Genomic DNA, 56,725 nt, shown 5'->3' on the forward strand with positions numbered 1-56,725 from the left:
GGCGGAATTGGTAGACGCACTAGGTTCAGGTCCTAGCGGTGGCAACACCGTGGAAGTTCGAGTCTTCTCCTGGGCACCACTCATTATAGTCGATCGATTTGCAGATCGGTCGACGAAAAGCCGGCACTAGCCGGTTTTTTAATCCTGAAACCCGCAAGGGTGACGGGAAGCGACCAGAAGTCGCACTGCAGGCCCAGGTGGCGGAATTGGTAGACGCACTAGGTTCAGGTCCTAGCGGTGGCAACACCGTGGAAGTTCGAGTCTTCTCCTGGGCACCAATACCAAGCGGACGATCCCGGATCGGACGCAACAGAAAAAACCGGCTTCGGCCGGTTTTTTCTTGCCTGCGAAAAGGCGTGGGGCCCTCCCCTACGCCTTGAACTGCCCCAGACTGCCGCGCAACTGGGCGGCCAGCTCCGCCAGAGTCCGACTGCTGTGCGCAGTGGCCGCCACCGATTCGGCTGCGCGCAGCGTCTCGCCATGGATGACCTCGACCCGCTGGCGTACCGCCGCGGCGCCCTCTGCCTGACGCTGGGCCGCCTGGGCAGCCGTGGTCATGCTGGCATGCACCTGATCCACGGCGCGGTGGACATCCTGCTGGATGCGCTTGCTGTCGCGCAGCACCGCCAGCCCGCTGCCGGCCTGCTGGCGCGCCGCGCCTATGGCGGCGACAGCTTCGCGCGCGCCTTCCTGCAGACCGGCGATGTGGGTCCGGATGCTGCCGGTGGATTCCTGGGTCTTGCTGGCCAGCGCCCGCACCTCGTCGGCGACCACCGCAAAGCCACGTCCGCTCTCGCCGGCCCGGGCCGCTTCGATGGCTGCATTGAGCGCCAGCAGGTTGGTCTGCTCGGCGATGCCGCGGATCACGTCCAGCACCACCTCGATCTGCTCACTTTGCGCGGCCAGCCGCTCGATCACCTGGGCGCCGGACTCGACCTGGGTCACCAGCCCCTCGATACCTTCGGCCACCTCGGTGGCGATGCGGGCGTTGCTCTGGGTGGAACTGCGAATGGCCTCCACCTGCTGCAGGGCGCCCTGCATGGCCTGACTTTCGCCCTGGGCTTCCGCGGCGATACCGGACAAGGCCTCCAGACTGCGCGCCACCTCTTCGCGTTGGCGCAACGCCGCCGCTTCGGCGGTGGCACTGCTGCCGGCCAAACCGCGGATTTCCTCGCCGGTACGCGCCGCGACGCCATGGGCCTCGCCCACCAGCGGCTGCAGCTTGGCCAGGAAGCGATCGACCGCGCCACCCAGCGCCTGGATCTCATCGCCCTGCCCCAGCTGCAGGCGACGCGTGAGATCCCCCTCCCCGGCTGCCAGATCGTCCAGCGCCCGCTGCAGCACGCCGATCCGCCGCAGCACCCGGCGCCCCAGCACCAGCGCCACGGCCACGACCATCACCACGCCGACCCCGATCAGCCCCAGGGCGATCTGCCAGCGCAGCGCGCCCGCCAGGGTGGCGACCGTTTCACCGGCATTGCGACTCATGGCCAGGGCAGCCTGGCGCGTGCCTTCCAGGCGCGTCGCCAGGGTCGCCGCACTGCCCTTGGCCGCGGCCGTCACGCTGCTGGAGACCAGACCGCCGGCATCGTCGATCAGGGTCTTGAAGCTCTTGTCCAGGGCCGCGCCGGTGCGCTCGATGGTCTGGGTGGAAAAGCCCACCACCACCTTGCCGATCTCGACGCCATTGGGACTGATGGAAGCCTCCACGCGATAGACCGAAGGATCCCGCGTCGCGGCATCCAGCACCTTGGCCAGGGCGCCCTCGCCCTGGCCCACGGCGAGCAGGCGGGCCACGCGCTCGTCCTGGCGATTGAGATAGCGGGTCAGATTCTGGCCCTGGGCGTCCTGGAAGACCACGAAGAGCACCTCGGGATTGCCTTGCGCCCGCCGCGCCAGGTCGGAAAGGGCCGGCACATCGGCGTCCCACATCGCCTTGGGCGCGACGCCCGCAAGCAGCTCGGCCAGATTCTGCGCATTGCTCTTGAGGGTAGCGGCCAGGGTCTCACCCACCTGCTGCCGCTCGCGCGCCAGGCGCTGCGCAAGCCCCTCGGCCAGCCGCGCACGGGTCTGCCCCGCCAGTTCGGCAAGACTGCCATCCACCTCGCCCCCGGCCTGGCGCAGGGTGTCGGCGAGCTGCTCGGACTCGCCGGACAGGCGGGTGGCCAGGCCTGACTGCAGCCCCTTCACCGCATCCTGGGTCAGCCACAGCGCCAGGGCTACCTGGAGCATGACCGCGAGCAAAAGACTGATGAATACCGGCAGCAACAGGCGACTGCGCAGCAGCGACAAGAGAAACGACATGGAGGTCTCCAGCGACAAGGGACATTTACAGGCTGTCGGCCAGCTCGAGGGGAGCTGGAGGCTCAGCGGTAAATAGTCATAGCAATATGCTGGCCATTTCGGACCAGCGGCCGTCCCCGGCCTACCAGCGTCTCTCGCCCGCCAGAAATGGAAAAGCCCCGCGGGGCGGGGCTTTTCCGGCTGCATCCTTTTAGCGCATCAGGCGAAAGGATGGCGCAGCACGATGGTTTCCTTGCGATCCGGACCGGTCGAGACGATGTCGATCGGCGCCTCGACCAGCTCGGCGATGCGGCGGATGTAAGCCTGGGCGTTGGCCGGGAGCGCCTCGAGACTCTGGGCACCCACGGTGGATTCGCTCCAGCCCGGCATCTCTTCGTAGACCGGCTGCAGACCGATGTAGCTGTCGGCGTCGGTGGGCGCCTCGGTCAGCAGGTTGCCGGCGGCATCCTTGTAACCGGTGCAGATGCGCACGGTTTCCAGACCGTCGAGCACGTCCAGCTTGGTCAGGCACAGACCGGAGATGCTGTTGATCTCGATGGAGCGACGCAGGATGACGGCATCGAACCAGCCGCAACGGCGCGGACGGCCGGTCACGGAGCCGAATTCGTGGCCCTGCTTGGCCAGGTAGGCACCGGTTTCGTCGAACAGCTCGGTCGGGAAGGGACCGGAGCCGACGCGGGTGGTGTAGGCCTTGGTGATGCCGAGGATGTAGTCCAGGTACAGCGGACCCACGCCGGAACCGGTCGCCACGCCACCGGCGGTGGTGTTGGAGCTGGTGACGAAGGGATAGGTGCCGTGGTCGATGTCCAGCAGGGTGCCCTGGGCGCCTTCGAACATCAGGTTCTCACCGGCCTTGCGCAGCTCGTGCAGACGGCTGACGACGTCCATGACCAGCGGCTGCATGACCTTGGCATGTTCCATGGCCTCGTCGTAGGTCTTCTGGAAGTCCACCGGCGGCTCGTTGAAGTAGTTCTGCAGGACGAAGTTGTGGTAGTCCAGCACTTCCTTGAGCTTGACGGCGAAACGCTCGGGGTGGAACAGATCGCCGACGCGCAGACCGCGACGGGCGATCTTGTCTTCATAGGCCGGGCCGATGCCGCGACCGGTGGTGCCGATCTTGGCTTCGCCGCGCGCCTTCTCGCGCGCCTGATCCAGGGCCACGTGATAGGGCAGGATCAGCGAGCAGGCCGAGCTGATGCGCAGGCGCTCGCGCACCGGCACGCCGCGGGCTTCCAGCTCGCCGACTTCCTTGAACAGGGCTTCCGGCGAGAGCACCACGCCATTGCCGATCAGGCACTGGGTGTCGGCGCGCAGGATGCCCGAGGGAATCAGCCGCAGGATGGTCTTCTGACCATCGATGACCAGCGTGTGGCCGGCGTTGTGACCGCCTTGATAACGCACCACGGCAGCGGCCTGGTCGGTCAGCAGGTCCACGATCTTGCCCTTGCCCTCATCACCCCACTGGGTGCCCAGGACGACGACGTTCTTACCCATAACCTTATCCCCTGTCAGGAAGATTTCTGTCGGCCAGGCCGACGATGCTCACGTTCACCCGGATGCCAGATCCGGTGTTTAGGAATTCAAGGGCACCACGACCCAGGCGCCCTGCTGCTCGATCAGCCGGCGATCGCAGCCCGAGCTGTGCAGCTGGTCCGCGTCGTCATGAGCGGTGGCCTGGACCACCCGCTCGCCCGCGGCACGCAATTCGCGCACGGCCTGCCAGAGCACCGGCGCATCGCCCGCCGGCGCCCAGATGCCGCGGCGCGGTTCGTCGAGCACGGCGGTGCCCAGCTCGACGAGGGTCTTGAGATCGGTGGAAAAGCCGGTGGCCGGACGCGAACGGCCGAAGTCGGCGCCGATGTTGTCATAGCGACCACCCTGGGCGATGGATTGCCCGGTGCCCGGTACGAAGGCGGCGAAGACCACCCCGGTGTGGTAGTGATAACCGCGCAACTCGCCCAGATCGAAATACAGCGGCACGCCCGGGAAACGCCCCTTGAGCGAATCGGCCAGGGCGATCAGCTCGTCCAGTGCCTGCAGGACGCCCGCGGGCGCACCCGCCAGGCGCTGCCGCGCCTGCTCGAGCACCGTGGCATCGCCACTGAGTTCGACCAGCGCCCGCAGCCAGCCGCGCTCGGCGGCGGGCAGGTCGGCGGTCAATTCGGCGATCTCGTCGACCGCCTTGCGCTGCAAGGCATCGAACAGCTGCTGCTCGCTGGCGCCGGAGACGCCGGCCGCCTGGCACAGCCCGCGATAGATGCCCACATGCCCCAGATCCATGTGGACGTCGGGCACCTGGGCCTGCTCGAGCACGTCGAGCATCAGGCTGATGACTTCCAGATCCCCTTCGCTGCCGGGCACGCCATAGAGCTCGGCGCCGACCTGGATCGGGCTGCGCGAGGTGGACAGGGCACGGGGACGGGTATGCAGCACGCTGCCGGCATAGCACAGTCGGCTCGGACCGCTCTGCTTGAGGCTATGGGCCTCCATGCGCGCCACCTGGGGCGTGATGTCGGAGCGGAAGCCCATGAGGCGGCCGGAATTGGGATCGGTCACCTTGAAGGTGCGCAGTTCCAGTTCCTTGGCCGCGCCGGTGAGCAGCGATTCCAGGAATTCCAGGTGCGGGGTGATGACGAACTCGTAGCCCCAGCAATGGAACAGTTCCAGCACCCGACGCCGAGCGCCTTCGATGCGCGCCGCGTCGGGCGGCAGGATTTCCTCGATACCGTCAGGCAGCAGCCAGCGGTCTACCGTAGCCATTAGGCCTCTTCTCCATGTCATGGATCGGCACGCGGCTGCCGAGGTCGGCGCAGTGGATTCCTGGAGAATCCTGCCGCCGGATCGAGCCGCTCTGCCGTGGATTGCTACCCGGATCAGCCAGGGCGTCGCCCTTCCACGGGTTTCGTACGGACGCAAAAAAGCCGGGGATGGCCCCGGCTGATTCATGATAACACGAAAAAATCGGCGATCGGGGATGAACGACGAGCGAAGCCTAGGCGCCGTTCATCCCTGACCTCACTGCCCCGGACTCTGGAAATACTTGAAGAAATCGCTCTTCGGATCCAGCACCAGGACGTCGCTCTTGCTGGAGAAGCTGGAGCGATAGGCCTGCAGGCTGCGATAGAAGGAGAAGAACGCCGGATTCTTCGAGTAGGCCTGGGAATACACCTGGGCCGCCTGGGCATCACCTTCACCGCGGGCCTGTTCGGCCTGACGATAGGCTTCGGCCAGCAGCACGCGGCGCTGACGATCGGCGTCGGCACGGATGCCTTCAGCCAGTTCGCGACCCTTGGCGCGATGCTCGCGGGCTTCCCGCTCGCGCTCGGTGCTCATCCGCTCATAGACGCTGCGACTGACTTCCTTGGGCAGGTCGATGGCCTTGACGCGCACGTCCAGCACCTCGATACCCAGCTCTTGGTTGGCCATCTTGTTCAGCGCCGCGGTCAGCGAACCGACCATGGCATCCCGCTCACCGGACACCACCTCGTGCAGGGTGCGACGACCGAACTGGTCACGCAGCCCAGCCTCCAGGCGGCGCAGCAGTCGCTCGTCGGCGATCTGCTTGAGACCCGAGGTCGCGGTGTAGTAGCGATCGGCATTGAAGATGCGCCACTTGGCGTAGGCATCCACCATCACCGCCTTCTTTTCCAGGGTCAGGAAACGCTGCGTCGGGGTATCCAGGGTCTGCAGGCGGGCATCGAACTTGCGCACCCGGTTGACGTAGGGAATCTTGAAGTGCAGGCCGGGCTCCAGATTGGGCTCGACCACACGACCGAAGCGCAGCATCACCGCCCGCTCGGTCTCCTTCACCACGAACAGACTGCTCCAGGCGGCAAGACCCAGAACGACCACGACGATCAGCGCGGCCAGCGATTTATTGCTCATCAGCGGCTCTCCCTCGTACGCGCTTCGGTGGACTGCGGCAGATTGCGAATGACCGAGGCCGCCGTATCGCTCGACGCCGCCGGGGCAGCGCCACTGCTGATCGCCGAGGTCGGTGCCGGGGCACGGTTCTGCATCAGCTTGTCGAGCGGCAGATAGAGCAGGTTCTGGCCGGCCTGACCGGTGACCATGACCTTGCTCGCCTGACCGAGCACTTCCTGCATCGTCTCGATGTACAGACGCTCGCGGGTCAGCTGCGGATTGGCCGCGTACTGGACCGCCAGCTGGCTGAAGCGCGAGGCATCACCCTGGGCCCGGGCGACGACTTCGTCGCGATAGCCGTTGGCTTCCTCGATGATGCGCTGGGCAGCACCGCGGGCCTCGGGGATCACGCCGTTGGCATAGGCTTCGGCCTGGTTCTTCTCGCGCTGCTCGTCTTCACGGGCACGGATCACGTCGTCGAAGGCTTCCTGAACTTCACGCGGCGCCGAGGCGCTCTGGATGTTCACCTGGGTCACGGTGATGCCGGTCCCGTAGGTATCGAGGAAGCGCTGCAGACGTTCGCGGACGTTGGTGGCGACCTGCTCGCGGCCGTCGGTCAGCAACTGGTCCATGGTCGAGGAGCCGGCCACGTGGCGCACGGCGCTGTCGGTCGCCTGCTGCAGGCTGACCTCGGGCTGGTCGACGTTGAGGACGAAGTCCTTGAGATTGGTGATGCGGTACTGGACGGTCAGCGGCACCTCGACGATGTTCTCGTCCTGGGTCAGCATGGCGCCCTGCTTGCTGTAGGCCCGCTCACGGGTGACATTTTCCTGGTACTTGGTCTCGAAGGGCGGGAAGTAGATGTTCAGGCCGGGCCCTACCGTCTCATGGTATTTGCCCAGGCGCAGCACCACCGCCTGCTCCTGCTCGTCCACGACGTAGACGGCGTTGTACAGCCAGAGAGCGCCGACCAGCAGCACGCCCAGCAGCAGCAAACCCTTGCCACCACCCGAGCCGAAGCTGTCGCCGCCGCTGCCGCCGGAGCGCTTCTTGCCGCCGACCAGGCGGTTGATGCGGTCCTGAAACTTACGCAAGGCTTCGTCGAGATCCGGCGGCCCCTTGCGTCCACCATTGCCGCCACCGTTGTTGTTGCGGCCGCCCCAGGGGTCTTGATTGTTCGAGTTGCCACCGGGCTCGTTCCAAGCCATAGCGCTCTCCCTACTGATAACGCGAAAACGCGCCGAAATGGCGCGCCGACCAATGCTACCGGATGGTCCCTGCCCGAACAAAAGCGCCGAGCGGGGGTTTATTGCAAAACATGTTGCTGGATAAAGACTTCCGGTTCTTCACCGGCCCGGCTGAGCAGTCGATTGAGTTCGGCGCGGGGTACTCGTACAGACAACAGGATGTTGCCTTCGTCATCATGATCGTCCTGGCGAACCACGCCCAGCTCGAACAGCTGGGCCCGCAGCCGGGCATGCCGCTGGGGCAGGCGCAGCACCCCGACGAAAAGATCTTCGCCGAGCAGTTCGGCCACGGCCTGACCGACCAGCTCCAGACCACGGCCTTCGCGCGCCGAGACCCAGACCCGGATCGGCCGTCCGGTTTCATCGTCGCGCTGGATATGCGGCTCGACCCCGTCGAGCAGATCGAGCTTGTTGTAGACCTCCAACATCGGCAGCTCGTCGGCACCGATTTCGTGCAGCACCGCCTCGACCTGCTCGATCTGCAGCTGGCGATCGTCCTCGTGGGCATCGATCACGTGCAGCAGCAGGTCGGAGTTGCTGGATTCCTCCAGGGTCGCCCGGAAGGCCTCCACTAGCTTGTGCGGCAGATGGCGGATGAAGCCCACGGTATCGGCCAGCACGATCGGCCCCAGGTCCGGCAATTCCAGACGGCGCAGGGTGGGATCGAGGGTGGCGAACAGCAGGTTGGCCGCGTAGACGCCGGATTCAGTGAGGCTGTTGAACAGGGTGGACTTGCCGGCGTTGGTGTAGCCGACCAGGGACACCGAGGGAATCTCGGCACGCCGGCGACCGCGCCGGGCCTGCTCGCGCTGGCTGCGCACCTTGTCCAGGCGCTGGCGGATCTGGCGGATGCGGATCCGCAGGAGACGACGGTCGGTTTCGAGCTGGGTTTCACCCGGACCACGCAGACCGATGCCGCCCTTCTGGCGCTCGAGGTGGGTCCAGCCGCGCACCAGCCGGGTGCTCATGTGCTCGAGCTGGGCGAGTTCCACCTGCAGCTTGCCCTCGTGGGTCCGGGCGCGCTGGGCGAAGATGTCGAGAATGAGGCCCGTGCGATCGAGGACGCGGCACTCGAAGGCTTTTTCGAGGTTGCGTTCCTGACTGGGCGTGAGGTCATGGTTGAAGATGACCAGATCGGCGGCATGGGCGTGCACCTGATCGTGCAACTCTTCGACCTTGCCGGTACCGATGAGATAACGCGCCGTCGGCTGGCTGCGGGTCACCGTGACGAACGCCACGGTCTCCGCACCCGCCGATCGCGCGAGTTCGAGGAACTCCTGAGGATCTTCGCGCGCCTCGGGATGCAGGCCTTCCAAATGGACCAGAATGGCCCGCTCACCACCTTCGTGACGCTCGAAGAACAACAGGGCGCTCCTCTCGTTATTTATTCGCTATCCGACTCGCTCGTCTCGGAGCTGGGCAGACGGACCGGGCGGCTCGGCACCACGGTGGAGATTGCATGCTTGTAGACCATCTGGCTGACGGTGTTCTTGAGCAGAATCACGAACTGGTCGAAGGACTCGATCTGACCCTGCAGCTTGATACCGTTGACGAGATAGATGGAAACCGGAACGCGCTCTTTACGCAGGGTGTTCAGGTAAGGGTCTTGTAGCGAATGCCCTTTTGACATCGTGTCGCTCTCCTAAGGAAATGAAAATACCGATCTGGCGACATGCCAGTTTCCGCTGCCCACCATGGACACGCGGACAAAAACGATTCAGCTGCGGGGCGATATGGTGTCACCGGCCAGGCATTTCAAGATCCGCGGCAGATTGTCACAAGCCAGGCTGTCGAAGGTGTGTGCGGCGGGCCAGCCACGCAACCAGGTCAACTGCCGCTTCGCCAACTGCCGCGTCGCCGCAACGCCACGCGCCACCATCTCTTCCCGCGTGCAACCCCCTTCCAGGAACTCCCACACCTGACGATAGCCTACGGATCGCATGGACGGCAGACCAGGATGCAAATCGGGACGTTCCCGCAAGGCTGAGACTTCGTCGATGAAGCCCTGTTCCAGCATCAGGCTGAAGCGCTCGGCGATACGCGCATGGAGCACCTCACGCCGGCCGGGCGCCAGGATCAATTGGGCCACAGTATAGGGTAATTGCGTCTGGGGCGCCCCGTTCGAATCGGCATTGGCGCGCAATTGCAGCGCGCGGTGCTCGGTCATCGACTGGCCGCTGACGCGATACACCTCGAGCGCACGCAGGAGGCGCTGGGGATCGTTGGGATGGATGCGCGCGGCCGATACCGGATCGACCTCGGCCAATTGCCGGTGGATCTCGCCCCAGCCGGCCGTGGCCGCCAGCGCCTCGATCTCGGCCCGCACCTCGGCGTCGGCACCGGGCATGTCAGCCAGGCCTTCGAGCAGGGCCCTGAAGTAGAGCATGGTGCCACCCACCAGCAGCGGGATTCGTCCGGCCGCGGTGATCTCGGCCATGGCCGCCAGGGCATCGGTGCGAAATTCGGCGGCGGAATAGCTCTCCGCAGGGTCGCGGATGTCCACCAGCCGGTGCGGATGGGCGGCCAGCAGCTCGGCGCTGGGCTTGGCGGTGCCTATGTCCATGCCGCGATAGATGAGCGCCGAATCCACGCTGATCAGCTCGATGGGCAGCAGCCGCGCCAGCTCGATGGCGAGATCGGTCTTGCCGGAGGCGGTCGGCCCCATGAGAAAGATGGCGGGCGGCAGAGGGGCGGTCATTGCGGATTCTCGAAGGGGCGCCGCACGCGGCGCGGCGGGCGGTCAGCGGCCGCGCAGGAAGAGTTTATCCAGGTCGTCCAGGCTGAGCTGGGCCCAGGTGGGACGACCGTGGTTGCACTGGCCGCTGCGCTCGGTGGTTTCCATGTCGCGCAGCAGGGCATTCATTTCCGGCAGGGTCAGCCGCCGGTTGGCCCGTACCGAGCCGTGGCAGGCCATGGTGCCGAGCAATTCGTTGAGGTGCGCCTGGATGCGATCGCTGGTGCCATAGTCCAGCAGGTCGGCGAGCACGTCCTGCACCAGCCGCGCCGCCTGGGCCTGCTTGAGCAGGGCGGGGATCTGGCGGATGGCGAGGGTCTCGGGACCCAGGCGCTGCAGTTCGAAGCCGAGGCGCTCGAACCACTGGCCATGCTCTTCGGCGCAGTCGGCCTCGCGCTCGCTGACGGCCAGGGACTCCGGCACCAAGAGCGGCTGGCCGCGCAGGCCTTCGCTGGCCATGGCCACCTTGAGTCGTTCGTAGGTGATGCGCTCGTGGGCGGCGTGCATGTCCACCAGGATCAGGCCCTGGGCGTTCTCGGCCAGGATGTAGATGCCCTTGAGCTGCGCCAGGGCATAGCCCAGCGGCGGCACGTCGCCCTGCTCCGCGGGCAGGGCCGCGGCCTCGGCACCCTCCGGCAGCGGCGCGAAGAAGGCCTTGTAGGCGCTCTGCACCTCGGCCACCGGCGCGCCGGCATAGGGCTGCGGGGCAGGACTGTAGTGCGCGGCACCACCCGAACCGCCGCCACCGGCGAAGGGCTGGGCCGGCGGCGCAGGGCTGTCGTGCAACACGGCGGCAGCCAGGCGCATCTCGCCCTGGGGGCCGAATTCACCGGCGGCCGGACCGCTCAGCGGCGTCGGTGCGGTGGGCGCCACCACGGCGAGCTGGTCATCCGGGCGGATGTCGCCAAGTGCCCGGTGCAGGGTGCCGTAGAGAAAGTCGTGCACCTGGCGGCTGTCGCGGAAGCGCACCTCGTGTTTGGTGGGGTGGACGTTGACGTCCACCGCCGCCGGATCCACTTCCAGGAACAGCACGAAGGCCGGGTGGCGCCCGCTGTAGAGGACGTCGCGATAGGCCTGGCGTACGGCATGGGCGACCAGCTTGTCGCGCACCATGCGGCCGTTGACGTAGAAGTACTGCAGATCCGCCTGGCTGCGCGAAAAGGTCGGCAGGCCGACCCAGCCCCAGAGGCGCAGGCCGTTGCGCTCGTGCTCCAGCGGCAGGGCCTGTTCGAGAAAGGCCGGACTGCAGACCGCGCCGACCCGCCGCCCCTGGCTCTGGGGATCGCCCGCCGGATGCAGAGCCAGCACGCTCTTACCGTTGTGTCTCAGATGGAAACCCACGTCGAAGCGCGCCAGCGCCAGGCGCCGCACCACTTCCTGCAGGTGATCGAATTCGGTCTTTTCGGCGCGCAGGAACTTGCGTCGCGCCGGGGTATTGAAGAACAGGTCGCGCACCTCCACCGAGGTGCCCTGGGGATGGGCGGCGGGCTGCACCCGCGGTTGCATCTCGCGGCCTTCGGTCTCCACCTGCCAGGCCTGGTCTTCGCCGCGAAAGCGCGAGGTCAGGGTGAGGCGCGACACCGAACTGACCGACGCCAGGGCCTCACCGCGAAAGCCCAGGCTGGTGACGCTTTCCAGTTCGTCCAGGTGATAGATCTTGCTGGTGGCATGGCGCGCCAGGGCCAGATGCAGGTCATCCGGCGGGATGCCATGGCCGTCGTCGCGGATGCGCAGCAGCTTGACCCCGCCCTGCTCCACCTCGATATCGATGCGCCGGGCCCCGGCGTCCAGGCTGTTCTCCAGCAGTTCCTTGGCCACCGAGGCGGGTCGTTCGACCACCTCGCCGGCGGCGATCTGGTTGGACAGCCGCGGGCTGAGCAGCTGGATGCGCCGGGGTTCAGTCATTGCTGGCCGCCAGTTCGTGGGTGGGGATGGTCAATACCTGGCCGGAGCGGATGCGATTGCCGCGCAGCCCATTGGCCGCCCGCAGGGTGGAGAGATCGACGTCATAGCGACGGGCGATGAGGCTTAGGCTTTCGCCGGGCTGCACCCGGTGCTGATCGAAGCCGCGCACGCTGCCGACCTTGTCGCCCCGCTGCTCGCGCTGCCAGGCCAGGTAGGTGCCGGGCGGCGGACGGTGCTGGAAGTACTGCACGATACCGGCCTGGATCTGCCGGGCGAGCAGCCCCTGGTGCGCCGGACTGGCCAGCTTGGCCGATTCGTTGGCATTGGTGATGAAGCCGGTTTCCACCAGGATCGAGGGGATGTCCGGCGACTTCAGCACCATGAAGCCGGCCTGCTCCACCCGCGTGTGCAAGAGCTTGGTGGCGCGCCCGACCTGGCTGAGGATGGTCTGGCCGACCTCCAGGCTGGAGGCCACGGTGGCGGTCATGGACAGGTCCATGAGCACTCCGGCGAGCATGGGATCCTTGTTGTCCAGCGCATCGGACACCCCGCCGATCTGGTCGGAGCGGTTTTCCGCATCGGCCAGCCAGCGCGCCGCCTCGGAGGTGGCGCCGCGCTGGGACAGGGCGAAGACGGTGACGCCCTCGGCGCTGGCACTGGGCGCCGAATCGGCGTGAATCGAAATGAACAGGTCGGCGCCCTTCTTGCGGGCGATGATCTGCCGCTGGCGCAACGGGATGAAGTAGTCGCTGGTGCGGGTCAGCTCGGCGCGAAAGCCCTTCTGCCGATTGAGATTGGCCTGCAACTGCTTGGCGATGGCCAGCACCACGTTCTTCTCGTACAACCGACCGCGACCGATGGCACCCGGGTCTTCGCCGCCGTGGCCGGGGTCGATCACCACCACCACGTCGCGCTTGCCGCTGGGGCTGGACGGCAGACGGGTCGCCGGCTGCGCCGGGGTCACCGGCGTGGCCGGCAGATTGGGCGTGACGGTGGCGGGAATGTCACTGGTGGCGGGATCGGTGCCCTGGTCGTAGAGGTCGACCACCAGGCGATTGCCGTATTCCTTGTTGGGCGCCAGGGTAAAGCTCTTGGGCGTCAGGGCACCCTTGGTGTCCAGCACCAGGCGCACCTCGCCCGGCGAACGCTGGGCCGCGCGCAGACCGGTGATGGGGGTGTTGCGCAGCGGCTTTTCGTTCAGCCCACCGTCGAGCTGCGCGCCGGACAGGTCGATGACGATGCGATCCGGGGCACTGAGGGTGAAGACGCTGGCCTTGACCGGGCCGGTCAGATCGAACACCAGACGGGTGTTGTCGGGCGCACGCCAGACGCGCATGCCCTTGATCTGGGTGGCGGCCAGCAGCTGACTGCTGAGAATCAACAACAACAGGCCGAGTCCCGACCTGAAAAAACGCTTGCGCATGCCTGCGACCGTATAGCTGGAGAACGAGGGATCGGCGCCTAGGGCGCGAGGGCGGCGCACCAGGCCTCGCCGTGAGCGCCATGACTAGTCAGGCGCAGATCACGGCCGTCGGCGCGTGGCGTAATGGTAATGTCCAGGTCCGGCTTTGGCAAAAAGCCCTGACCGCGCTCGGGCCATTCCACCAGGCACAAGGCCTCGGGTGTGAAGTAGTCGCGAATCCCCATGAATTCCAGTTCTTCCGGATCGGCCAGGCGATAGAGATCGAAGTGATAGACCGCGCCACTGGCCAGTTCGTAGGGCTCGACCAGGGTGAAGGTGGGACTCTTCACCGCCCCGGTGTGGCCGAGGCCACGCAGGATGCCCCGCGACAGGGTGGTCTTGCCGGCGCCCAGATCGCCGTGCAGATAGAGTACGCCACGACCGCCGCTGGCCTGGGCCAGGCGGGCACCCAGGGCGTACATGGCGTCTTCGTCGGCGGCGTGCAGGGTCAGTTCAGGCATGGCTGGAGTTCCTCGAGCAACTGGCGGGCGACCGGGGGCAGATCGCTGGCGGCGAGACCGCGGCCCTGGCGACCCAGCTCGGCGCCGGCGCGGCCGTGCAGCCAGGCGCCCAGGCAGGCGGCCTCGAAGGGGGCCAGCCCCTGCCCCAGCAGGGCGGCGATGATACCGGTGAGGATGTCCCCCAGGCCACCGGTAGCCATCGCCGGATGACCTTCGCCGCACAGTGCCATGCGACCGTCCGGATGGGCGATCAGGGTACCGAAGCCCTTGAGCAGCGCCACGCCGCCATAGCGCCGCGCCAGTTCGCGGGCGCTGCCGGGACGATCGGCCTCGATGTCCTTGATCGAGACCTCCAGCAGCCGTGCTGCCTCACCCGGATGGGGCGTCATCACCCAGGGCCCGCGCGGCGCCTGGACCACCCCGGCGGCCAGCAGATTGAGGGCATCGGCGTCCCAGACCTGGGCCGCGTCCAGCGTTGCGGCGGCACTGGCCAGGGCCTTGCCCCAGGCGCCCTGCCCCAGGCCCGGCCCGACCGCGAGCACATCGGCCTTCTTGGCCAGTTCCAGCACGGCGAAACTGGAATGCACCCCGGCGACCATGACTTCCGGCCGCCGCGCCAGCACCGCGGTGACATTGGAGGGCCGGGTCGCCAGGCTGAGCATGCCGGCGCCGCAGCGCAGCGCTGCCTCGCTAGTCATGATGGCTGCGCCACCGGTGCCTTCGTCGCCGCCGATCACCAGCAGATGGCCGTACTGCCCCTTGTGCGCATTGAGCGGGCGCCTGGCCAGCCGCGGCAGGTTGCCGGGCGCCAGGCGCTGGGCGGTGGCATGAGCGGGATTCTGCGGCTCCTCCATCAGCGGCTCGAACACCAGACTGCCGACATGGTCAGGCCCCTTGCCGGTGAACAGGCCGAGCTTGAGGCCGATGAAGGTGATGGTCAGATCGGCGCGCACCAGGGGGCCCGCCGCGGCGCCGGTGTCGGCATCCAGTCCGGAAGGAAGGTCGATGGCCACCACCGGCAGCTCGCTGGCGTTGATCCGTTCGATGGCCGCGGCATAGGGCTCGCGCGCCGCGCCCTTGAGTCCGGTGCCCAGCAGGGCATCGACCACCAGCCCCTCCAGCGGGGCATCCGTGCGCCAGGGCTGGATGTCCACGCCGGCGGCCAGGGCCTCGGCATGGGCCAGGGCAGCATCACCCTGGAGTCCGGTCGGATCGGCAAGGTGCCAGACCCGTGCCTGCCAGCCGGCCTTGCGCGCCAGCGCCGCGACCAGATAGCCGTCGCCGGCATTGTTGCCACCGCCGGCCAGCACGCAGAGGGCGCCGGCATGGGGCCAGCCGTGGCGCAAGGAGCGCCAGGCCGCGGCCGCCGCGCGTCTCATCAACTCGAGGCCGGGCAAACCGCCGGCGATCAGTTGGGCATCGAGATCCCGCACCTGCTGGGCGCTGTAGAGCTGGAACGGCAGTTCGTCGTGCATGCTGGGAAAGCCTCCGGAGTCTGGCAAAATAGGCGGCCCTCCTGCCTGTGCGTTCCCGTCGATGTCCGCTGTCGCTCTCGATCTCGCCGCCCTGGCCGACCTCATCAAGACCTGGGGTCGGGAATTGGGCTTTCAGCAGACCGGCATCGCCGGGCTGGATCTGGCACGTCACGAGGAACATCTGGAGCGCTGGCTGGCCGCCGGTTTCCACGGCGAGATGGACTATATGGCCGCGCACGGCAGCAAACGTTCGCGACCGGCCGAACTGGTCCCGGGCACCCTGAGGGTGATTTCCCTGCGGATGGATTACCTGCCCGGCGACACCCGCATGAGCGAACGCCTGGCCGACGGCGCGGCAGCCTATGTTTCGCGCTACGCCCTGGGCCGCGACTATCACAAGCTGATCCGCAAGCGCCTGCAGCACCTGGCCGAGCGCATCCAGGGCGAGATCGGCCCCTTCGGCTATCGCGCCTTCGTCGACAGTGCGCCGGTGCTGGAAAAGGCCATCGCCGAACAGGCCGGCCTGGGCTGGATCGGCAAGAACACCCTGGTGCTCAATCGCAAGGCCGGCAGCTGGTTCTTTCTCGGCGAACTCTTCGTCGACGTGCCGCTGCCGGTGGACGAACCCACCCCGCGTGACCACTGCGGCACCTGCCGCGCCTGCCTGGACATCTGCCCGACCCAGGCCTTCGTCGGCCCCTATCAGCTCGACGCCCGGCGCTGCATTTCCTACCTGACCATCGAGTTCAAGGGCAGCATTCCGCCGGAGCTGCGCCCCTTGATCGGCAACCGGGTCTTCGGCTGCGACGACTGCCAGCTGGTCTGCCCCTGGAACCGCTTCGCCAAGCCCACCGCCGAAGGCGATTTCCAGCCACGCCACAGCCTGGACAGCGCCAGCCTGGCCGAACTCTTTCGCTGGACCGAAGCCGAATTCCTCAGCCGCACCGAAGGCTCGCCGTTACGCCGCGCCGGTTACGAGCGCTGGCTGCGCAACCTGGCCGTGGGCCTGGGCAACGCCCCGACCAGCATCCCGGTGGTGGAAGCCCTGAAGCTGCAGCGCGAACACCCCTCCCCCCTGGTGCGCGAGCACGTGGAATGGGCGCTGCAGCGACACGCGGCCAGCTAGGCGCTCAGGGCCCTACCGTAGTGTAGGGGATGGGTGCCCACCAGCTGCCGTAGGGGACGCCGTACTTGTCGACATAGCGCTTGACCACCGGCGACAGCGGCCGGTACTTGCCGTTGGATTTGCCGCCATAGGGCCCCTTCGGCTCGATCTCGGCCTGGAGGGTCAGGACTTCGATGGGGTCGAGACAGGGGCCCATGATCCAGACCTTGACCACCCCGCCGGGCGCCAGGCCGATGGTGAGGTCCTTGCGATAATCCGAAGTGCGACCACTGACCGGACACTCGGCTGGCAGACGCTCGACCATCTTTTCCCTGGCCCAATCAGGAATGGTGAACAGCGCGTGATAGGTTTGGGGCTCGACCATGGATTGCCAGCGTAAGGAGACGACGTAAGGTAGGTCTAAGCCGGTTAGGGTACGGCCGGCACCGGAGCCAATCCTTTTAGGCCAGCCCTTGGCGGTAGCCGATAGGCTGGCTGGCTCACCCATGGCGACCACTCCCCCCATAGCATTGGGAAAGATGCGTCCACTGTTGTCGCCAATATTGGCCTGCTCCAGCCAGACCTCCATGTAGTTGGGCGCCAGAAAGCCCAGGTACCAGGCGTCATAGGGCAGCTTGTTCGCGGCGTCAGACTGACAACCTGCCAGGCCCAGTAGCAGGACGATAGATAGCAGCCAGCGACTCATCGCGGGTACCCCGCTTGGGGACGATTGGGATAGAGGCTGCGCCGACCATCGGCGGTAGGGGCATCGACGAAGATTGCATCCACATTGCCCAGGCCACTACCCACACGCGCATTCCAATGGGCGGATCTGTGCACATAGCGACTGAGCAGCAGACGATTTTCGGCCTGGCTCAGTGGCTCAGGCGCATGCGGACCGCCTGCCTGAAGCTTGCCGGCTATAGGAACCAGGTCGGCCGGCAAGCGCCACTCCGGATCCTCTTCGTCAAGAGCCATGAAGGGCACACCCTGGGCGCTGGCCAGACGGTGCATAATCCGCAGATAAACCAGGGATAGCTCTCCACGCACCTGCCGCTCCAGCCGTATCGCGGCGAAAACCTCGATTTCCGGCAGGTCGCCTCGGACGCGAGGTAACTCGAGGCGCCAGGTATCGATGCCGAGACGAGTGCTGGCTGAGTCGTACCAGGGCGCCCCTTGCAGGTGTCGTAACTCCAGTTCGGCCTGACGATAGCTCCAGGCCTGGTGGCTATCCGTGCCCTGGGGCTCACGGGAAGCCCTCGGCCGGGTCAATAGCAATCGTTCCTGTATCTCGGCAGGATAGCCGCCACCAATATCAGCGTGGGCACCAGGCAAGAGGATCTCTGCGTGTTCAGGTGCCACGCTGGTCAGGGCGAAGTTACGGCGGAATTCATGCTGGGCAGTCAATTGCACCACCTTGAGCGCGCAACCGGATGGTAAATAAAGATTGAGCCCAGGATTTACTGCATTGGCCGGACTGAAATCGCCCCGCAGCGGATCGGCGATCGCTGCCACGGTATCGAACAAACCGATAAAGTTGAGTCTTGCCCTGGCGCGCTGCCAGGAAAAACACGGCAACAGTCCTGTAGCTGCGATACCGCCATCCACCTTGAGCACTTCATTGGCGAAATGCCGCGCTGCGGCTGCTCCTCTGCTAAAACCAAAAAGATCGAAATCAATAGCTTCAACAGTTACGTTGGGATTGTTTCGTTTGAATTGGTCATAGCTTTCTCCAAAGGCTTTCGGGAACGTCTGAACACAAGCAAGGACGCCACTAGCTCCTAGGCCAGTACCCATTGAAAATAGGCTATCTGCCTGGCCGGCACGGGTGCCAATACCTTCAATGTATATACGAAGTGTGGCTGTTGACTCGTCGCCCTCGAGCACGCGTGTGGCATCGTTTTTATACAGTCTGAATAGCCGCGCGATATTCGTCTCCGCCCCGGCATAGCTGCCATCGGCACTCAGCATGAACTTCTCGCAATGCTCTGCGATGCTGCGCGCTTGATCCTGGCGAAACCCCTGCTCTTCCGCCCGGCAGGCGGCGCCGGTGGCGGCGTTGAAGAGGTTGTTGCCGGTACCGTCGAAGAAGACGCCGATGCGCAGGGTGATGCGCTGTTCCAGCGGGCGCTCCGCCTGTTCGGCGACTTCATCCCTGGCGACGGGCGCGCTGTCCGGGCGCTTGGCCGGTCCCTCGCTGCCCTGTCGCTCCCGGTCGCGCAGCGCCGAAGGCTTGCCCTGCCCCGGTGCCAGGCCGGTAGCACCTGCATGGCTTGCGCAGGTGCCCTTGGCCGCGCCGCCTGCGTCCAGGCCGATGATGACGGTGCCGGAACCACCGATCACCACGCCGCCATGGCTGGTGAGGCTGCCGAGCACCGCCGCAGGCCGGCCGTTGATCAGGACGTTGGGGATGACCGCGGCGCTCAGGGCCGCGCCACAGCCGCAGGCATGGCCGAGGGTCGCGGCGGGCAGGCCATCGAAGGTGACATCGGCGGAGCCCTGGACCAGGGCGGTGGAACCACATTTGGGGCAGGCGACGGCGTCGCCCAGGCGAGCAGCGGGCTTTCCAGACATGACCGATCTCCCTATCGGTAACTGGGGCCTGAAAAATGCCGCACAAAAGGCTCTAGGACAAGCCTTTCAGCGCGATACCGTGCAAATCGTCATGGCCTTAGCCGTGGGGATCGTCCGGATAGGTGAAGGTCGGCATCTGCCAGTTGAATCTCAGCGCCAGCAGGCGCAGCAGCAGCCCCGCGGCCAGGGTGATGAGCAGTGCCTGCTCTTCGCCGAGCCACGGGCGGCAGAGCAGGTAGCAGCCCGCAGAGAGTACCGCCACGCTGGCATAGAGCTCGCGCCTGAGGATCAGGGGTACGTCGTTGCAGAGGATGTCGCGCAGGATGCCGCCGCAGGTTCCGGTCAGGGTGCCGCTGACGATGACGATGGCCGGACTCAGGCCCATTTCCAGGGCCACCTGGCAGCCGATCACGGTAAAGGCCACCAGGCCCAGGGCATCGAGCACCAGGAACAACCGGCGCAGATAGCGCATGACCCGCGCGATGGCCACGGTGGCGAGGCCCGCGCCGACGGTGAGCGCGAGGTACTCCGGGTGCTTTACCCAGCCCAGCGGATAGTGCCCCAGCAGCACATCGCGCACCGAGCCGCCGCCCAGGGCGGTGACGCTGGCGATCAGCGCCACGCCGAACAGGTCCATGCCGCGGCGCCCCGCGGACAGGGCGCCGGTCATGGCTTCGGCAGTGATGGCGACCAGGTAGAGGATGGACAGCAGCACGGACGGGTGGCCGTCAGACCTTGATGAAGTGCTCGCGGTAGTGACGCAGCTCGGCGATGGAATCGCGGATGTCGTCCAGCGCCAGGTGGCTGCCGCTCTTCTTCACGCCGTCACGCACATGGGGTGCCCAGCGCGCGGCCAGTTCCTTGAGGGTGGAGACGTCCAGGTTGCGGTAGTGGAAGTAGGCTTCCAGCTCCGGCATGCGGCGATAGAGGAAGCGCCGGTCCTGGCAGATGCTGTTGCCGCAGATCGGCGATTTGCCCTTGGGCACCCATTGACGCAGGAACTCCAGGGTCAGGGCCTCGGCCTGGGCGGTGTCGACGGTGCTCTCGCGCACCCGCTGGGTCAGGCCCGAGCCGCCGTGCTGACGGGTATTCCACTCGTCCATGCCGGCCAGGATCTCGTCCGACTGGTGGATGGCCAGTACCGGGCCCTCGGCCAGCACATTGAGATCGCTGTCGGTGACGATGGTGGCCATCTCGATGATCACGTCCCGATCCGGATCCAGGCCGGTCATTTCCAGGTCGATCCAGATCAGGTGCTGAGGATTGGGGGCGGTCATGGTGAACTCCTTGATGATGGCACCAGTGTAGCAGCGCGCCTGCCGCGCACCTAACGGTGCCAGAGCAGCAGCCGGCTGCCGCGCAGGTCCCCTACCTCCAGCACCCGATCCGCCGGCTGGCCGGGAATCTCGAAGGTGTTGCTAATCAGCCAGCTGCCGGCGCGCTGCTCCGTGCGGGCCTTGTCACCCAGGCGTGGCATGGGCGCCGGCGAGAGAAAGCAGTAGACGACATCGAACTCGCCCAGCTCCACCCGCCAGAGATCGCGATAGCGCACCTGGCAATTGCGTCGCGGCAGGCAGCGCAGCCAGGCCAGGGCGAAGCTCAGCGGCGCCGTCTCCACGCCGACGAAGGTGGCCTGCGGAAAGCGCCTGGAAAGATCGACCAGGGTATCGCCCAGGCCGCAGCCCAGGTCGACGAAGCGAAAGGTCGGCTCGCGCTCGGCGAGCAGTTCGGCCAGCCGTTCGCGGGTCTGGCGGCCGGTGAGATAGAGCGGTACCCGCTCGCGCAGGCTGTTCCAGTTCAGCAGCAGGAGCAGCAGGAAGCCGAGCGCGGCGATGCCCGCCGAGAGCCCGCGACCGCTGACCAGATAGAGCGCCGGGGCGAACAGCAGATTGATGAAGACCCACCAGCGGGCGAGTCCCAGCAACTCGCCGAGCAGGGCCGCCAGTACCGCCTGCAGGCAGACCAGCGCCAGCAGCGAGGGGCGCTGGCCGGCGAAGCTGGCCCACAGGCGGATGCCGACGACGGCGACCACCAGGGCGGCCAGTTGCACCAGCACGGCCAGCAACAGCGGATAGCGCGAGGCGAGATGGGCCAGCATGGGGGCTCCGGAGCGACGAGGTACGCCAAGTTTAGGTAATCCGCGAGGGGCGGCCAATGCTAGACTCAGCGGTCCTGAAACCCGCGGACATCCCATGGCCAAACGCCACCTGACCCGTCGCCAGAGCTGGCGGATCGAGAAAATCCAGACCGAACGCGCCGCCCGCGCGGAAAAGCGCGAATCCAAGCTGATCGACGAGCTCGAGGGCGGCGATCTGGGCCCGGAGCAACAGGGCTTGGTGATCGCCCACTTCGGCGTTCAGGTGGAGGTCGAGGATGACGACGGCCAGCTGCAGCGCTGTCACCTGCGTGCCAACCTGCCGACCCTGGTCACCGGCGACCGGGTGGTGTTTCGCGCCAGCCTCCAGGGCAATGGCGTCATCGTCGCCCAGCTGCCGCGCCGCTCGGAAATCTGCCGGCCGGACATGCGCGGCCTGCTCAAGCCGGTGGCGGCCAACGTCGACCGCCTGGTGATCGTCTTCGCCCCGCTGCCCACGCCCCACGCCAACCTCATCGACCGCTACCTGGTGGCCGCCGAGCACGCCGGCATCCAGCCGCTGCTGCTGCTCAACAAGGCCGACCTGATCGACGAGCACAACGGCCCGGCGCTGGACGACCTGCTGGGCATCTACCGCGAACTGGACTATCCGCTGCTGGAGGTCTCGGCCCACAACGGCCTGAGCATGGACCAGCTCAAGAGTGCCCTGGACGAGCACGTCAGTGTCTTCGTCGGTCAGTCCGGGGTGGGCAAGTCGTCGCTGGTGAATGCCCTGCTGCCGGGCGTCGATACCCGCGTCGGCCCGCTGTCCGAGCTGACCAACAAGGGCACCCACACCACTACCACCGCCCGGCTCTTCCACTTTCCCGACGGCGGCGACCTGATCGACTCGCCCGGCATCCGCGAATTCGGCCTCAGTCACGTCAGCCGTGATGATGTCGAAGCCGGCTTCAAGGAATTCGGCGACTACCTGGGCCACTGCCGTTTCCGCGACTGCAAGCACGAGCGGGAGCCCGGTTGCGCCCTGCTCGCCGCCCTGGAGCGCGGCGACATCCATCCGCAGCGGATGGCCAGTTACCGGCATATCCTGGCTAGCCTCGAAGGCGAGTCGCGCTACTAGGCAAAACGCCGGGCAAGCCCGGCGTTTTCTTATATCAGTCGACGACCATCAGCCAAAGACGCGGAAGCGCTCGGCATCGTCCATGAAGCCCTTCTCGGGGAAGTCGCCTTCGTTGGAGCCGAAGGGCATCTGGGCGCGCAGGTGCCAGGTCTCCGGCAACTTCCACTCGGCGGCGGCCAGGGCGTCGGGCAGCGGATTGTAGTGCTGCAGGCTGGCGCCGATGCCGGCATTGGCCAGGGCCGTCCATACCGAGAACTGGGCGATGCCGCTGGCCTGCTCCGACCAGATGGGGAAGTTGTCGGCGTAGGCCGGATACTTGTCCTGCAGGCCGGCAATCACATGCCGATCCTCATAGAACAGCACGGTGCCGGCACCGGCCGCGAAGCTGTTGATCTTGCCTTCGGTGGCGGCGAAGGCGTCGGCCGGCACGATCTGCCGCAGCGCCTGCATGACGAAGCCCCAGAACTTGTCGCTCTCGGCGCCGAACAGGATCACCGCGCGCGAACTCTGCGAATTGAAGGCGGAGGGCGACAGCTTGACGGCCTCCTGGATCAGCGCGGTGACCTGGTCCTGGGCCAGCGGCAGATTCTTGCCCAGCGCGTACTGGCTGCGGCGGCGCTTGATGGTGTCGATAAAGGCGTTGCTCATCGGAAGGCTCCTGCAAGGGAATCGGAGATCGGGAGACCGCGCACGAGGGCGCAAGGTGCCCGATCCGTCATGAAACCCCTGCAGCTTAACCAGCCGTCTTCACGTCAACGGACGAAAAAACCGAACGCTAGCAGCGAATTTTCCTATCTATCAGCGCGACCGTTCAGGGCTTGCTCTGGATGACACCCGCATCGAAGGCATTGATCTGCTGCTTGAAGGCCGCGTTGTTGATGGGTTGCGCCAGGTTACCGGTGGCGCTGACGCCACCGCTGGAGACCCCGCTCCGGCTCGCCGCCGGGGCGGCGCCGGCCGCGGGCTTGGGTGCCTGGTTGCCGCCGGCGCGTCCCTCGATGGCCTGCTGGGCCTTCTTGGTCAGCACGATGATGTCGATGCGGCGGTTGACCGGATTGAGCGGATGCTCGCGATCGAAGGGGGCCGAGGAGGCATAGCCGACGATCCGCGCCACCTGCTCTTCCGGATAGCCACCGGCGATCAGCGCCCGGCGTGCGGCGTTGGCGCGACCGGCGGACAGCTCCCAGTTGCTGAAGTCACCCTTGCCGTTATAGCGCGCCGCATCGGTATGGCCGCTGATGCTGATTTTGTTCGGCACCTGGCGAATGGTGTCGGCCATGGCCAGCAGGATGTCCTCGAAATAGGACTTCAGCCGCGGACTGCCGGAGTCGAACATCGGCCGGTTCTCGGCATCGACGATCTGGATGCGCAGGCCGTCCTGGGTGATTTCCAGCAGGATCTGGTCCTTGAACTTCTGCAGCTCCGGATTCTGCTCGATCTTGTTCTGCAGCTCCTGCAACAACAGCTCCAGGCGCTCCTTGTCGACCTGCTCGGCGATCTTTTCCGCCTGGCTCGGATCCATCTTCGCCTGGCTGGCATCCTTCTGCTGCTGGGCGGCGGCGTCGTTTGGCTGGCGCTTGTCGGACGGATCGGGGGCCTGGGTGGGGTCAGGGGTGACGCGGTTGGAATCGTTGGGGTCGGCGCGCTCCTCCATGTCCGGGTTGACCTTGTTCTGGGTCGAATCCGGTTGCGCCTGGATCTCGGGATTCAGGGTGCGGTCGGGCGCCGGCGTCGGCGTACCGCCCAGGTCGATGACATAGGGGCTGGCGCTTTCGGTGAAGCCGATCGGATCCTGGAAGTAGCCGGCGATGGCCTTCTTCTGTTCCGGGGTGGCCGAGGACATCAGCCAGAGCACCAGGAAGAACGCCATCATGGCGGTGGCGAAGTCGGCGAAGGCGATCTTCCAGGCGCCGCCGTGGTGGCCGGCGGCGCTCTTCTTGACGCGCTTGACGATGATCGGCTGGTTGTTGTCCATCAGCTGCCCCGCATCGCCTGCTCGAGCTCACTGAAGGACGGCCGGTGCGCCGGGAACAGCACCTTGCGACCGAATTCCACGGCGACGGTGGGCGGCATGCCGCTGGCAGCGGCGACCAGGCAGGCCTTGATGGCCTCCAGCACATTGAGTTCTTCCTTGGCGTCGTGCTCCAGGCAGGTCGCCAGCGGTCCGAAGAAGCCGTAGGCCGCGAGAATACCGAGAAAGGTCCCCACCAGGGCCGCACCCACGTGGCCACCGATGGCCGCCTGGTCGCCCTCGCCGAGCATGCCCATGGTGATCACGATGCCCAGTACCGCGGCGACGATGCCGAAGCCGGGCAGGCCGTCGGCGACCCGCGACACGGCGTGGGAGGGGTGCTCCAGCTCTTCCTTGATGCCGGCCAGCTCCATGTCGAACAGGCCTTCCAGCTCGTGGGGGGCCATGTTGCCGGAGGACATCAGCCGCAGGTAGTCGGCGACGTAGGCGGTCATCCGCTCATCCTTGAGGATGTTCGGGTACTTGCTGAAGATCGGACTGGCCTTGGGGTCCTCGACGTCCGCCTCGATGGACATCATGCCCTCGCGCCGGCTCTTGTTGAGGATCTCGTAGAGCAGCTTCAGCACGTCCAGGTAGAAGGCGTGGGTGAAGCGATTGCCAAACATCTTCAGCGACTTCTTGAACACCTGCATGAAGGTGCTGCCCGGGTTGGCCTGCAGGAAGGCCCCCAGGGCGGCACCGCCGATGATCAGGACCTCGAGCGGCTGGATGATCGCAGCGATCTTGCCATGCGCGAGGATGTAGCCGCCGAGGACAGCCGCGAATATCACGATGATGCCGATGATTTTTGCCATGGTTGGGAATACTGTGTGCTAAGGAAAATTGAGCCGGGGAATCACCCTCACGCCCCCTTTATCGGACCCGGCGCCCCGGACTGAAGGCCTTTCATCAAATTTCAAGGCGACCGTCGTATGTCCAGCCGCCCGAACACCGTCGAAGACTGGGTCAAACACCTGGAAGGCGTGCGCCTGCCGGTGGCCACCGCCACCGCGGAGCGTCTGCGCCGCGCCCTGGCCGATGGCCGTCTGGCGTTGCATGAGATCGCCGAACGGCTCTGCGAGTCACCACCCCTGGCGCTGGCCCTGCTGCGCGAGGCCAATCGCGGCCATGCCAGCCTCGGCGATCCGGCCGCCAGTCTGGAAGCCGTGCTCGGCCGTGTCGGTCTCGGCCCGGCGGAGTACCTGATCGCCCGCCAGCCGACCCTGCCCGAGGAACGCCTGCCGCGTCCGCTGCGCCAGCTGTGCCTGGTCAGCCAGCACGCCATGACCCTGGGGCTGGGCCTGTTCGGGGTGCCCCTGGCGCGACTGTGGCCGGACATCCGTCTGGCCGCCCTGCTCTTTCTGGCGCCGCTCTGGCCGCTGGCGACCCGCTATCCGGAACTCTTCGAGGAATGGGAGCGACGGGTGCTGGGCGAAGGCGAACCGGCGATAAAGGTCGAGCGCGAGCTGCTCGGCGTGCCGGCGATCCGTCTGTGCCAGGCGCTGGCCCGCCACTGGCAGCTGCCCGAGTGGATCGTCGAAGGCTATCGGCTGCTGGACCAGGATCGCCGGCAACTGGTCAGGGCGCTGCACATCGCCCATGGCGACGATCCCCTCGAACAGCAGCAGCGCCTCGACGACGACCCCACTCTGCGGCGCTGGCTGACCCACCCCGGCAACACCATCCTCCTGGCCAATGGCCTGGCGCTGGCCAGCCACCATGCCTGGGACGGTCCCCACACCCTGCGCTGGCAACGCTTCAGCGCCCTCTACCTGCAACTGCCGCTGGCGCGGGTGCAGAGTCGCAGCCACGAACTGGCGGTGCAGGACGCCCAGCGCCATGCCCGGCCCGGCCTCTGGCACCCGGCCGAAGGCCTGGTCTGGCCGCCGGGCGAACGACGCCTCAAGCCGGTACCCCGGGTCCAGGTCGCCAGCGAGGGGCAGGCGCAGCGCTGGCGCGGACTCTGCGAGCAGTTGCTGCACACGCCCAGCGCCTTCGCCACCCTGCCCCAGCTGTTCGATTGCGCCCGCCAGGCGCTGGTGGCCTGCGGCCTGCCGCGGCTGCTGCTGCTGACCCCGGATCGCAACGGCCAGAAGGGCAATGTCCAGCTGCACCATGGCCTGGACGACGCCCCCGGCCTGCAACTGGACATCGCCAGCCATCCGCTGCTGGCCAAGCTGTTCGGCAGCCCCGGCCAGTTGCGCATCGATGACGGCAACCGCGCGCGTTTCGCACCGCACCTGCCCGCCGATCTGCGCCGGCTGTTCAGCAACGAACGGCTCTGGCTGCGCAGTCTGGGCTTTGGCGAGCGGGTGGTGCTGCTGGCGATCCTGGACAGCGAACTGCAGCCGGCGGATCCCCGTCGGACCGCGGCGCTGGACAAGACCTTCACCTGCATCGAGCGCGCCATCGGCACCTTCGCCAATCGTCCGCGGGTACGACCGACCTGACGCTGGCCGGTCAACCTCGGTACACTTCACCTTTGCTACGGACCGACGGGAAATCCGCGATGCCCTTTTCCGCCCTGCCCCTGGTGATCGAACCGGCCGATCTCGCGGCGCGCCTGGATGCGCCCGAACTCATCCTGGTGGATCTCTGCAGCGCCGCCCACTATGCCGAGGGCCATCTGCCCGGCGCGCGCCATGTCGCGCCCGCCCGCACCCAGCTGGGCAGCAAGCCGGCGCCCGGCCTGCTGCCGGCCCAGGCGGACCTGGAGCAGCTGTTCGGCGAACTGGGCCAGCGCGACGAAGCCGTCTACGTGGTCTATGACGACGAAGGCGGCGGTTGGGCCGGACGCTTCATCTGGCTGCTCGATGTCATCGGGCACGGCCACTATCACTACCTCAACGGCGGCCGCCAGGGCTGGATCGCCGCCGGCCTGCCGCTGAGCACCGCGGTGCCCGCGCCGGCCGGGGCACCGGTCGCCCTGACCCTGCACGAGGAACCCACCGCCAGCCGCGCCTATCTGCAGAGCCGGCTGGGCGCCGAGGATCTGGCCATCTGGGATGCCCGCGGCGCCGACGAATACCGCGGCGAAAAGGTGCTGACCGCCCGTGGTGGCCACATTCCCGGGGCGATCAACTTCGAGTGGACCGCCGGCATGGATCGCGAGCGCCAACTGCGCATCCGCGAGGACCTGGGCGCCGAACTCGAACGCCTGGGCATCACCCGCGACAAGGAAATCATCACCCACTGCCAGACCCATCACCGATCCGGCTTCACCTACCTCGCGGCCAAGGCCCTGGGCTATCCGCGGGTCAAAGCCTATGCCGGCTCCTGGGGCGAATGGGGCAACCACCCCGACACCCCCATCGAATGACTGCCAAGGACCTCCCATGAAACTGCAAGACCGACTGTTCATCCTCGCCCAGCACCTGCTGCCGCACCATCTGCTGTCGCGGGTGATCGGCGGCTTCGCCGAGTGCCGGGCGCCCTGGTTCAAGAATCTGCTGACCCGCTGGTTCGTCCGTCACTATGACGTCGACATGCGCCAGGCCCAGGTGGAAGACCCCACCGCCTACGAGAACTTCAACGCCTTCTTCACCCGCGCCCTCAAGCCCGGCGCCCGTCCGCTGCCGGCCGAAGACGGCGTGGTGGTGAGCCCGAGCGACGGCGCCATCAGCCAGCTCGGTCGCATCGAGCACGGCCGCATCTTCCAGGCCAAGGGCCACAGCTACAGCCTGCTGGAGCTGCTCGGCGGCGATGGCCTGCGCGCCGCGCCCTTCATGGGCGGCCATTTCGCCACCATCTACCTGTCGCCCAAGGACTACCACCGGGTGCACATGCCGCTCACCGGCACCTTGAAGGAGATGGTCTATGTGCCCGGCCGCATCTTTTCGGTCAACCAGCTCACCGCCGAGAACGTGCCCGAACTGTTCGCCCGCAACGAGCGGGTGGTCTGCATCTTCGATACCGCCGTGGGCCCCATGGCGGTCATCCTGGTCGGCGCCATGATCGTCGCCAGCATCGAGACGGTCTGGGCCGGCCTGGTCACGCCGCCCAAGCGCGAACTCAAGAGCTTTGCCTACGACGAGGCCGCCCGCGCGCCCATCACCCTGCGTACCGGCGACGAGCTGGGGCGCTTCAAGCTGGGCTCCACCGCCATCGTGCTGTTCGGCCCGGACGCGGTGAACTGGTCCGCTGAACTCGGCGCGTTGTCCACCGTCAACATGGGGCAACTGCTGGGGGTTCCGACCACGTCGGCCCCCTTGACCACCGTTTCCGAGCCAGGGCCTCTCGCCTAGATGCGCGGTTCATTGCCCATCGAACCAGGAGTGTGCGCGGCGAATGGATAGCAAAAGGCCACAGCTCATGTTGCGGGTACCGACGCCCGATCAGCGCAGCCTGACGTTTTGTGACGCCACCCCGGCCGGCCTCAAGCGCTGGCTGGAGCAATTGCCACGGGCCAAGCTGGGCGAATTCGCCCGGCTGCTCTATCAGGGCCTGCTGGAACTCAACCGGCTGATCTTGACGCCGGAAGCGCGCCTGCGCCTGCTCGAAGCCCTGCGCTCGGACGTGCAGCGGGTCTGCCAGCAGCTCGAACGTCATGTGCTCAACCAGGCCATCGTGCTCGACGAGCGCTCGCGCAAGGTGGCCAATCTCTGCCAGGCCCTGCAGAACCTGCTGGCCGCCGGCTACAAGCTGATCGTGGTCGAGGAAAGCGAGCGCGGCGAACGCAGCACCCTGCTGGCCACCGCCATCCAGCGCGCCCTGCGCGCGCTGCTCGGGCCGCTGATCCGCGCCGCCCAGCTCTATACCCCGGTGCACGACAACCTCTGGCTGGAGCTGCACCAGCTCTATCGGCTGGCAGTGACCACCGGCCTGCACAACCAGAAGATCCGCGACGAACTGCTGCCCGGCGACGGCAGCCAGACCATCACCCAGGCATATGGCGCCGCCCTGCTATTTGGCGCTGCGCGCTGCAACCAGCTGCGCCAGAGCCATATCGCCCAGCTGACGCTGCACCTGGACGACTGGGCCAGCCTGATCCGCCTGCAAGGGCCCGAACAGAACGGCACCCTGATGGTGGTGGCGCCGCAGATCGACGCCCCGCCGCGTTATCGTTCGCTGTTGCGTGAAGCCAATCTCAACGGTCTGCTCGGTCTTGCGCCGCAACAACTGGTGCAGGCCATCGAGGACTACTTGGCGCTGGCGCCGGAGCAGCGGCCGCGGGCGCGCCTGCCGGTGCACGGCGACCTGTCCCTGGATCTGCTGCAGCACCTGGTCGGCGCCTGGGGCCAGGAGGCGGACCGCGCCTTCCAGCGCATGCCCGGCCAGGGCCAGGTGCAGGTCTGCATCGGCATGAGCGCCCTGCACTACCAGCTCGCGGGGGGGCAGGTGTTCGCCGACACCCTGCGCCTGTCGGCGCAGGCCGTGCCGGACGCCTTTGCGCCCAAGCCCAAGGAAGACGTCTGGTCGCTGGCCTTCGATGCCGATACCCGCGCACCCGACGCGCTGGACTGGAGCGCCGAGTCCCTGGAAGAAATCCACTACGACGTCCTGCCCGGCGACGGCGAGGCGGCCAGTCCGGCCTTTCCGATCCATGCGGTGCAGGTGGTCAATCACAGTCCGGGCGGCTATTGCCTGAGCTGGAGCGGCGAGGTCCCCGAGCAGCTGCAGGCCGGCGAACTGCTCGGCGTGCGCCTGCCCGAGGATCACAACTGGGGCCCGGCGGTGGTGCGCTGGGTACGCCAGGTGCCCGGCAGCGGAACCCACATGGGCGTCGAACTGCTGGCCCCCACCGCACGGCCCTGCGGGCTGCAGCTGCTGCGCAAGGCCGAGCAGAACAGTCAGTACCTGCGTGCCCTGCTGCTGCCGGAGATCAAGGCCATCGACCAGGCGCCGACCCTGATCGCGCCGCGACTACCCTTTCAGGAGGGCAGCAAGGTGCAGATCAATCAGCAGGGCAACGAGCAGCGCGGCATGCTCGACCGGCGTCGCAGCATGACGGTCAGCTTCAGCGTCTTCGAATATCACCTGCTGGAACAGAGCGGTGCCAAGCCCAGCGGCGGCCCTGCCGGTGGTGGCGCCCGGCAGGAAGAAGACTTTGACTCGCTGTGGAAGTCTCTGTAGCTTCGATAAATCATCGTTATCGCCAGGGCGCGAATAGACCATGGCCGCCGAACACAGTGCGATCCGCCTGTTACTGCTCGAAGCATCGCAGAACGAGGCGGAACGCCTGGTCAGTCTGTTCCGCAATGCCGGACGGGCGACGCGGGCCCAGCGCCTGGCCGACCCTGCAGGTCTCGACGAACTGCTGTCCCAGTCCTGGGACCTCGCCATCCTCGCCCCGCCCTCTCCCGAGCTCGACAGCCTGAGCGCGCTGCGCCAGTTGCGTCGCCGCGTCCCCCAACTCGCCGTCATCCAGCGGGTGCCGCCGGACGATCCCGCAGCGGTGCTCGACGCCCTGCGCCTGGGCGCCCGCGATGGCATCGCCAGCGACAACGACGAGCACCTGTTGCTGGCCAGTCTGCGCGAACTCGGCAACCTGGCGGAACGCCACGAACGCCGGCGCCTGGAGCAGGCCCTGGCCGAGGCCGAACAGCGCTGCCAGCTGCTGCTGGCCAACGCCGTGGAGGCGGTCGCCTATGTCCACGACGGCCTGCATATCCACGTCAACTCGGCCTATGTGGAGCTGCTGGGCTATCCGTCCGCGGAAGACCTGGAGATCACGCCGCTGATGGATCTCATCGCCGCCGCCGACCAGCCGGCGCTGCGCGAAGCCTTCCGCCAGTTGCGCGACGACCCCAGCCCCCGCGAACTGGACTGCCGGTGCGTCCGCCAGGACGGCAGCACCCTCGGCGTGCGCCTGCGCCTGACGCCGGCCATCTACCTCGATGAACCCTGCGTGCAGCTGCACCTGCGCGAGGAACGCGCGGCCCCGGCCGCCGAGGCCCTCGAGGAACAGCTGCGCGAGGTGCGCTTCCAGGACACCCTCACCGGTCTGCTCAATCGCAGCCGCATGCTCGAACTGCTCGAAGACGCCCTGGAGCGCGCCCGACTCGGCGCGCCGGCCAGCTTCGCCTACCTGAGCATCGATCGCTATCCGACCCTGCTGGCGGAGCTGGGCATAGGTGCCATGGACGAGTTGCTGGTAGCCCTGGCCGAGCGCCTGCGCGAGCACTTCGGCACCCTGGTGACCCTCTCGCGCTTCGCCGATGATGCCTTTACCGCCCTCCTGCCGCAGGCGGCCGACGCCAGCCTGGACAGCGCCTTCGAGCGCCTGCTGGGTCGTCAGGAGCGGCAGCCGCTGACCCTGGCCGGGCGCACCCTGGCGATCAGCTATTCCATCGGCGTGGTCAGCCTGGACAACCACACCAAGAGCGCCGGTGATCTGGTGGACCGGGCGCACCGCTCCGCGCGCCAGGTCGCCCAGCGCGGCGGCAACGCCTGCAAACGCTACGATCCCCAGGAAGAGCTGGCCGCCGCCGCCAATCGCGGCAATCTGGTGGCCATGGTCAAGCAGGCCCTGCAGCAGAACGGCTTCCGCCTGCTGTTCCAGCCGGTGATCGGCCTGCGCGGCAGCAGCCACGAGTACTACGAGGCGCTGCTGCGGCTGGTCAATCCCCAGGGCGAAGAGGTCTCCCCGACCGAATTCGCCCGCACCGCCCGCGACAGCGGCCTGAGCGGCCAGATCGATCGCTGGGTGATCCAACAGGCGGTGCGTCAGCTGGGCGAACACCGCGCCCGCGGCCACGGTACCCGCATCTTCGTGCACCTCTCGGGCGCGACCCTGGGCGATCTGGAGTTGCTGCCCTGGCTGCGGGAAACCCTGCAGGGGCAACAGCTGGACGCCGAGGCGGTGATCTTCCAGCTCAGCGAAGAAGACCTGCTGGCCCAGCCGGAGCAGGCCCTGGCCATGGCGCAGCGCCTGCGCCGCCAGGGTCATCCGGTCACCCTGAGCGGCTTTGCCGCCGGCGATCCGCCCCTGGCGTCGCTGCGGCTGCTGGTACCGGATTACGTCAAGCTGTCGGGCAAGCTGATCAAGGATCTGGGACAGCCGGAGCACCAGGAGCGGCTCAAGGCCATGGTCGCCGAGTTGAGCGCCCAGAACGTCCAGACCATCGCGCCCTTCGTCGAGAGCGCCAGCGTGCTGGCCCAGCTCTGGCAGGTCGGGGTGCACTTCATCCAGGGCTACTACCTGCAGGAGCCCAGTCAGGCGATGGACTACGAATTCCACCCCGAGCACTAGGGCTCGGGGTGGCCGTCGAACGCGACCTCAGCCGCGGGTAAGCCGGTCTTCCACGCCGAGCAGATAGAGCACGCCATCCAGGCCCAGCACGCTCACCGACTGACGCGCGGACTGGCGCACCAGCGGCTTGGCGCGAAAGGCCACGCCCAGCCCAGCCAGGGTCAGCATCGGCAGGTCGTTGGCGCCGTCGCCCACGGCGATGGTCTGCTCCAGCGTCAGGCCTTCACGGCTGGCCAGTTCCTGCAGCAGATCGGCCTTGCGCTGGGCATCGACAATGGGCTCGACGGCGCGGCCGGTCAGCTTGCCGTCGACGATCTCCAGTTCGTTGGCATAGACGTAGTCGATGCCCAGACGTGCCTGCACCTGGCGGGCGAAATAGGTGAAGCCGCCGGAAAGGATGGCGGTCTTGTAGCCCAGCCGCTTCAACTCGGCAAACAGCCGCTCGGCGCCCTCGGTCAGGCGCAGCCCGGCACCGATGTCTTCCAGTACCTCTTCGGACAGGCCCTGCAGCAGCGCCATGCGCTCGGTGAAGCTGGCGCGGAAGTCGATCTCGCCACGCATGGCGCGCTCGGTGATGGCCGCCACCCGCTCGCCGATGCCGGCGGCCTTGGCCAGTTCATCGATGACCTCGGCCTGGATCAGGGTGCTGTCCATGTCGAACACCGCCAGGCGGCGATGCTGACGCGGCAGATCGTCAGGTTGCCAGCCGATGTCGGCCTGGCCTTCCTGGGCCAGCGCCAGCAGCCCCGCGCGCAGCGCCTGGGGCTCGTGCGGCTCGCCGGTGACGCGCAGCTCCAGGGCGGCGCGCGTGGTCGCGCCCGGCTCGCTCAGGGCGCGGATGGCATGGATGTTCAGGCCCTGCTCGCGGCACAGCGCGGCCAGGCGGGTCAGCGGCAGATCGGCCAGGGTACGACCCATCAGCGTCAGGACATGGGCTTCGCCGGTTTCCGGCGCCGGCTGCGCCAGGGGCGCCACCTGCAGGCCCAGGGCCTGCAGCGCCTGCTGCAACGCGGCGCCAGCACTTGCCGGGCTGACCAGCAGGGTCACGGCGGCACTGTTGTCCAGCCCCTGCTGCTGCAGCGATTCCAGCCGAGCACCGGCCGCGGCCAGGGCGCCGGTGAGAGCAGCCAACCAGTCGGCGGGCAGGATGCCCACGGCCTGGAGTCCGGTAACGTCTTGCATGGCGATCCCCTCGCGGAAAAGCGCGCAGTCTACCCTTTCGCCCCGACGGTGCCGAGCCATGGGCACCGGCTGGCGGCGGGAGTCCACCGCCGGCCTCTTTTGCGGGCGAAGCCCTGCATTCGCCGTTTTCGCACCCCAGGCGCGCTGGTTATACTGGCCGCACATTTTTTGTCCAAAGAAACGATTTCTGTGACCCGCCCCGCGACCGTCAAGCCCGATAATTTCTTCCTGCTGATCTACCGAGCCCTGCGCCAGCGTCGTGTGCCGGTGGCCTTGCGCATCGTTTCCCACAGCCTGCTGCTGGTGGCGGCCGCCCTGGTGATCTATGCCGGCATCATGAGCATGCAGTTTCGCCATGCCATGCAGCAGCAGGCCGACGCCGTCGGCCAGAGCCTGGTGACCCAGACCGCCAACTCCGCCGCCGAATTGCTGGTGGCCAACGACAACCTCAGTCTCAATGTGCTGCTGAGCAACCTGGCGCGCAATCCGCTGGTGGCCCATGCCGCGGTCTACAGCCCGGACAACCGGGTGCTGGCCGAATCCGGCACGCGCCCGAGCCAGGGCCTGCTGACCGCCACCGACGGCATCTACAGCACGCCGATCCGCTTCCAGGACGTCACCGCCGGCCAGGTGCGCCTGGCGCTGGACATGGACCAGTTCCAGCAGCCGATGATGATCAGCCTGCAGAACATGGGACTGCTGGGCCTCATCCTGCTGGCCCTGACGCTGATCCTCAGCCTGCGCCTCGGGCGCCAGCTGTCGACGCCGCTGCTGGAGCTGCGCGTCTGGCTGCGCGATCCCGATGACCCCGCCCCGGGCGCCGGGCGCCTCGACGAACTGGGCGACCTGGCCCGCCAGCTGCAGAGCCGCCTGGTACCGCCCAAGCCGCCCAAGGCGGAAGTGGCCGACGAAGACGACGATCCCTTCGCCGACGAGCAGGGTGGCCTGAGCGTCAAGCCGCCTGCGCGCAAGGCCGCCGCCAAACCGGCCGCGCGCAAGGCGCCCGTGGCGGACGCCGACAGCGAGCTGGACGCCGACGCCTTCGCCGAGCTGGTACCGGACTCCTTCACCGAGCCGCCGCCCACGCCCGCTCCGGTGGTGCCCACCGAACCCGATATCGTCACCTCCGCGGTGCTGGCCATCCAGCTCGGCGCCCAGGACCAGCTCAGCCGGCTGCCGCGCAGCCGCCTCGAACAGCTGCTGGAGCGCTATCGCGACTGCCTGCAGCAGGCCACCGAGCTCTATGACGGCGAACTCCACACCCTCAAGGACGGGGGCAGCCTGATCCTCTTCCACGAGCGCAGCGACGACGACGACTACCTGACCCGCGCGCTGTGCTGCGGCGAGATCATGCGTGCCCTGGGTCATGCGCTGCAGGTGGAAGTGGTTGGCAGCGGTGCAACCCTGCAGCTGCAACTGGGTCTGACGCAGGGCGAACGCCTCGCCGGCCTGGAGCTTGCCCAATTGCTGGAAAACACCACCGTGCGCAATGCCCAGGCGCTGAGTCGCCACAGTCGCAACCTGTTGCTGGTCGAGCAGAGCATCGCCGAGGACGAGCTGCTGCGTAAACGCGCCCGTATCCGCACCATCGCCAGCCCCGCCGGGGCCAGTTGCGTGGAACGTCTCCTGGAACCCTACTCCGCGACGCTGGAGCGTCATCTGGTCCGGCTCGAGGCGCGTTAAAGCGCCCACCCGACCCCACCTATGAGCGCCCTCCTGCCCCGTCTCGCCCTCGTTGCGCTGTTGCTGGCGGCCTGCGCTGCCCAGGCGGCGCCCAACGCGAGCAGCGTGCGACTGCCCGATGGCGGGGTCTATACCGGCGAGATCGTCAGCGGTCTGCTCAACGGCAGCGGGCGCATCGAGTGGCCCAACGGCAACTGGCTCAAGGGCCGCTTCAAGGACGGCCTGGCCGAGGGCCCCGGCGAACAGCAATTCGCCGACGGCACCTACTACCAGGGCACCTTTCGCCGCGGTCTCTACCATGGCCAGGGCAATCTGATCAGCAGCAGCGGCTGGGAGTACCACGGCAGCTTCGTCAACGGCCGCATGCAGGGCCAGGGCTCCAAGCTCGACAGCGACGGCACCCAGACCATCGGCACCTTCAACGACGGCCACCTCAACGGCGTCGGCCAGTGGCAGGAGCCGGGCGGCGATCGCTATGACGGCGAATTCGTCGACGACCAGTTCGAAGGCGCCGGCGTCTATCGCAGCGCCGGTGGCGATCTCTGGCGCGGGCGCTTCAGTGGCGGCGAGCTGACCGGCAACGGCGAATTCGTCGGCAGCGACAGCAGCCAGTACCGCGGCGCCTTCCGCAACTGGAAATTCGATGGCCAGGGCGTGCTCACCAACAGCGACGGCAGCGTCTATCGCGGCAACTTCGCCGATGGCGTCTATGCCGGCATGGGCGTCCTGACCCGCGCCGACGGCCAGGTGGAACGGGGCCTCTGGGAAGGCGGCAAGCGCATCCGTGACGATCAGGGCCAGTACATCGCCGATCCCCTGGAGCGCGCCCTGCTCGACCAGGGCAAGGTGCTCGACCAGGAATTGCAGCAGATCCCCGCCTCCACCCCCGCCACCGAACTCTATGGCCTGGTCCTGGCCGGTGACGGTGGCCAGGGCGTATTCCAGCGCGAGGCCAACTATGTGGCCAACTTCCTGACCACCACCTGGGGCGCCCGCGACGTCGTCCACCTGATCAACGCCAAGGACATCCGCAGCGACCATCCGCTGGCCACCCGCGAGAATCTCTACCAGAGCCTGCAGGCCCTGGCCCAGCGCACCGGTCCGGAAGACCTGATCCTCATCTACCTGACCAGCCACGGCTCGGCCGACCATCAGCTGGTGCTCTCCCAGCCGGGCTTGGATCTCTCCAGCCTGCCGGCGGCGGAGCTCGGCCGCCTGCTCGCGCCGCTGCGCGGACGCGACAAACTGATCATCGTCTCCAGCTGCTACAGCGGCGGCTTCATCCCGCAACTGCAGGACGACCATACCCTGGTGATGACCGCCTCCAAGGCCGATCGCACCTCCTTCGGTTGCACCGACGAAGCCGATTTCACCTACTTCGGCCGCGCCCTGTTCGCCGAGGCCTTCCAGCACACCGACGATCCCGAGCAGGCCTTCCAGCGCGCCCGCGACACCGTGTCGGTGCGCGAGAAGACCGAAGGCTTCGACCCGTCCGAGCCGCAGCTCTGGGCGCCGCCGGCCGTGCTGCAGAAGTGGCGCGCCTGGCGCGCGGGTCGCTGAGAACTGCCTTTGCCTTGGGGCTTTGACGAACAACCGGAACGCCTGAGGTCCAACCTGACATCAGCGGTCGCCGCTACAAGGAGAGCCCCGTGTACCTGACGCCTCAGCATGCCCTCATCGCCGGCGCCACTGGCCTGACCGGCGAACACCTGCTCGACCGCCTCCTCAACGAGCCGACGGTCCCCCGGGTGCTGGCGCCGACCCGTCGCCCGCTGGCGGAACACGCCCGGCTGGACAATCCGGTGGGTGACCTAAACAGCCTGCTGCCGACCCTGGAAGGCCCGCTGGATGTGGCCTTCTGCTGCCTGGGCACCACCATGAAGCAGGCCGGCTCCGAAGCCGCCTTTCGCGCCGTGGACTATGGCCTGCCCCTGGCGGTCGGCCAGCGCGCCCTGGAACTGGGCGCCCGTCACTACATCGTGGTCAGCGCCATCGGCGCCGATCCGCAATCCTCGATCTTCTACAACAAGGTCAAGGGCGAGCTGGAAGAAGCCCTGCGCGCCCAGGGCTGGACGCAACTGACCCTGGCCCGACCGTCGCTGCTGATCGGCCAGCGCCAGGAAGAACGCCTGGGCGAGCGCCTGGCCGCCCCCTTGTCGCAATGGCTGCCCGGCAAGTGGCACGGCATCGAAGCCGCCGTGCTGGCCCGCGCGCTATGGCGCCTGGCCTTGGAAGAAGGCAAGGGCGTGCGCGTGGTGGAATCGGACGAATTGCGCAAGCTGGGGCGATAGAGGCGTAGAGCCAGGGGCGGGGTTGCCGCCCTCGCGGTCATGGCGATCCGCCGATGCGGCCACTCCCCGCTCGGACAGCTCCCTCTCCCTCCGGGAGAGGGTTGGGGCGAGGGCACGCCTCACGACGAAGCCACCCGCGGAAAAGGCTGCGCCGTTTTCCACGCTACGGAGCCTGCACAAGACCCTCCTCGCTTGGATAAGCCCCCTCTCCCTCTGGGAGAGGGCTGGGGTGAGGGCGCGCTTCACGACGAACTCACCAGCGGAAAAGGCTGCGCCGTTTTCCACACTACCGAGCTATCACGCCCCTCAGGCCGGCTGGGCCAGCACCATCTGGTCGACCTCTTGCACCAGCCAGTCGTGCAGGGCGCGCAGGCGGGGATCGGCCAGGGCGCCCTGGGCATAGAGCAGCATGTACCTCTTGTGCGCCGGCACCGAACGGCCGAAGGGCGGCACCACCAGCACGCCTCGGGCCAGCTCGTCGGTGATCAGGGCGCGGCGGGCGATGGCCACCCCCATGCCGGCGATGGCCGCCTCTATGGTCAGGTGGTTGCGGTTGAAGGTATGACCCCGGCGCACATCCAGCGCCGGCGCGCCGATGCTGGCCAGATAGAATTCCCACTCGGCGTATTCGTAGCTGCCGCGCCAGGCGGTGATGTCGTGCAGCAGCGGATAGAACTCCAGGTCCTCCGGCCGCTCCAGCGGCGGTCGCCCCGCCAGCAGGCTGGGCGCGCAGACCGGGAATATCTCTTCCTCCATCAGCGGCGTCGAGGCCAGGCCCGGATAGCTGCCGTCGTTGAGGTCGATGGCCAGGTCGAATTCGCCTTCGCGCAGCGACCAGCTGCTGTCTTCGGCCACCAGCCGCAGTTGCAGGTCGGGAAAGCGCGCCTGCAGCCGCGGCAGTCGCGGCGTCAGCCACTTGCCCAGGAACGAAGGGATCGACCTGAGGCGCACCACGCCGCCGAACTGACCGGCGTTGAGACGGCGCAATTCGGCGTCGATCAGCCCATAGGCCTGATTCAGGGTGGTTGCCAGGCGCTGGCCTTCGGCGGTCAGCTCCAGGCCACGGGCCACGCGGTGAAACAGCTTGAAGCCCAGGCGCTCTTCCAGCTGGCGCATCTGCTGGCTGATGGCGCCAGGCGTCACGTGCAGCTCTTCGGCGCAGCGCGTGAAGGACAGGTGCCGGGCGGCGCAGGCAAAGACCTGCAACCAGGCCTGGGTTTGGGCGTTGAGGATCCGGCTCATCGATGAGTTCCGCTAAAGGATCGCTTAGAAGCTTTCGTTTGTGCGAGCTGAGGGCTTATCACCACTATGAGCCATCCGCCGGCAGCTTGTCTGGCGACCATTCAAGCTCAATCAGGGATTATCGTCATGGCCATCAGCGTCTTCGACCTGTTCAAAATCGGCGTGGGTCCGTCCAGTTCCCATACCGTGGGCCCGATGCGGGCCGGCGCCCTGTTCGCCCAGCGCCTGGTCGACGAAGGTCTGCTGGAACAGGTCAAGCGGGTCGAGGTACGCCTTTACGGATCGCTCTCGGCCACCGGCGTCGGCCATGGCACCGACCGCGCCACCCTGATCGGCCTCATGGGCGAATGGCCGGATCGCGTCGATCCCGCCGCCGTGGAGCCGCGCATCGAAGCCCTGCGCAACGAGCGCCAGCTGCTGCTGGCCGGGCGCCAGGCGATCCACTTCGACTGGCAGGAAGACCTGCTGCTCCTGGACGAGAGCCTGCCCTATCACCCCAATGCCATGACCCTGACCGCCTTTGGCGCCACTGGCGAGGTGGCCGAGGCGACCTACTATTCCATCGGTGGTGGCTTCGTGGTGGACGCCGCCCAGGCCGCCAGCGGCGTGCTGGACAACGACACCACCGAACTGCCCTACGATTTCTCCAGCGGCGCGGAGCTGCTGCAGCTGTGTCGCCGTCATGGCCTGGGCGTGGCCGAGCTGATGCTGGCCAACGAAAAGAGCTGGCGCTCCGAGGAAGAGATCCGCAGCGGCCTGCTGCGCATCTGGAGCGTGATGCGCGAATGCGTGCAGAACGGTCTCGCCAACGAGGGCATCCTGCCCGGCGGCCTCAAGGTGCGTCGCCGCGCCGCCCGCCTGCACCAAAGTCTGCAGGCCATCGGCAAGCCCAACGTCATCGGCTCCACGCTCTCCGCCATGGAATGGGTCAACCTCTTCGCCCTGGCGGTGAACGAGGAGAACGCCGCCGGCGGACGCATGGTCACCGCGCCCACCAACGGCGCGGCCGGGATCATCCCGGCGGTGCTGATGTACTACATGAAATTCAATCCCGACGCCTGCGACGACGACGTGGTGCGCTTCATGCTCGCCGCCGCCGCGGTCGGCATCCTGTGCAAGAAGAACGCCTCCATCTCCGGTGCCGAGGTGGGCTGCCAGGGCGAGGTCGGCTCGGCCTGCGCCATGGCCGCGGCCGGTCTGGCCGAGGTGCTGGGCGCCAGCCCGGCGCAGCTGGAAAACGCCGCCGAGATCGGCCTGGAGCACAACCTGGGACTGACCTGCGATCCGGTCGGCGGCCTGGTGCAGGTGCCCTGCATCGAGCGCAACGCCATCGCCGCGGTCAAGGCGATCAACGCCGCCCAGATGGCCCTGCGCGGCGACGGCGAGCACTTCATCTCCCTCGACCAGGTGATCCGCACCATGAAGGAAACCGGCGCGGACATGCACAGCAAGTACAAGGAAACCTCGCGCGGCGGCCTGGCCGTGACCTTCGTGGAGTGCTGAGTCAGCCTTGACGCGGGCGGTACGGATTGCCGAAAGTCGGGGTTTACCTGCACGGGAAGCCCCATGAGCCTCGACTCCGTCCGCCAGCACCTCGCCCGCATCGCTCCCGATCTCGAGATCCTCGAGGCCACCACCAGTACCGCGACCGTCACCCTGGCGGCGGCCGCCCACGGCGTGGAGCCGGGGCGGATCGCCAAGACCCTGGGGCTGAAAGTCGGGGAGCAGCAGTTGCTGTTGGTGGCTCGCGGCGATGCGCGCCTGGACAACCGCAAGCTCAAGGCCGCCTTCGGTGGCAAGGCCAAGCTGCTCGATGCCGCCACCGTGGAAGGCCTCACCGGGCATCCGGTGGGCGGCGTCTGCCCGTTCGGGCTGGCCACCCCGCTGCCGGTCTATTGCGACGAATCGCTGAAAGCCTTCGACGAGGTATTACCGGCTGCGGGTGCCATCCACAGCTGCGTGCGCCTCACCCCGGAGCGGCTGGCCGCCCTCAGCGAGGCGCGCTGGGTGGATGTCTGCGAGGTAGGCGATCAGCGCAGCTGATCGTTCTTTTCCACGTCGCGCCGATCCTTGTTCAGCACCACGCAGGCGTAGTAGCCGCCGCCGAGCAGGATGAGCGCGAGCAGACTGAAGAGAATCATGAAGATACCATCGTCCATGGCTGCCTCCGAGGGATGCCAGAAAGGGATGGATAAAGCTTAGGCCTCCCGCCGCCCGCGTTACAGCAGCAGGTAGACACATGAAAAACCGGATCAGATGGGGCCCTGCTCGCTATAGTGACGGTCTCCCCTGCCCTGGCCCTGCATGAAGCGCTACGAAAGATTCGCCGACCAGCTCGCCACCCTGATGACCCGCGGTGTCCTCGCCCCCGGCGAGCGGCTGCCCTCGGTACGCAGCGCCAGCCAGACCCATGGCATCAGCCCCTCCACGGTGTTCCAGGCCTATTACCTGCTGGAGAGTCGCGGGCTGATCGAGGCCCGCGAGCGGTCCGGCTATTTCGTCCGCGAACCGGCCCGGGCGCGCGACGCGGCGCCGCTGTTGGCGCCTCTGGAAGGCACCGAGGTCGCGGTGAGCGACCTGGTCTATTCGGTGCTGCAGTCGCTGCAGGATCCGGACATCGTGCCCTTCGGCTCGGCCTTTCCCAGCCCTGATCTCTTTCCCCTGGCGCGCCTGGCCCGCAGCATGGCCCACGGCCTGCGCGACCTGCCCGCCCAAGACCTCACCGCCTACGTCACCCCCGGTCATCCCGAGTTGCGCCGGCAGATCGCCCGGCGCTACGGCCTGGCCGGCATGCCGGAGGTCGGCGAAGAACTGGTGATCACCCACGGCGCCCTGGAGGCGCTGAATCTGGGACTGCAGAGCCTGACCCGTCCCGGCGATCTGGTGGCGGTGGAAAGCCCGGCCTTCTACGCCAGCCTGCAGGTGCTGGAGCGGCTGCAGCTCAAGGCGGTGGAGATTCCCGTCGATGCCGAGCGCGGGCTCAACCTGGACGCCCTGGAAGAAGCCCTGAGTCGCCTGCCGATCAAGGCCTGCTGGTTCATGAGCGGCCTGCAGAATCCCACCGGGGTCAGTCTCGACGATAGCGCCCAGCAGCGCCTCTATGGCCTGCTGCAACGCCATCAGGTCCCGCTGCTGGAAGACGATGTCTACGCCGAACTCTACAGCGGCAGCGAACCGCACCGCCCGGTCAAGCGCTTCGACCGCGACGGCCTGGTGCTGCACTGCGGCTCCTTTTCCAAGTGCCTGGCGCCCGGCTATCGCATCGGCTGGATCGCCGCCGGTCGCCAGGCCGGCGCCGTCGCGCGGTTGCGGCTGATGACCACCATCACCCCCTCGATGCCGGCCCAGGCCGCCCTGGCCGACTACCTCCAGCACGGCGGCTATGATCGCCACCTGCGTCGTCTGCGCCTGAGTCTTGATCGCCAGCGCCAGGCCATGCTGACTGCGGCGCGGCGCTACTTTCCCGCCGACACCCACGTCAGCCGGCCCCAGGGTGGCTACTTTCTCTGGTTCGAATTGCCCACCCGGGTGGACAGCCTGGCGCTCTACCGCCAGGCCCTCGCCGAAGGCATCAGCCTGGCGCCGGGCCCGATCTTTTCCGCGCAGCAGGGCTTTCGCCACTGCATCAGACTCAATTGCGGGCATCCCTGGGACGCCCGCAGCGAGGCGGCCATGGCCAGGCTCGGCGAGTTGCTGAAGGCGTTCTAGAGGCCGCCACGCACACTGCCGCGCCCACCGATGGCGGCCGGCAGGGACAGCGGCAGCAGCAGGGTGTCGAGCAGGGCGCTGGCAGGCAGGTCCAGCACCGGCCAGGCCGGTGCCTCGGCGCCAAAGCGCTCCCAAGCGCAACAGCCGCCCTGCAGGGCATAGAGATCCAGCCGGGTACCGGAATAGACTACCGGCGCGCCGGGCTTGGCGGCATCCAGGGTGCGCGCCGTGGCGCAGCCGCCGAGGACCAGGACAGTCGTCAGCAGCAGGCCGAGGCGCGCGACGGCCCTAGGTTCTATACGAAAACTGCCTGCGCTCGGTGATGCTGCGTTAAAAATCAGCTGGAATGCCAGCCCAGTCGGAATGCTCATTTACCATTCGCAAACTCGAGCGCGAGCCCGGTCCGCTTCCTCGCTGATTTTTGCCTTGCCTGATCTTCGCTCGGCGACTTTTCGTACAGAACCTAGTCATCGTTGCCGGACAGGTGATGTTCGCCCCAGCGCGGCAGCATGTCCTGGGGGATGCCCAGGGTGTTGAGGATGCGCGCCACCACGAAGTCCACCAGGTCGTCGAGGGTCTGCGGCTGGTGGTAGAAGCCCGGCGAGGCCGGCAGGATGGTCACGCCCAGGTTGGACAGCTTGAGCATGTTTTCCAGGTGGATGCTGGAGAACGGCGACTCGCGTGGCACCAGGATCAGTTGCCGCCGCTCCTTGAGGGCCACGTCGGCGGCGCGCTCGATGAGGTTGTTGCTGGCCCCGGTGGCGATGGCCGAGAGGGTGCCGGTGGAACAGGGGCAGACCACCATGGCCGCCGGAGCGCTGGAACCGGACGCCGGCGGCGCCATCCAGTCGCTCTGGCCGAACACCCGCACCTGGCCCGGTGCAGCGCCGGTGTATTCGGTGAGAAAGGCCTGCATGGCCTGGGGCTTGGGCGGCAGCACCACGTCGGTCTCGGTGGCCATCACCAGTTGCGCGGCCTTGGAGATGAGAAAGTGCACCTCGCGCTCCTCCTGCACCAGGCAGTCCAGCAGGCGCAGGCCGTACTGGGAGCCGGAGGCGCCGGTCAGCGCCAGGGTGATGCGTTCCGGGCCGGCCATCATGCCTGCTCCAGGGCGGCGGCCAGCTTGCCGTGCAGGCCGCCGAAGCCGCCGTTGCTCATGATTACCACGTGGGTGGGGCCGTCCAGCTCGGCCTGGACCCGGGTGATGATCGCCTCCAGGGAATCGCAGACCACGGCCGGTACGGCGCAGGCCTCGGCGGTGCCGGCCAGGTCCCAGCCCAGATTCGGCGGGGCGTACCAGATGACGCTGTCGGCGCCGGTGACGCTGGCCGGCAGGCCGTCACGGTGGGCGCCCAGCTTCATGGAATTGGAGCGCGGCTCGATGACGGCGATGATCCGCTCGCTGCCGACCCGGGCACGCAGCCCCTGCAGGGTGGTGGCGATGGCGGTGGGATGATGGGCGAAGTCGTCGTAGACGGTCACGCCGCGCACCTCGGCGACCTTTTCCATGCGCCGCTTCACGCTGCGGAATTCGCTCAGGGCCGCGACGCCCAGGCCGGGTACCACGCCGATATGACGGGCCGCCGCCAGGGTGGCCAGGGCATTGGCCACGTTGTGCTGGCCGGTCAGTTCCCAATTCACCGTGCCCTGCATCGCGCCGTCGAACAGCACCTCGAAGCGCGAGCCGTCCTCGGCCAGCAGGCGCGCCTGCCACTGGCCACCTGCGCCAGTGGTCTGCACCGGGGTCCAGCAACCCATCTCCAGCACCCGCACCAGGGCCGTTTCGGCAGTGGGGTGGATGACCAGGCCGCTGCTGGGGATGGTCCGCACCAGATGGTGGAACTGCCGCTCGATGGCTGCAAGATCCGGGAAGATGTCCGCGTGATCGTATTCCAGGTTGTTGAGGATGGTGGTCCGCGGCCGGTAGTGGACGAACTTGGACCTCTTGTCGAAGAAGGCGCTGTCGTATTCGTCGGCTTCCACCACGAAGAAGGGCGTGCCGCCCAGGCGCGCCGAGATGCCGAAATTCTGCGGCACCCCGCCGATGAGAAAGCCCGGACTCATGCCGGCGTGCTCCAGCACCCAGGCCAGCATGCTGGTGGTGGTGGTCTTGCCATGGGTGCCGGCGACCGCCAGTACCCAGCGGCCCTGCAGGACGTGCTCGGCCAGCCACTGGGGGCCGGAGACATAGGGCAAGCCCTTATCCAGCACGTATTCCACCGCCGGATTGCCGCGCGACAGGGCGTTGCCGATCACCACCAGGTCCGGCGCCGGATCCAGTTGGGCCGGATCGTAGCCCTGGGTCAGCTCGATGCCCTGGGCTTCCAGCTGGGTGCTCATGGGCGGATAGACGTTGGCGTCGGAGCCGGTCACGCGATGGCCGGCTTCCTTGGCCAGCACCGCGAGCGACCCCATGAAGGTGCCGCAGATACCGAGGATGTGGATGTGCATGACAGGCGGGCTCCGCTGCAGATTGAACGGCGGCAAGGTTAGCACGGGGGGCCGCGCCGCCGGAGCGATGGCCGTCGCGGATACCCGGCGCTGCGCCGGCCCCGGATGGCAGGATTTCGACTAGAGTGCGCAAGGCATCCCTGGCTTTGCGGATGCCCAAGTAGCCGTGGCTCCGTTCGCCCTGATAACAAGCACAAGAGGTCGACCATGCTGAAACACCTGCTGATCACCGCTGCAACTCTCTCCTTCGCCAGCCTGGCCCTGGCCGCCGCGCCGACCAAGGTCGCCGACACCGCCTTGGGCAAGGTGCTCGTCGACGGCAAGGGCATGACGCTCTACACCTTCGCCAAGGACAGCGCGGGCAAGTCCGCCTGCAACGGTCCCTGTGCCCAGAACTGGCCGCCCCTGAAGGCCGACGCCGGTGCCAAGGCGGCCGATGGCTACAGCCTGGTGACCCGCGACGACGGCAGCCAGCAATGGGCCTACCAGGGCAAGCCGCTGTATACCTGGGTCAAGGACAGCAAGCCGGGCGATACCACCGGGGATGGCGTCAATCAGGTCTGGCACGTGGCCAAGCCCTGATGCCGGGGCGCTGTCTGCCCCGTGCGGGCAGCGCCTTATCCAGCCAATGGTTTAATACTTCATAATCATTCATTTTTAATGATAAGCGAGCAGGCTTAGCCTGAGGGCCTTCCCTTTCAGGAGCCCGGCCATGCCGTTTTTCACCGCTGTCCCAGCGCAGGCCCTCAGACCCTTCAGGCAGCTCGACCGCCCCCTGGAGGTCATCCGCCAGTTCACCCCCAACTGGTTCGCCGTGACCATGGGCACTGGCGTGCTGGCCCTCGCTCTGGCCGCCTTTCCCTGGCAGCTTCCTAGGTTGCACGCCCTCGCCGAGGGGCTCTGGCTGCTCGCTGTGCTGTTGTTCTGCCTGTTCGCCGGGCTCTATGCCGCGCGCTGGCTGCTGTTCTTCGACGAGGCCCGCGAGATCTTCGCCCACGCCACCGTCTCGATGTCTATCGGCACCATCCCCATGGGCCTGGCCACGCTAATCAACGGCCTGCTGCTGTTCGGCCTGCCGCGCTGGGGCGCGGCGGTGCTGCCCCTGGCACTCGGCCTCTGGTGGCTGGATGTGGCCATGGCACTGGCTTGCGGGGTGCTGATCCCCTATCTGATGTTTACGCGCCAGGCGCATCGCATCGACCAGATGACCGCCGTCTGGCTGTTGCCGGTGGTAGCCGCGGAGGTGGCGGCGGCCAGTGGTGGCCTGCTGGTGCCGCATCTGGCGGCCGGCGAGCACTTCACCGTACTCGTCTCCAGCTATGTGCTCTGGGCCTATTCGGTGCCGGTCGCCCTCAGCCTGCTGGTGATCCTGCTGCTGCGCCTGGCGCTGCACAGGCTGCCGCCGGCCAGTATGGCGGCGTCGAGCTGGCTAGCGCTGGGTCCGATCGCCACCGGTGCCCTGGGTCTCCTGGTACTGGGCAGCGCGGCGCCCGCGGTGTTCGCCGCCCATGGCCTGGCCGGCATTGGCGAGATCGCCCGGGGCCTGGGCCTGCTGGGCGCGCTGCTGCTCTGGGGCCTGGGACTCTGGTGGCTGGCGCTGGCGGTGCTGGTGACCCAGCGTCAGGCCCGCGAGGGCATGCCCTTCAACCTGGGCTGGTGGGGCTTCACCTTTCCCCTGGGCGTCTATGCCCTGACCACCCTGCGCCTGGGAGAGGCCCTGGCGGCGCCCTTCTTCACCGGCCTGGGCGCCGCGCTGGTGGTGCTGCTGGCCCTGCTGTGGCTGCTGGTCGCCAGCCGCACCCTGGCCGGCGCCTACCGGGGCGGTCTGTTCGTCTCGCCCTGCATCGCCCACCTGTGCAAGAAGGTGCGCTAGAGCCTTTTCAAAGGCTCGCGAGCTAGAGACAAACAAGGCCTAGGCGGCCCCGCGAAAATAGCTGAGGAAGCGGATCGGACTCGCGCTCGAGTTTACAAAGAGTAAATGAGCATTCCGACGGGGCTGGCCTTCCAGGCCATTTTTAACGCCGTTTGGCCGACGCGCAGCAGACTTTGAACAGGCTCTCAGTCCTGGGGGCGCTGCAGGCCGTGTTGATGCAGCCAGCGATAGAGTGTGTTGCGACTCACCCCCAGGCGCTTGGCGGCACGGGTCATCTGCCAGTGGCAGTCGTCCAGCACCGCGCGCAGCTCCTCCCGGGCGCTGTCGACCGGCACCGCGCTGGACGGCAGGGGCAGCCGGGCGCCACGACATTCCGCCGGTAGCTCGTCCAGGCCGATATGGCCGTCTTCGCTCAGGGCCACCAGGGTGCGTAGCACGGTGCGCAACTGGCGGACGTTGCCGGGCCAGGGCTGGGCCAGCAGGCAGGCGCGCGCCGCCGGGTCGAGGCGGATCGACTCGCCACGCGCCTCTTCGGCCAGCAGCTGATCGAGCAATTCGCCACGGTCACTGCGTTCGCGCAGCGCCGGCAGGGTCACCACCAGGCCGCGCAGGCGATAGTAGAGGTCTTCGCGAAAGCTGCCGGCGGCCACCAGGGCTTCCAGATCGCGGTGACTGGCGCTGACCAGGCGCAGGTCCAGGGCCCGGGGCGCGCCGCCGCCGAGGGGGACCACCTGGCGCTCTTCCAGCACCCTGAGCAAGCGGGTCTGCAGCGCCAGCGGCATGTCGCCGATCTCGTCGAGAAAGAGGATGCCGCCATCGGCCTGCTGCAACTTGCCGGCCATGCCCTCCTTGCGCGCCCCGGTGAAACTGCCGCCGCGATAGCCGAACAGCTCGCTTTCGATCAGCGTCTCCGGGATGGCCGCGCAATTGAGAGCGACGAAAGCCTGGCCGGCGCGACTGCTGGCGCGGTGCAGGGCGCTGGCGAAGGCTTCCTTGCCGGTGCCGGTCTCGCCGTGCAGCAGCACCGGCACGTCGCGCTCCAGGACCCTGAGCGCCCGGCTGAAATCCCGCGCCAGGGCCGGATCGGCCAGGCAGATGCCGCTGGGCAGGGGCGCCTTGGGCACCGCCACCGAGGTGACCGGCCGTACCTGGGGACCGCGCACCAGGCCGTGGAAGCCCTGGCCCTGGCGGCCACGCAGCGCCCAGCAGGCGCTGGGTTGTGGACGGGCGCGCTCCAGCAGGTCGTCCTGCCGCAACTCGAACAGGCGCTCCATCCGCTGCCCCAGCACCGCGCTACGTGCCAGGCCCAGCAGCATCAGGGCGGTCTCGTTGGCGGCCTGGACGCGACCCTCGTCGTCGAAGGCCAGCAGTCCCTCGCTGAGCAGACCGACATAGGCCGCCTGGGCATGGAAGCGCAGCAGGTAGCCGTCGGCGTAGCGGTCGAGGAAGTAGCAACTCTCGATCAGCTTGGCCGAGAGATTGACCAGCGCCATGGTGTGGAACTGACCCTGGCGCGAGGCTTCCTGGCGGGCGGTGGAGACGTCCAGCACCGCCAGCAGTTCGCCGGCCGGATCGAAGACCGGACTGGCCGAGCAGGTCAGCTGGGTATGGCGACTGCGAAAGTGTTCGTCGCGATGGATGGTCAGCGCCTGGCGCTCCACCACGCAGGTGCCGATGCCGTTGGTGCCCTCGCAGGCCTCGCTCCAGTCGGCGCCCAGCCACAGCCCGGCCTGCTGGAAGGTCTCGCGCTCGGCCTCGGCGGTGACGCAATCGAGGATCAGCCCGCGGGCATCGGTGAGCAGCACGGCATGGCCGGCGCCGCCCAGTTGCTGGTGCAGGGCATTCATCTGCCCACGGGCGATCTGCAGGACCCGCTGCTTGCGCTGGCGATGCTCGTCGAAGCGGGCGCGCTCCAGCACCCAGGGCGCTACCGGAGCGGCCGGGTCGAGCTGGTGCTCGTCGAGACAGCGCCGCCAGGAGCGGGCGATGGCCGGATCGCTGGCCGGGCCGTCGAGGACGGCGCCGCGAGCGAGTTCGAGCACCTGGCTGGCATGACGATCGGACGGGGTGGCGGCCATTGTTGTTGTCCTCCGCGGGGGCGTCTGCGCGGCCCCCAGCATAGGCCAAATCGGTCGGACTGGGCACTCTGTCACCCCCAGGTGACAGGCTGTCACGCCAAGGGGTGACACCTCTGTCACAGTGACAGGGAGCGGCTTTCCCCGAGACAGGCCGCAAGGCCGCAACCATGCGGGTTCGCCCGACTTGGCCCGCACCTTGCTCAGGATCGGTGCGCCGCTTCATACAAGAACAAACAGGAGACCCACCATGCGCTACGCAGCTCCCGGCACCCAAGACGCCCTGCTGACCCTGCAGGCCCGCTACGGCAACTACATCGGCGGCGAATTCGTCGCTCCGGTGAAAGGCCAGTACTTCACCAACACCTCCCCGGTGAACGGCTCGGTGATCGGTGAATTCCCCCGCTCCGACGCCGCCGACATCGAGCGCGCCCTGGACGCCGCCCACGCCGCCGCCGATGCCTGGGGCCGCACCTCGGTGCAGGACCGCTCGCTGATCCTGCTCAAGATCGCCGACCGCATCGAACAGAATCTGGAAAAACTGGCCGTCGCCGAAACCTGGGACAACGGCAAGGCGGTGCGCGAGACGCTCAACGCCGACGTGCCCCTGGCAGCCGACCACTTCCGCTACTTCGCCGGCTGCATCCGCGCCCAGGAAGGCAGCGCCGCCGAGATCAACGACAAGACCGCCAGCTACCATTTCCACGAGCCATTGGGCGTGGTCGGCCAGATCATCCCCTGGAACTTCCCGCTGCTGATGGCCGCCTGGAAGCTCGCCCCGGCGCTGGCCGCCGGCAACTGCGTGGTGCTCAAGCCCGCCGAGCAGACCCCGCTGTCCATCACCCTGTTCGTCGAACTGGTCGGCGACCTGCTGCCGCCCGGCGTGCTCAACGTGGTGCAGGGCTATGGCAAGGAGGCCGGCGAGGCCCTGGCCACCAGCACCCGCATCGCCAAGATCGCCTTTACCGGCTCCACCCCGGTGGGTTCGCACATCCTCTCCTGCGCGGCCAAGAACATCATCCCGAGCACCGTGGAGCTGGGCGGCAAGTCGCCCAACATCTACTTCGAAGACATCATGCAGGCCGAGCCGAGCTTCATCGAGAAGGCCGCCGAGGGTCTGGTCCTGGGCTTCTTCAACCAGGGCGAGGTCTGCACCTGCCCCTCGCGCGCCCTGGTGCAGGAATCCATCTACGCCCCCTTCATGGAAGCGGTGATGAAGAAGATCGCCCAGATCAAGCGTGGCGATCCGCTGGACACCGACACCATGGTCGGCGCCCAGGCCTCCCAGCAGCAATTCGAGAAGATCGTCTCCTACCTGGAGATCGCCCGCGAGGAAGGCGCCGAATTCCTCACCGGCGGCAACGTCGAGAAGTTGCAGGGTGACCTGGCCAGCGGCTATTACATCCAGCCGACCCTGCTCAAGGGTCACAACAAGATGCGCGTCTTCCAGGAAGAGATCTTCGGCCCGGTGATCGGCGTCACCACCTTCAAGGACGAAGCCGAGGCCCTGGCCATCGCCAACGACACCGAGTTCGGCCTCGGCGCCGGCGTCTGGACCCGCGACATCAACCGCGCCTACCGCATGGGCCGGGGCATCAAGGCCGGTCGCGTCTGGACCAACTGCTACCACCTCTACCCCGCCCATGCCGCCTTCGGTGGCTACAAGAAATCCGGCGTCGGCCGGGAAACCCACAAGATGATGCTCGACCACTACCAGCAGACCAAGAATCTGCTGGTCAGCTACGACATCAATCCGCTGGGCTTCTTCTAGGAGCGACCGGCAGACCCCGGGGTACGGCCGCCACTGACTGTGCCCCGGGGCCAACGCCGCTCCGCGAAGACGACGCCTGGATCGCGCGCCTCAGCAGGACGTCGGGGCGCGCCTCCCGCCTGACCTGGATCAACACCCCCTCCCCGTGGGTGGCCGACGCTAGACGCAACGGCCGCCCGTGGTGGACAGGTGCGTCCCGGCGCAGGCCCCGTCTGGCTTCATCCACGCATCATGCCTCCATGAGGGACTCGTCATGCCCAAAACAATGAAAGCCGCTGTCGTCACCGCCTTTGGCAAACCCCTGGAATTCCGCGAAGTCGAGGTGCCGACCCCGGGTGCCGGCCAGGTGCTGGTCAAGATCGCCGCCAGCGGCGTCTGCCACACCGATCTGCACGCCGCCCAGGGCGATTGGCCGGTCAAGCCCAATCCGCCCTTCATCCCCGGCCACGAAGGCGTCGGCCATGTGGTGGCAGTAGGCGCGGGGGTCACCCACGTCAAGGAAGGCGACCGGGTCGGGGTGCCCTGGCTGTATTCCACCTGCGGCCACTGCGAACACTGCCTGGGCGGCTGGGAGACCCTCTGCGAATCCCAGCAGAACACCGGCTACTCGGTGAACGGCGGCTTCGCCGAATACACCCTGGCCGATGCCGGCTACGTCGGCCGCCTGCCGGACAACGTCGGCTTCGTCGAGATCGCGCCCATCCTCTGCGCCGGGGTCACCGTCTACAAGGGCCTGAAGATGACCGATACCAAGCCGGGCAACTGGGTGGTGATTTCCGGCATCGGCGGGCTTGGCCACATGGCGGTGCAGTACGCCCGGGCCATGGGCCTCAACGTGGCGGCGGTGGACGTGGATGACAAGAAGCTCGACCTCGCCCGCCGGCTGGGCGCCGAGGTCACGGTCAACGCCCGCGAGCAGGATCCGGCGGCCTACCTCAAGAAGGAGATCGGCGGCGCTCACGGCGCCCTGGTCACGGCGGTCTCGCCCAAGGCCTTCGAACAGGCCATCGGCATGACCCGCCGCGGCGGCACCATCGCCCTCAATGGCCTGCCGCCGGGCGATTTCCCGCTGTCGATCTTCGACATGGTGCTCAACGGCACCACGGTGCGCGGCTCCATCGTCGGCACCCGCCTGGACCTGCAGGAGGCGCTGGACTTTGCCGGCGAGGGCAAGGTCAAGGCCACGGTGAGCGCCGAACCGCTGGAGAACATCAATGACATCTTCGCCCGCATGCACGGCGGCGGCATCGAGGGTCGGGTGGTGATCGACATGGCGCTGAGCTGAGACCTGGCTCGCCACTCCCGCGCCCATCCGGGCGCGGGACTGAACCTTTGCCCTACCCTGACCTCTGAGCGGCTGGCGTTTTTTCCCGGCGCCGATCTCGACCAGGCCACAAAACCCGGTCCCGGCTGCCTTTATAATCGCCGCCGGACCCTCGCAACCACGGTAGGCACGCCCCATGGAATTCAACCCGATCGATCTGATCCTGCACCTCGACGTCTATCTCAGCGGGTTGGTCGCCCAGTACGGCACCTGGATCTACGCCATTCTCTTCGCCGTGATCTTCTGCGAGACGGGCCTGGTGGTCATGCCCTTCCTGCCCGGCGACTCCCTGCTGTTCATCGCCGGCGCGCTCTCCGCCCTCGGCGACATGGACCCCTATCTGCTGGCCGGACTGCTGATGTTCGCCGCGGTGGCGGGCGACAGCACCAACTACCTGATCGGCCGCTTCGCCGGCGACAAGCTGTTCAGCAACCCCCATTCCAAGGTGTTCCGCCGCGACTATCTGCTGCGCACCCAGGCCTTCTACGAGCACCATGGCGGCAAGACCATCACCCTGGCGCGCTTCCTGCCCATCATCCGCACCTTCGCCCCCTTCGTCGCCGGCGTCGGCCGCATGCACTATCCCTACTTCCTGGCGTACAGCGTGCTCGGCTCGCTGCTCTGGGTCGGCGGTCTGGTGAGCCTCGGCTACTTCTTCGGCAACGTGCCCTTCATCAAGCAGAATCTCACCCTGATGGTGCTGGCCATCATCGGCATCTCCCTGTTGCCGATGATCCTCGGCCTGATCAAGAGCCGGCGCGCCGCGGTCCAGAGCGGAGTCTGAGTCCTTGGGTTTCTGGCGCGCCTGGCGCGAGCGGCGCCTGCTTGCGCGGGTCGCCATCGCCGATGACCTCTGGGCGCGCCTGCGTCAGCGCCTGCCGATCCTCGATGGTCTGACCGTCGCGGAAGACGCCTGGCTGCGCGAGCACTGCGTGCTGTTTCTCGCCGAGAAGCGCCTGACCCTGCTCCAGGGCCTGGAACTGGACGACGGTGACCGCCTCTTGCTGGCCGCCCAGGCCCTGCTGCCCCTGCTGCACCTGCCGGAAGCGGCGCTCTATCCCAATGTCCGTGAGATCGTCGTCTACCCGGACGCCTTCGTCAGTCCCCAGCGCCATCGCGACGAGGGCGGTCTGGAGCACGAATGGGACGAGGAACGCGACGGCGAAGCCTGGGATCGCGGCCAGGTGGTGCTGGCCTGGCCCGGCATCCAGGCCAGTGGCGGCTGGGAGGCCTACAACCTGGTCATCCACGAATTCGCCCACCTCATCGACCTGCTCGCCGGCGGCCTGTGCAACGGCCAGCCACCGCTGCACCCTGGCATGCCCCAGGCGGCCTGGACCGGCGCCCTGCAGCACGCCTATGACGACCTCAATCGCCAGCTCGACGCCGATCCGGACGCCGAGACCGCGCTCGACCCCTATGCGGCGGAAAGCCCCGAGGAATTCTTCGCCGTCGCCTGCGAGTACTTCTTCAGCGCCCCCGACCTGCTCGGCGAACACTATCCGGCGGTCTACGCCCAGCTGCAGCAGCTGTTCCGCCAGGATCCGCGCCAGCGTCTCGCCGTCAGCCTGGCGAGCGTGCAACAGCCGACACCCCCGGGGTCCGAGGCTCGAACCCCGATCTGAAAGCGCCTATACTCCCGGCCACTTTTCCCAACCGACCAGAGGGACCCGTTCATGAGCTACAGCAAGATTCCCGCCGGCAAAGACCTGCCGAACGACATCTACGTCGCCATCGAGATTCCGGCCAACCACGCGCCGATCAAGTACGAGATCGACAAGGACAGCGACGCCCTCTTCGTCGACCGTTTCATGGCCACACCCATGTTCTACCCGGCCAACTACGGCTACATCCCCAACACCCTGGCCGACGATGGCGATCCCCTGGACGTGCTGGTCGTGACCCCCTACCCGGTCGCTCCCGGCGCCGTGATCCGCGCCCGTCCGGTCGGCGTGCTGCACATGACCGACGAAGCCGGCGGTGACGCCAAGCTGATCGCCGTCCCCCACGACAAGCTGAGCGTCCTGTACAAGGACGTGAAGGAATACACCGACCTGCCGGCCCTGCTGCTGGAGCAGATCAAGCACTTCTTCGAGAACTACAAGGATCTGGAGAAGGGCAAGTGGGTCAAGGTCGAGGGCTGGGGCGATGCCGACGCCGCCCGCGCCGAGATCACCAAGGCCGTGGCCGCCTACAAGGGCTGATCCACGCCGCTGTCGCAAAGCCCGGTTCGCCGGGCTTTTCTGTTTCCGGACGTCACAGCGGCCACGCCGGGCTTCCTATCCGGCGGCAAAGCGACTACCCTGCACCCCTCGTCGCCATCCGCGACCCTGCGCCGATCCGCCATCTGCCGATCGCCGCCGGAGGCCCCAGGCCTCTTTCTCATCTGCCCGGCAAGGGCAACCCGGGCGGGCCGGGCTCACCAAAAATCAGCTCAACCCGCCCTCGAAAGCCGGCCACAAGCCGGCTTTTTTGCGTCTGGGGTTCGAGCGCACTGACGACCGGCACCGAGTTCTGGTATCCACCAAAAGGCAAGCCAGAGCCCTTCGTTGCCAGCGCAGCCTCCGGCTTCTCCCTTCACGCCTGGTCGCAAGAAACTCAGACGGGGCGCCCAGGGTCGACCGGGGACGAAGTTTGTCCCGAGCCACCGTCATGTCCCGTCGTCTGCGCCTGCCTCTTTATATTCTCATCGGCCTGGTCGTCCTGCTGCTGTGCCTGCACTTGGCCGCGCCCCTGCTGATCCGTCACTACCTCAACGACAAGCTGGCGGACATGGGCGACTACCGCGGCCAGGTGACCGACGTGGACCTGGCCTGGTGGCGCGGCGCCTATCGCATCGAGGGGCTGGAGATCGTCAAGGTCAACGGCAAGGTGCCGGTGCCCTTTCTCAAGGCGCCCAGCATCGACATCGCGGTGAGCTGGCGCTCGCTGTGGCGGGACCATGCCATCGTCGGACGCATCCTCTTCGATCGCCCCGAACTCAACTTCGTCGACGGCGGCGCGCGCAAGGAACAGTCACAGACCGGTGAAGGCACCGACTGGCAGGACCAGGTCGACAAGCTGATCTCCATCACCCTCGACGAGGTGCGGGTGGTCAATGGACGGGTGACCTTCCGCAACTTCAACTCCAGGCCCCAGGTGAATCTGGCGGCCACCGACGTCAATGCCAGCCTCTTCAACCTGACCAACGCCGCCGACGCCCAGGGCGAACGCATCGCCCACTTCGAAGGCAAGGCCGCCGTGCTCGGCAGCGCGCCGCTGGAAGCCAGTGCCCGCTTCGATCCCTTCAAGGACTTCACCGACTTCGACTTCCGTCTGCGCGTGACCGACATCGACCTGCCCAAGCTCAACGACTTCGCCCGTGCCTATGGCAAGTTCGATTTCCGCGCCGGCAGCGGTGACGTGGTGGTCGAAGCCAAGGCGGTGGATGGCCGGCTCAGCGGCTACGTCAAACCCCTGATGAAGAACGTCGATATCTTCGACTGGCAGCAGGACGTCGAGAATCGCAACAAGAACGCCCTGGAAAGCGCCTGGGAAGCCGTGGTCGGCACGGCCCAGACGCTGCTGAAGAACCAGCCCCGCGACCAGTTCGCCACCCGGGTGGATCTCTCCGGCAGCGTGAAGGATCAGGATATCAGCCCGCTGCAGGCCTTCTTCAATATCCTGCGCAACGCCTTCGTGCGGGCCTTCAGCGCCCGCTACGACGCGGATTGAGGTCCGGCGTCTTGTGCCCGGGCTTCGTAGCGTGGAAAACCGCGCAGCGTTTTCCACTGATAGGCCCCAGTGCCAATCGCGGCCATGGGCCGCTCCTACAGGCTCAGGTATGACCGTAGGTACGAGGTAGGAGCGGCCCATGGCCGCGATTTGGCGATACTCCAATCTCCGGAATTGACCACATTTGCGGACCGCCATGGCCGCGATCCCTCTGACTCGGTCTATCCAATGAACAACCGATACGCCGGATTCTCCGTCTCGTCCCAGTAGCGATAGCCGATGGCATCCAGGGTCGCCAGCAGCTCGGGCCGCTCGGCCTGGCTGGCCTCCAGCCCCGCGAACACCCGCCCATCCGCCGCGCCGTGGTTGCGGTAGTGGAACATGCTGATGTTCCAGCGCCCGCCCAGGCGGTCGAGGAAATCGAACAGCGCTCGGGGCCGCTCGGGGAATTCAAAGCGGAACACCTGCTCCTGGCCGACCCGCGGCGCATGGCCGCCCACGGTGTGGCGGATATGCAGCTTGGCCAGTTCGTTGTCGGTCAGGTCCAGCACCGGGAAGCCCTGGTCGCGCAGGCCCTGGATCAGGGCGTCACGCGGATCGCGCTGGGGATGGGTCTGGACGCCGACGAAGATATGGGCCTCTTCGCCTGTGTGGTAGCGGTAGTTGAATTCGGTGATCTGCCGCCGGCCCAGGGCCTCGCAGAAGGCGCGGAAGCTGCCCGGCCGCTCGGGGATGGTCACGGCGATGATGGCTTCGCGCTGCTCGCCCAATTCGGCGCGCTCGGCCACGTGCCGCAGCCGGTCGAAGTTGATATTGGCACCCGAATCGATGGCCACCAGCACCTGGCCGCCGGAGCCTTCCCG

Annotated in this window: 49 protein-coding genes, 2 tRNA genes and 1 pseudogene (1 of these 52 running past the window's edge); 23 read left to right on the forward strand and 29 right to left on the reverse strand. The window is 67.3% G+C overall.

From position 1 onward, the window contains the following. A tRNA-Leu gene (locus QKY98_RS02200) sits at positions 1 to 79 on the forward strand. Positions 80 to 191: 112 nt separating this feature from the next. Beyond that, positions 192 to 278 (forward strand) — tRNA-Leu (locus QKY98_RS02205). 91 nt (positions 279 to 369) lie between these two features. Here QKY98_RS02205 and QKY98_RS23860 read toward each other — a convergent pair. From QKY98_RS23860 to QKY98_RS02265, 13 genes and pseudogenes are all read right to left on the reverse strand, one after another. After that, the gene (locus QKY98_RS23860; protein WP_371099686.1) at positions 370 to 1,041 is read right to left on the reverse strand and encodes a methyl-accepting chemotaxis protein; all 672 of its coding nucleotides are present in this window, start codon (positions 1,039 to 1,041) and stop codon (positions 370 to 372) included. 186 nt (positions 1,042 to 1,227) lie between these two features. Further along, positions 1,228 to 2,490, reverse strand: a pseudogene (locus QKY98_RS23865) (HAMP domain-containing protein); the annotation flags it as partial. A 12-nt stretch (positions 2,491 to 2,502) separates the two neighbouring features. After that, complete coding sequence (locus QKY98_RS02215) at positions 2,503 to 3,798, reverse strand: adenylosuccinate synthase (protein ID WP_027601077.1); 1,296 nt, start codon at positions 3,796 to 3,798, stop codon at positions 2,503 to 2,505. A 78-nt stretch (positions 3,799 to 3,876) separates the two neighbouring features. Further along, a complete protein-coding gene (locus QKY98_RS02220) occupies positions 3,877 to 5,064 on the reverse strand; it encodes an ATP phosphoribosyltransferase regulatory subunit (protein ID WP_042137361.1) in 1,188 nt (395 codons plus the stop codon). Between the two features lie 255 nt (positions 5,065 to 5,319). Then, entirely contained in the window at positions 5,320 to 6,189 is an 870-nt protein-coding gene (gene hflC, locus QKY98_RS02225; RefSeq protein WP_007161153.1) for a protease modulator HflC, read from the reverse strand. Next, complete coding sequence (hflK, locus tag QKY98_RS02230; protein WP_007161154.1) at positions 6,189 to 7,376, reverse strand: FtsH protease activity modulator HflK; 1,188 nt, start codon at positions 7,374 to 7,376, stop codon at positions 6,189 to 6,191. The genes hflC and hflK overlap by 1 nt, the downstream gene beginning before the upstream one ends. A 98-nt stretch (positions 7,377 to 7,474) precedes the next feature. Next, on the reverse strand, positions 7,475 to 8,779 hold the full coding sequence (hflX, locus tag QKY98_RS02235) for a ribosome rescue GTPase HflX (protein ID WP_284670284.1): 1,305 nt from the start codon (positions 8,777 to 8,779) through the stop codon (positions 7,475 to 7,477). 20 nt (positions 8,780 to 8,799) lie between these two features. Further along, positions 8,800 to 9,045, reverse strand: coding sequence for an RNA chaperone Hfq (gene hfq / locus QKY98_RS02240; protein WP_007161156.1), 246 nt, complete (start codon positions 9,043 to 9,045; stop codon positions 8,800 to 8,802). Between the two features lie 87 nt (positions 9,046 to 9,132). After that, positions 9,133 to 10,113, reverse strand: coding sequence for a tRNA (adenosine(37)-N6)-dimethylallyltransferase MiaA (gene miaA / locus QKY98_RS02245; RefSeq protein WP_284670285.1), 981 nt, complete (start codon positions 10,111 to 10,113; stop codon positions 9,133 to 9,135). Positions 10,114 to 10,155: 42 nt separating this feature from the next. Then, on the reverse strand, positions 10,156 to 12,054 hold the full coding sequence (gene mutL / locus QKY98_RS02250) for a DNA mismatch repair endonuclease MutL (protein ID WP_284670286.1): 1,899 nt from the start codon (positions 12,052 to 12,054) through the stop codon (positions 10,156 to 10,158). Next, entirely contained in the window at positions 12,047 to 13,477 is a 1,431-nt protein-coding gene (locus QKY98_RS02255) for an N-acetylmuramoyl-L-alanine amidase (RefSeq protein WP_284670287.1), read from the reverse strand. Before QKY98_RS02255 ends, mutL begins: the two co-directional genes overlap by 8 nt. Positions 13,478 to 13,515: 38 nt before the next feature. Then, entirely contained in the window at positions 13,516 to 13,977 is a 462-nt protein-coding gene (gene tsaE / locus QKY98_RS02260) for a tRNA (adenosine(37)-N6)-threonylcarbamoyltransferase complex ATPase subunit type 1 TsaE (protein ID WP_007161160.1), read from the reverse strand. Next, positions 13,965 to 15,452, reverse strand: coding sequence for an NAD(P)H-hydrate dehydratase (locus tag QKY98_RS02265; protein WP_284670288.1), 1,488 nt, complete (start codon positions 15,450 to 15,452; stop codon positions 13,965 to 13,967). Before QKY98_RS02265 ends, tsaE begins: the two co-directional genes overlap by 13 nt. Positions 15,453 to 15,513: 61 nt before the next feature. Here QKY98_RS02265 and queG point away from each other — a divergent pair, with 61 nt between their 5' ends. Then, positions 15,514 to 16,578 carry a tRNA epoxyqueuosine(34) reductase QueG gene (queG, locus tag QKY98_RS02270; protein ID WP_042137352.1) on the forward strand — a complete coding sequence of 355 codons (1,065 nt, stop codon included), beginning with the start codon at positions 15,514 to 15,516 and terminating at the stop codon, positions 16,576 to 16,578. 4 nt (positions 16,579 to 16,582) lie between these two features. Here queG and QKY98_RS02275 read toward each other — a convergent pair whose 3' ends face one another. From QKY98_RS02275 to QKY98_RS02295, 5 genes are all read right to left on the reverse strand, one after another. Next, positions 16,583 to 17,263 carry a DUF2931 family protein gene (locus QKY98_RS02275; RefSeq protein WP_044341030.1) on the reverse strand — a complete coding sequence of 227 codons (681 nt, stop codon included), beginning with the start codon at positions 17,261 to 17,263 and terminating at the stop codon, positions 16,583 to 16,585. Then, complete coding sequence (locus QKY98_RS02280; protein WP_284670289.1) at positions 17,260 to 19,131, reverse strand: PAAR domain-containing protein; 1,872 nt, start codon at positions 19,129 to 19,131, stop codon at positions 17,260 to 17,262. Before QKY98_RS02280 ends, QKY98_RS02275 begins: the two co-directional genes overlap by 4 nt. Before the next feature lie 97 nt (positions 19,132 to 19,228). Then, complete coding sequence (locus QKY98_RS02285; protein WP_042137396.1) at positions 19,229 to 19,843, reverse strand: trimeric intracellular cation channel family protein; 615 nt, start codon at positions 19,841 to 19,843, stop codon at positions 19,229 to 19,231. A 16-nt stretch (positions 19,844 to 19,859) separates the two neighbouring features. Then, positions 19,860 to 20,408 (reverse strand): oligoribonuclease, encoded by a 549-nt coding sequence (orn, locus tag QKY98_RS02290; RefSeq protein WP_042137346.1) that lies wholly within the window; start codon positions 20,406 to 20,408, stop codon positions 19,860 to 19,862. A gap of 50 nt (positions 20,409 to 20,458) precedes the next feature. Further along, positions 20,459 to 21,229, reverse strand: coding sequence for a class I SAM-dependent methyltransferase (locus tag QKY98_RS02295; protein ID WP_027598845.1), 771 nt, complete (start codon positions 21,227 to 21,229; stop codon positions 20,459 to 20,461). 94 nt (positions 21,230 to 21,323) lie between these two features. On the opposite strand from QKY98_RS02295, the gene rsgA reads away from it, so the two are divergent. Beyond that, a complete protein-coding gene (rsgA, locus tag QKY98_RS02300; protein WP_007161170.1) occupies positions 21,324 to 22,346 on the forward strand; it encodes a small ribosomal subunit biogenesis GTPase RsgA in 1,023 nt (340 codons plus the stop codon). 48 nt (positions 22,347 to 22,394) lie between these two features. Here rsgA and QKY98_RS02305 read toward each other — a convergent pair whose 3' ends face one another. The 3 genes from QKY98_RS02305 to motA all read right to left on the reverse strand — a co-directional run bounded on the left by QKY98_RS02305 (position 22,395) and on the right by motA (position 25,172). After that, positions 22,395 to 22,994: a nitroreductase family protein gene (locus QKY98_RS02305; RefSeq protein ID WP_115945172.1), complete on the reverse strand. Its 600-nt coding sequence runs from the start codon at positions 22,992 to 22,994 to the stop codon at positions 22,395 to 22,397. Positions 22,995 to 23,157: 163 nt separating this feature from the next. Further along, entirely contained in the window at positions 23,158 to 24,321 is a 1,164-nt protein-coding gene (locus QKY98_RS02310; RefSeq protein ID WP_144961442.1) for a flagellar motor protein MotB, read from the reverse strand. Continuing rightward, complete coding sequence (gene motA / locus QKY98_RS02315; RefSeq protein WP_017642892.1) at positions 24,321 to 25,172, reverse strand: flagellar motor stator protein MotA; 852 nt, start codon at positions 25,170 to 25,172, stop codon at positions 24,321 to 24,323. Before motA ends, QKY98_RS02310 begins: the two co-directional genes overlap by 1 nt. A gap of 117 nt (positions 25,173 to 25,289) precedes the next feature. Between motA and QKY98_RS02320 the strand changes: the two genes are divergently transcribed. From QKY98_RS02320 to QKY98_RS02340, 5 genes are read left to right on the forward strand one after another with little or no spacing between them, the layout of a single operon-like run. Then, positions 25,290 to 26,807, forward strand: coding sequence for an HDOD domain-containing protein (locus QKY98_RS02320; protein WP_007161174.1), 1,518 nt, complete (start codon positions 25,290 to 25,292; stop codon positions 26,805 to 26,807). 59 nt (positions 26,808 to 26,866) lie between these two features. After that, positions 26,867 to 27,676 (forward strand): rhodanese-like domain-containing protein, encoded by an 810-nt coding sequence (locus QKY98_RS02325; RefSeq protein ID WP_074584941.1) that lies wholly within the window; start codon positions 26,867 to 26,869, stop codon positions 27,674 to 27,676. A 16-nt stretch (positions 27,677 to 27,692) separates the two neighbouring features. Continuing rightward, a complete protein-coding gene (asd, locus tag QKY98_RS02330; RefSeq protein ID WP_077171405.1) occupies positions 27,693 to 28,601 on the forward strand; it encodes an archaetidylserine decarboxylase in 909 nt (302 codons plus the stop codon). Positions 28,602 to 28,644: 43 nt separating this feature from the next. After that, positions 28,645 to 30,429: a cyclic-di-GMP receptor FimW-related protein gene (locus tag QKY98_RS02335; protein ID WP_502945075.1), complete on the forward strand. Its 1,785-nt coding sequence runs from the start codon at positions 28,645 to 28,647 to the stop codon at positions 30,427 to 30,429. Positions 30,430 to 30,469: 40 nt separating this feature from the next. Beyond that, complete coding sequence (locus tag QKY98_RS02340; protein ID WP_284670290.1) at positions 30,470 to 32,548, forward strand: EAL domain-containing response regulator; 2,079 nt, start codon at positions 30,470 to 30,472, stop codon at positions 32,546 to 32,548. Positions 32,549 to 32,575: 27 nt separating this feature from the next. Here the strand turns inward: QKY98_RS02340 and serB are convergent, their stop codons facing one another. Further along, positions 32,576 to 33,730 carry a phosphoserine phosphatase SerB gene (gene serB, locus QKY98_RS02345; protein WP_284670291.1) on the reverse strand — a complete coding sequence of 385 codons (1,155 nt, stop codon included), beginning with the start codon at positions 33,728 to 33,730 and terminating at the stop codon, positions 32,576 to 32,578. A gap of 189 nt (positions 33,731 to 33,919) precedes the next feature. On the opposite strand from serB, the gene QKY98_RS02350 reads away from it, so the two are divergent. The 3 genes from QKY98_RS02350 to QKY98_RS02360 all read left to right on the forward strand — a co-directional run bounded on the left by QKY98_RS02350 (position 33,920) and on the right by QKY98_RS02360 (position 37,704). After that, positions 33,920 to 35,413, forward strand: a complete 1,494-nt coding sequence (locus tag QKY98_RS02350; RefSeq protein ID WP_027598855.1) for an AhpA/YtjB family protein — start codon at positions 33,920 to 33,922, stop codon at positions 35,411 to 35,413. A 21-nt stretch (positions 35,414 to 35,434) separates the two neighbouring features. Then, a complete protein-coding gene (locus QKY98_RS02355; RefSeq protein WP_027598856.1) occupies positions 35,435 to 36,973 on the forward strand; it encodes a C13 family peptidase in 1,539 nt (512 codons plus the stop codon). An 89-nt stretch (positions 36,974 to 37,062) separates the two neighbouring features. Next, on the forward strand, positions 37,063 to 37,704 hold the full coding sequence (locus QKY98_RS02360) for an oxidoreductase (RefSeq protein WP_017642883.1): 642 nt from the start codon (positions 37,063 to 37,065) through the stop codon (positions 37,702 to 37,704). 306 nt (positions 37,705 to 38,010) lie between these two features. Here QKY98_RS02360 and QKY98_RS02365 read toward each other — a convergent pair whose 3' ends face one another. Next, the gene (locus QKY98_RS02365; protein ID WP_017642882.1) at positions 38,011 to 38,946 is read right to left on the reverse strand and encodes a LysR substrate-binding domain-containing protein; all 936 of its coding nucleotides are present in this window, start codon (positions 38,944 to 38,946) and stop codon (positions 38,011 to 38,013) included. Positions 38,947 to 39,072: 126 nt separating this feature from the next. Between QKY98_RS02365 and QKY98_RS02370 the strand changes: the two genes are divergently transcribed. Beyond that, entirely contained in the window at positions 39,073 to 40,449 is a 1,377-nt protein-coding gene (locus QKY98_RS02370) for an L-serine ammonia-lyase (protein ID WP_027598857.1), read from the forward strand. Positions 40,450 to 40,512: 63 nt separating this feature from the next. Next, entirely contained in the window at positions 40,513 to 40,989 is a 477-nt protein-coding gene (locus QKY98_RS02375) for a YbaK/EbsC family protein (protein WP_027598860.1), read from the forward strand. Here the strand turns inward: QKY98_RS02375 and QKY98_RS02380 are convergent. After that, complete coding sequence (locus QKY98_RS02380) at positions 40,977 to 41,105, reverse strand: hypothetical protein (RefSeq protein WP_007161186.1); 129 nt, start codon at positions 41,103 to 41,105, stop codon at positions 40,977 to 40,979. The two genes, QKY98_RS02375 and QKY98_RS02380, sit on opposite strands and share 13 nt — an antisense overlap. Positions 41,106 to 41,250: 145 nt before the next feature. Here QKY98_RS02380 and QKY98_RS02385 point away from each other — a divergent pair, with 145 nt between their 5' ends. After that, positions 41,251 to 42,654: an aminotransferase-like domain-containing protein gene (locus QKY98_RS02385; RefSeq protein WP_074584947.1), complete on the forward strand. Its 1,404-nt coding sequence runs from the start codon at positions 41,251 to 41,253 to the stop codon at positions 42,652 to 42,654. Here the strand turns inward: QKY98_RS02385 and QKY98_RS02390 are convergent. From QKY98_RS02390 to mpl, 3 genes are all read right to left on the reverse strand, one after another. Further along, positions 42,651 to 42,923: a YceK/YidQ family lipoprotein gene (locus QKY98_RS02390; RefSeq protein WP_143008557.1), complete on the reverse strand. Its 273-nt coding sequence runs from the start codon at positions 42,921 to 42,923 to the stop codon at positions 42,651 to 42,653. The two genes, QKY98_RS02385 and QKY98_RS02390, sit on opposite strands and share 4 nt — an antisense overlap. A gap of 194 nt (positions 42,924 to 43,117) precedes the next feature. After that, the gene (ubiX, locus tag QKY98_RS02395; RefSeq protein WP_007161189.1) at positions 43,118 to 43,750 is read right to left on the reverse strand and encodes a flavin prenyltransferase UbiX; all 633 of its coding nucleotides are present in this window, start codon (positions 43,748 to 43,750) and stop codon (positions 43,118 to 43,120) included. Beyond that, positions 43,750 to 45,105, reverse strand: coding sequence for a UDP-N-acetylmuramate:L-alanyl-gamma-D-glutamyl-meso-diaminopimelate ligase (gene mpl, locus QKY98_RS02400; protein ID WP_284670292.1), 1,356 nt, complete (start codon positions 45,103 to 45,105; stop codon positions 43,750 to 43,752). Before mpl ends, ubiX begins: the two co-directional genes overlap by 1 nt. A gap of 207 nt (positions 45,106 to 45,312) precedes the next feature. Here mpl and QKY98_RS02405 point away from each other — a divergent pair, with 207 nt between their 5' ends. Both QKY98_RS02405 and QKY98_RS02410 read left to right on the forward strand, forming a co-directional pair. Next, the gene (locus tag QKY98_RS02405; protein WP_027598864.1) at positions 45,313 to 45,687 is read left to right on the forward strand and encodes a COG4315 family predicted lipoprotein; all 375 of its coding nucleotides are present in this window, start codon (positions 45,313 to 45,315) and stop codon (positions 45,685 to 45,687) included. A gap of 130 nt (positions 45,688 to 45,817) precedes the next feature. Further along, positions 45,818 to 46,978 carry an SLAC1 family transporter gene (locus QKY98_RS02410; RefSeq protein ID WP_284670293.1) on the forward strand — a complete coding sequence of 387 codons (1,161 nt, stop codon included), beginning with the start codon at positions 45,818 to 45,820 and terminating at the stop codon, positions 46,976 to 46,978. Between the two features lie 185 nt (positions 46,979 to 47,163). Here the strand turns inward: QKY98_RS02410 and QKY98_RS02415 are convergent, their stop codons facing one another. After that, a complete protein-coding gene (locus QKY98_RS02415) occupies positions 47,164 to 49,056 on the reverse strand; it encodes a sigma-54-dependent Fis family transcriptional regulator (RefSeq protein ID WP_284670294.1) in 1,893 nt (630 codons plus the stop codon). 247 nt (positions 49,057 to 49,303) lie between these two features. Between QKY98_RS02415 and exaC the strand changes: the two genes are divergently transcribed. From exaC to QKY98_RS02445, 6 genes are all read left to right on the forward strand, one after another. Then, positions 49,304 to 50,824 (forward strand): acetaldehyde dehydrogenase ExaC, encoded by a 1,521-nt coding sequence (gene exaC / locus QKY98_RS02420; protein WP_044341048.1) that lies wholly within the window; start codon positions 49,304 to 49,306, stop codon positions 50,822 to 50,824. A gap of 253 nt (positions 50,825 to 51,077) precedes the next feature. Continuing rightward, entirely contained in the window at positions 51,078 to 52,109 is a 1,032-nt protein-coding gene (gene adhP, locus QKY98_RS02425; protein ID WP_058791004.1) for an alcohol dehydrogenase AdhP, read from the forward strand. A gap of 175 nt (positions 52,110 to 52,284) precedes the next feature. Next, the gene (locus tag QKY98_RS02430; RefSeq protein WP_007161196.1) at positions 52,285 to 52,932 is read left to right on the forward strand and encodes a DedA family protein; all 648 of its coding nucleotides are present in this window, start codon (positions 52,285 to 52,287) and stop codon (positions 52,930 to 52,932) included. A gap of 4 nt (positions 52,933 to 52,936) precedes the next feature. Beyond that, positions 52,937 to 53,773 carry a M90 family metallopeptidase gene (locus QKY98_RS02435; protein WP_150339906.1) on the forward strand — a complete coding sequence of 279 codons (837 nt, stop codon included), beginning with the start codon at positions 52,937 to 52,939 and terminating at the stop codon, positions 53,771 to 53,773. A gap of 51 nt (positions 53,774 to 53,824) precedes the next feature. Continuing rightward, entirely contained in the window at positions 53,825 to 54,352 is a 528-nt protein-coding gene (gene ppa / locus QKY98_RS02440; protein WP_007161198.1) for an inorganic diphosphatase, read from the forward strand. Between the two features lie 448 nt (positions 54,353 to 54,800). After that, positions 54,801 to 55,862, forward strand: a complete 1,062-nt coding sequence (locus QKY98_RS02445; protein ID WP_284670295.1) for an AsmA family protein — start codon at positions 54,801 to 54,803, stop codon at positions 55,860 to 55,862. A 221-nt stretch (positions 55,863 to 56,083) separates the two neighbouring features. On the opposite strand, the gene ilvA is transcribed toward QKY98_RS02445, so the two are convergent. After that, a protein-coding gene (ilvA, locus tag QKY98_RS02450) for a threonine ammonia-lyase, biosynthetic (protein ID WP_284670296.1) crosses the window boundary here: on the reverse strand, positions 56,084 to 56,725 show its end. It continues 900 nt past the right edge of the window; 642 of the gene's 1,542 nt are visible here — the last part of the coding sequence; its start codon lies beyond the right edge, outside the window; it ends in the stop codon at positions 56,084 to 56,086.

It is taken from the genome of Pseudomonas sp. HR1, assembly GCF_030175875.1.
In the GTDB taxonomy this organism is placed as follows: Bacteria; Pseudomonadota; Gammaproteobacteria; order Pseudomonadales; family Pseudomonadaceae; genus Chryseomonas; species Chryseomonas oryzihabitans.

Excerpts from the sequence above, each read along its gene's own strand:
- QKY98_RS02295 (WP_027598845.1), bottom strand. The coding sequence starts at position 21,229 with ATGCTGGCCCATCTCGCCTCGCGCTATCCGCTGTTGCTGGCCGTGCTG.
- ppa (WP_007161198.1), top strand. The coding sequence starts at position 53,825 with ATGAGCTACAGCAAGATTCCCGCCGGCAAAGACCTGCCGAACGACATC.
- QKY98_RS02375 (WP_027598860.1), top strand. The coding sequence starts at position 40,513 with ATGAGCCTCGACTCCGTCCGCCAGCACCTCGCCCGCATCGCTCCCGAT.
- QKY98_RS02280 (WP_284670289.1), bottom strand. The coding sequence starts at position 19,131 with ATGTCTGGAAAGCCCGCTGCTCGCCTGGGCGACGCCGTCGCCTGCCCC.
- QKY98_RS02410 (WP_284670293.1), top strand. The coding sequence starts at position 45,818 with ATGCCGTTTTTCACCGCTGTCCCAGCGCAGGCCCTCAGACCCTTCAGG.
- rsgA (WP_007161170.1), top strand. The coding sequence starts at position 21,324 with ATGGCCAAACGCCACCTGACCCGTCGCCAGAGCTGGCGGATCGAGAAA.
- QKY98_RS02335 (WP_502945075.1), top strand. The coding sequence starts at position 28,645 with ATGGATAGCAAAAGGCCACAGCTCATGTTGCGGGTACCGACGCCCGAT.
- serB (WP_284670291.1), bottom strand. The coding sequence starts at position 33,730 with ATGCAAGACGTTACCGGACTCCAGGCCGTGGGCATCCTGCCCGCCGAC.
- QKY98_RS02310 (WP_144961442.1), bottom strand. The coding sequence starts at position 24,321 with ATGGACAACAACCAGCCGATCATCGTCAAGCGCGTCAAGAAGAGCGCC.
- hfq (WP_007161156.1), bottom strand. The coding sequence starts at position 9,045 with ATGTCAAAAGGGCATTCGCTACAAGACCCTTACCTGAACACCCTGCGT.
- exaC (WP_044341048.1), top strand. The coding sequence starts at position 49,304 with ATGCGCTACGCAGCTCCCGGCACCCAAGACGCCCTGCTGACCCTGCAG.
- QKY98_RS02365 (WP_017642882.1), bottom strand. The coding sequence starts at position 38,946 with ATGAGCCGGATCCTCAACGCCCAAACCCAGGCCTGGTTGCAGGTCTTT.
- adhP (WP_058791004.1), top strand. The coding sequence starts at position 51,078 with ATGCCCAAAACAATGAAAGCCGCTGTCGTCACCGCCTTTGGCAAACCC.
- QKY98_RS02385 (WP_074584947.1), top strand. The coding sequence starts at position 41,251 with ATGAAGCGCTACGAAAGATTCGCCGACCAGCTCGCCACCCTGATGACC.
- QKY98_RS02405 (WP_027598864.1), top strand. The coding sequence starts at position 45,313 with ATGCTGAAACACCTGCTGATCACCGCTGCAACTCTCTCCTTCGCCAGC.
- mpl (WP_284670292.1), bottom strand. The coding sequence starts at position 45,105 with ATGCACATCCACATCCTCGGTATCTGCGGCACCTTCATGGGGTCGCTC.
- miaA (WP_284670285.1), bottom strand. The coding sequence starts at position 10,113 with ATGACCGCCCCTCTGCCGCCCGCCATCTTTCTCATGGGGCCGACCGCC.
- QKY98_RS02430 (WP_007161196.1), top strand. The coding sequence starts at position 52,285 with ATGGAATTCAACCCGATCGATCTGATCCTGCACCTCGACGTCTATCTC.
- QKY98_RS02415 (WP_284670294.1), bottom strand. The coding sequence starts at position 49,056 with ATGGCCGCCACCCCGTCCGATCGTCATGCCAGCCAGGTGCTCGAACTC.
- QKY98_RS02380 (WP_007161186.1), bottom strand. The coding sequence starts at position 41,105 with ATGGACGATGGTATCTTCATGATTCTCTTCAGTCTGCTCGCGCTCATC.
- QKY98_RS02220 (WP_042137361.1), bottom strand. The coding sequence starts at position 5,064 with ATGGCTACGGTAGACCGCTGGCTGCTGCCTGACGGTATCGAGGAAATC.
- hflC (WP_007161153.1), bottom strand. The coding sequence starts at position 6,189 with ATGAGCAATAAATCGCTGGCCGCGCTGATCGTCGTGGTCGTTCTGGGT.
- QKY98_RS02445 (WP_284670295.1), top strand. The coding sequence starts at position 54,801 with ATGTCCCGTCGTCTGCGCCTGCCTCTTTATATTCTCATCGGCCTGGTC.
- QKY98_RS02275 (WP_044341030.1), bottom strand. The coding sequence starts at position 17,263 with ATGAGTCGCTGGCTGCTATCTATCGTCCTGCTACTGGGCCTGGCAGGT.
- hflK (WP_007161154.1), bottom strand. The coding sequence starts at position 7,376 with ATGGCTTGGAACGAGCCCGGTGGCAACTCGAACAATCAAGACCCCTGG.
- QKY98_RS02370 (WP_027598857.1), top strand. The coding sequence starts at position 39,073 with ATGGCCATCAGCGTCTTCGACCTGTTCAAAATCGGCGTGGGTCCGTCC.
- orn (WP_042137346.1), bottom strand. The coding sequence starts at position 20,408 with ATGACCGCCCCCAATCCTCAGCACCTGATCTGGATCGACCTGGAAATG.
- QKY98_RS02325 (WP_074584941.1), top strand. The coding sequence starts at position 26,867 with ATGCCCTTTTCCGCCCTGCCCCTGGTGATCGAACCGGCCGATCTCGCG.
- ubiX (WP_007161189.1), bottom strand. The coding sequence starts at position 43,750 with ATGGCCGGCCCGGAACGCATCACCCTGGCGCTGACCGGCGCCTCCGGC.
- queG (WP_042137352.1), top strand. The coding sequence starts at position 15,514 with ATGTCCGCTGTCGCTCTCGATCTCGCCGCCCTGGCCGACCTCATCAAG.
- QKY98_RS02255 (WP_284670287.1), bottom strand. The coding sequence starts at position 13,477 with ATGCGCAAGCGTTTTTTCAGGTCGGGACTCGGCCTGTTGTTGTTGATT.
- asd (WP_077171405.1), top strand. The coding sequence starts at position 27,693 with ATGAAACTGCAAGACCGACTGTTCATCCTCGCCCAGCACCTGCTGCCG.
- QKY98_RS02215 (WP_027601077.1), bottom strand. The coding sequence starts at position 3,798 with ATGGGTAAGAACGTCGTCGTCCTGGGCACCCAGTGGGGTGATGAGGGC.
- QKY98_RS02320 (WP_007161174.1), top strand. The coding sequence starts at position 25,290 with ATGTCCAGCCGCCCGAACACCGTCGAAGACTGGGTCAAACACCTGGAA.
- QKY98_RS02305 (WP_115945172.1), bottom strand. The coding sequence starts at position 22,994 with ATGAGCAACGCCTTTATCGACACCATCAAGCGCCGCCGCAGCCAGTAC.
- QKY98_RS23860 (WP_371099686.1), bottom strand. The coding sequence starts at position 1,041 with ATGCAGGGCGCCCTGCAGCAGGTGGAGGCCATTCGCAGTTCCACCCAG.
- mutL (WP_284670286.1), bottom strand. The coding sequence starts at position 12,054 with ATGACTGAACCCCGGCGCATCCAGCTGCTCAGCCCGCGGCTGTCCAAC.
- motA (WP_017642892.1), bottom strand. The coding sequence starts at position 25,172 with ATGGCAAAAATCATCGGCATCATCGTGATATTCGCGGCTGTCCTCGGC.
- QKY98_RS02340 (WP_284670290.1), top strand. The coding sequence starts at position 30,470 with ATGGCCGCCGAACACAGTGCGATCCGCCTGTTACTGCTCGAAGCATCG.
- QKY98_RS02355 (WP_027598856.1), top strand. The coding sequence starts at position 35,435 with ATGAGCGCCCTCCTGCCCCGTCTCGCCCTCGTTGCGCTGTTGCTGGCG.
- QKY98_RS02265 (WP_284670288.1), bottom strand. The coding sequence starts at position 15,452 with ATGCACGACGAACTGCCGTTCCAGCTCTACAGCGCCCAGCAGGTGCGG.
- tsaE (WP_007161160.1), bottom strand. The coding sequence starts at position 13,977 with ATGCCTGAACTGACCCTGCACGCCGCCGACGAAGACGCCATGTACGCC.